The organism is Kitasatospora sp. NPDC002543, from assembly GCF_053594915.1.
The window spans coordinates 1-55,974 of the sequence record NZ_JBSFWR010000033.1 but is presented as its reverse complement, the minus strand read 5'-3'; the positions used below and the strand labels follow the sequence as shown (position 1 = coordinate 55,974).

Annotated in this window: 53 protein-coding genes and 2 pseudogenes (1 of these 55 only partly in view); 30 read left to right on the top strand and 25 right to left on the bottom strand. The window is 73.6% G+C overall.

The window, feature by feature from the left end:
• On the top strand, positions 1-524 hold the final stretch of the coding sequence (locus ACWD4P_RS16585; RefSeq protein ID WP_449780049.1) for a helix-turn-helix transcriptional regulator. It extends 892 nt beyond the left edge of the window; only the last 524 of its 1,416 coding nucleotides appear in the window; its start codon lies off the left edge, out of view; its stop codon occupies positions 522-524.
• Positions 525-570: 46 nt separating this feature from the next.
• A complete protein-coding gene (locus tag ACWD4P_RS16580; RefSeq protein WP_449780048.1) occupies positions 571-1,248 on the top strand; it encodes a RibD family protein in 678 nt (225 codons plus the stop codon).
• A gap of 268 nt (positions 1,249-1,516) precedes the next feature.
• On the opposite strand, the gene ACWD4P_RS16575 is transcribed toward ACWD4P_RS16580, so the two are convergent.
• From ACWD4P_RS16575 to ACWD4P_RS16560, 4 genes are all read right to left on the bottom strand, one after another.
• Positions 1,517-1,768 (bottom strand): hypothetical protein, encoded by a 252-nt coding sequence (locus tag ACWD4P_RS16575; RefSeq protein ID WP_449780047.1) that lies wholly within the window; start codon positions 1,766-1,768, stop codon positions 1,517-1,519.
• Positions 1,765-2,130, bottom strand: coding sequence for an ATP-binding protein (locus ACWD4P_RS16570; RefSeq protein ID WP_449780046.1), 366 nt, complete (start codon positions 2,128-2,130; stop codon positions 1,765-1,767). The genes ACWD4P_RS16575 and ACWD4P_RS16570 overlap by 4 nt, the downstream gene beginning before the upstream one ends.
• A gap of 409 nt (positions 2,131-2,539) precedes the next feature.
• Positions 2,540-2,767: a hypothetical protein gene (locus tag ACWD4P_RS16565; protein WP_449780045.1), complete on the bottom strand. Its 228-nt coding sequence runs from the start codon at positions 2,765-2,767 to the stop codon at positions 2,540-2,542.
• Positions 2,768-2,801: 34 nt separating this feature from the next.
• Positions 2,802-3,347, bottom strand: coding sequence for a glycine-rich domain-containing protein (locus ACWD4P_RS16560; RefSeq protein ID WP_449780044.1), 546 nt, complete (start codon positions 3,345-3,347; stop codon positions 2,802-2,804).
• A gap of 595 nt (positions 3,348-3,942) precedes the next feature.
• Between ACWD4P_RS16560 and ACWD4P_RS16555 the strand changes: the two are divergent.
• Positions 3,943-4,699, top strand: a pseudogene (locus ACWD4P_RS16555) (helix-turn-helix domain-containing protein).
• Between the two features lie 77 nt (positions 4,700-4,776).
• Here the strand turns inward: ACWD4P_RS16555 and hutI are convergent.
• Genes hutI through hutU form a run of 4 tightly spaced genes read right to left on the bottom strand, consistent with a single transcriptional unit; the run spans position 4,777 to position 10,196 of the window.
• The gene (gene hutI, locus ACWD4P_RS16550; RefSeq protein ID WP_449780043.1) at positions 4,777-5,943 is read right to left on the bottom strand and encodes an imidazolonepropionase; all 1,167 of its coding nucleotides are present in this window, start codon (positions 5,941-5,943) and stop codon (positions 4,777-4,779) included.
• Positions 5,944-5,977: 34 nt separating this feature from the next.
• Positions 5,978-7,330 carry a formimidoylglutamate deiminase gene (locus tag ACWD4P_RS16545; RefSeq protein ID WP_449780061.1) on the bottom strand — a complete coding sequence of 451 codons (1,353 nt, stop codon included), beginning with the start codon at positions 7,328-7,330 and terminating at the stop codon, positions 5,978-5,980.
• Complete coding sequence (locus ACWD4P_RS16540) at positions 7,327-8,508, bottom strand: allantoate amidohydrolase (protein WP_359829900.1); 1,182 nt, start codon at positions 8,506-8,508, stop codon at positions 7,327-7,329. The genes ACWD4P_RS16545 and ACWD4P_RS16540 overlap by 4 nt, the downstream gene beginning before the upstream one ends.
• Before the next feature lie 20 nt (positions 8,509-8,528).
• The gene (gene hutU / locus ACWD4P_RS16535) at positions 8,529-10,196 is read right to left on the bottom strand and encodes a urocanate hydratase (RefSeq protein WP_449780042.1); all 1,668 of its coding nucleotides are present in this window, start codon (positions 10,194-10,196) and stop codon (positions 8,529-8,531) included.
• Positions 10,197-10,378: 182 nt separating this feature from the next.
• Between hutU and ACWD4P_RS16530 the strand changes: the two genes are divergently transcribed.
• Positions 10,379-10,951: a Uma2 family endonuclease gene (locus tag ACWD4P_RS16530; protein ID WP_449780041.1), complete on the top strand. Its 573-nt coding sequence runs from the start codon at positions 10,379-10,381 to the stop codon at positions 10,949-10,951.
• A 1-nt stretch (position 10,952) separates the two neighbouring features.
• Here the strand turns inward: ACWD4P_RS16530 and ACWD4P_RS16525 are convergent, their stop codons facing one another.
• Together ACWD4P_RS16525 and ACWD4P_RS16520 are read right to left on the bottom strand one after the other, a co-directional pair.
• Positions 10,953-11,273, bottom strand: a complete 321-nt coding sequence (locus tag ACWD4P_RS16525; RefSeq protein ID WP_359829895.1) for a hypothetical protein — start codon at positions 11,271-11,273, stop codon at positions 10,953-10,955.
• An 89-nt stretch (positions 11,274-11,362) separates the two neighbouring features.
• Complete coding sequence (locus tag ACWD4P_RS16520; RefSeq protein ID WP_449780040.1) at positions 11,363-12,232, bottom strand: MurR/RpiR family transcriptional regulator; 870 nt, start codon at positions 12,230-12,232, stop codon at positions 11,363-11,365.
• A gap of 313 nt (positions 12,233-12,545) precedes the next feature.
• Between ACWD4P_RS16520 and ACWD4P_RS16515 the strand changes: the two genes are divergently transcribed.
• A complete protein-coding gene (locus ACWD4P_RS16515) occupies positions 12,546-12,989 on the top strand; it encodes a hypothetical protein (protein WP_449780039.1) in 444 nt (147 codons plus the stop codon).
• 31 nt (positions 12,990-13,020) lie between these two features.
• Here the strand turns inward: ACWD4P_RS16515 and hutH are convergent, their stop codons facing one another.
• Both hutH and ACWD4P_RS16505 read right to left on the bottom strand, forming a co-directional pair.
• Positions 13,021-14,598, bottom strand: coding sequence for a histidine ammonia-lyase (gene hutH, locus ACWD4P_RS16510; protein ID WP_449780038.1), 1,578 nt, complete (start codon positions 14,596-14,598; stop codon positions 13,021-13,023).
• Positions 14,599-14,717: 119 nt separating this feature from the next.
• Entirely contained in the window at positions 14,718-15,884 is a 1,167-nt protein-coding gene (locus tag ACWD4P_RS16505) for a macrolide family glycosyltransferase (RefSeq protein WP_449780060.1), read from the bottom strand.
• A gap of 123 nt (positions 15,885-16,007) precedes the next feature.
• Between ACWD4P_RS16505 and ACWD4P_RS16500 the strand changes: the two genes are divergently transcribed.
• Complete coding sequence (locus tag ACWD4P_RS16500) at positions 16,008-16,628, top strand: TetR/AcrR family transcriptional regulator (protein ID WP_359831075.1); 621 nt, start codon at positions 16,008-16,010, stop codon at positions 16,626-16,628.
• Here the strand turns inward: ACWD4P_RS16500 and ACWD4P_RS16495 are convergent.
• The 4 genes and pseudogenes from ACWD4P_RS16495 to ACWD4P_RS16480 all read right to left on the bottom strand — a co-directional run bounded on the left by ACWD4P_RS16495 (position 16,606) and on the right by ACWD4P_RS16480 (position 21,439).
• A complete protein-coding gene (locus tag ACWD4P_RS16495) occupies positions 16,606-16,941 on the bottom strand; it encodes a hypothetical protein (RefSeq protein ID WP_449780037.1) in 336 nt (111 codons plus the stop codon). The genes ACWD4P_RS16500 and ACWD4P_RS16495 overlap by 23 nt on opposite strands.
• A 716-nt stretch (positions 16,942-17,657) precedes the next feature.
• A pseudogene (locus ACWD4P_RS16490) lies at positions 17,658-18,815 on the bottom strand (diguanylate cyclase domain-containing protein); the annotation flags it as partial.
• A 420-nt stretch (positions 18,816-19,235) separates the two neighbouring features.
• Positions 19,236-20,360 (bottom strand): adenylate/guanylate cyclase domain-containing protein, encoded by a 1,125-nt coding sequence (locus ACWD4P_RS16485; protein WP_359828525.1) that lies wholly within the window; start codon positions 20,358-20,360, stop codon positions 19,236-19,238.
• A gap of 173 nt (positions 20,361-20,533) precedes the next feature.
• Positions 20,534-21,439, bottom strand: a complete 906-nt coding sequence (locus ACWD4P_RS16480; RefSeq protein ID WP_449780036.1) for a biotin--[acetyl-CoA-carboxylase] ligase — start codon at positions 21,437-21,439, stop codon at positions 20,534-20,536.
• A 240-nt stretch (positions 21,440-21,679) separates the two neighbouring features.
• Between ACWD4P_RS16480 and ACWD4P_RS16475 the strand changes: the two genes are divergently transcribed.
• From ACWD4P_RS16475 to ACWD4P_RS16450, 6 genes are all read left to right on the top strand, one after another.
• Positions 21,680-23,269, top strand: a complete 1,590-nt coding sequence (locus tag ACWD4P_RS16475) for an acyl-CoA carboxylase subunit beta (RefSeq protein WP_359828522.1) — start codon at positions 21,680-21,682, stop codon at positions 23,267-23,269.
• Positions 23,270-23,298: 29 nt separating this feature from the next.
• Positions 23,299-23,520 carry an acyl-CoA carboxylase epsilon subunit gene (locus ACWD4P_RS16470; RefSeq protein ID WP_359828520.1) on the top strand — a complete coding sequence of 74 codons (222 nt, stop codon included), beginning with the start codon at positions 23,299-23,301 and terminating at the stop codon, positions 23,518-23,520.
• 130 nt (positions 23,521-23,650) lie between these two features.
• Positions 23,651-23,791: a morphogenic membrane protein MmpB gene (mmpB, locus tag ACWD4P_RS16465; RefSeq protein ID WP_359828518.1), complete on the top strand. Its 141-nt coding sequence runs from the start codon at positions 23,651-23,653 to the stop codon at positions 23,789-23,791.
• Between the two features lie 60 nt (positions 23,792-23,851).
• Positions 23,852-24,463 (top strand): nucleoside triphosphate pyrophosphatase, encoded by a 612-nt coding sequence (locus ACWD4P_RS16460; protein WP_359828516.1) that lies wholly within the window; start codon positions 23,852-23,854, stop codon positions 24,461-24,463.
• A gap of 117 nt (positions 24,464-24,580) precedes the next feature.
• Positions 24,581-25,315 (top strand): hypothetical protein, encoded by a 735-nt coding sequence (locus ACWD4P_RS16455; RefSeq protein WP_359828514.1) that lies wholly within the window; start codon positions 24,581-24,583, stop codon positions 25,313-25,315.
• Between the two features lie 233 nt (positions 25,316-25,548).
• On the top strand, positions 25,549-27,324 hold the full coding sequence (locus ACWD4P_RS16450) for an acetyl/propionyl/methylcrotonyl-CoA carboxylase subunit alpha (protein ID WP_359828513.1): 1,776 nt from the start codon (positions 25,549-25,551) through the stop codon (positions 27,322-27,324).
• A gap of 108 nt (positions 27,325-27,432) precedes the next feature.
• Here the strand turns inward: ACWD4P_RS16450 and ACWD4P_RS16445 are convergent, their stop codons facing one another.
• Together ACWD4P_RS16445 and ACWD4P_RS16440 are read right to left on the bottom strand one after the other, a co-directional pair.
• A complete protein-coding gene (locus tag ACWD4P_RS16445) occupies positions 27,433-28,386 on the bottom strand; it encodes a DeoR/GlpR family DNA-binding transcription regulator (protein ID WP_449780059.1) in 954 nt (317 codons plus the stop codon).
• A 237-nt stretch (positions 28,387-28,623) separates the two neighbouring features.
• A complete protein-coding gene (locus ACWD4P_RS16440) occupies positions 28,624-30,078 on the bottom strand; it encodes an NAD(P)H-quinone dehydrogenase (protein ID WP_449780035.1) in 1,455 nt (484 codons plus the stop codon).
• A gap of 99 nt (positions 30,079-30,177) precedes the next feature.
• On the opposite strand from ACWD4P_RS16440, the gene ACWD4P_RS16435 reads away from it, so the two are divergent.
• Positions 30,178-30,615, top strand: coding sequence for a gamma-glutamylcyclotransferase (locus ACWD4P_RS16435; protein WP_224284955.1), 438 nt, complete (start codon positions 30,178-30,180; stop codon positions 30,613-30,615).
• 8 nt (positions 30,616-30,623) lie between these two features.
• On the opposite strand, the gene ACWD4P_RS16430 is transcribed toward ACWD4P_RS16435, so the two are convergent.
• Entirely contained in the window at positions 30,624-31,667 is a 1,044-nt protein-coding gene (locus ACWD4P_RS16430) for a hypothetical protein (protein ID WP_449780034.1), read from the bottom strand.
• A 160-nt stretch (positions 31,668-31,827) separates the two neighbouring features.
• On the opposite strand from ACWD4P_RS16430, the gene ACWD4P_RS16425 reads away from it, so the two are divergent.
• The 6 genes from ACWD4P_RS16425 (at position 31,828) to ACWD4P_RS16400 (ending at position 40,173) form a co-directional block, all read left to right on the top strand.
• Positions 31,828-34,107 (top strand): HAMP domain-containing protein, encoded by a 2,280-nt coding sequence (locus ACWD4P_RS16425; protein WP_449780033.1) that lies wholly within the window; start codon positions 31,828-31,830, stop codon positions 34,105-34,107.
• Between the two features lie 28 nt (positions 34,108-34,135).
• Positions 34,136-35,725 carry a poly-gamma-glutamate synthase PgsB gene (gene pgsB / locus ACWD4P_RS16420; protein WP_449780032.1) on the top strand — a complete coding sequence of 530 codons (1,590 nt, stop codon included), beginning with the start codon at positions 34,136-34,138 and terminating at the stop codon, positions 35,723-35,725.
• Positions 35,722-36,204, top strand: coding sequence for a poly-gamma-glutamate biosynthesis protein PgsC/CapC (locus ACWD4P_RS16415; protein ID WP_063349074.1), 483 nt, complete (start codon positions 35,722-35,724; stop codon positions 36,202-36,204). The genes pgsB and ACWD4P_RS16415 overlap by 4 nt, the downstream gene beginning before the upstream one ends.
• Before the next feature lie 17 nt (positions 36,205-36,221).
• Entirely contained in the window at positions 36,222-37,301 is a 1,080-nt protein-coding gene (locus tag ACWD4P_RS16410; RefSeq protein WP_359829821.1) for a C40 family peptidase, read from the top strand.
• Positions 37,302-37,442: 141 nt separating this feature from the next.
• Positions 37,443-38,264, top strand: coding sequence for a purine-nucleoside phosphorylase (locus ACWD4P_RS16405; RefSeq protein WP_359829820.1), 822 nt, complete (start codon positions 37,443-37,445; stop codon positions 38,262-38,264).
• A gap of 190 nt (positions 38,265-38,454) precedes the next feature.
• On the top strand, positions 38,455-40,173 hold the full coding sequence (locus tag ACWD4P_RS16400; RefSeq protein ID WP_449780031.1) for a phospho-sugar mutase: 1,719 nt from the start codon (positions 38,455-38,457) through the stop codon (positions 40,171-40,173).
• Positions 40,174-40,287: 114 nt separating this feature from the next.
• On the opposite strand, the gene melC2 is transcribed toward ACWD4P_RS16400, so the two are convergent.
• The 3 genes from melC2 to ACWD4P_RS16385 all read right to left on the bottom strand — a co-directional run bounded on the left by melC2 (position 40,288) and on the right by ACWD4P_RS16385 (position 42,841).
• Positions 40,288-41,115, bottom strand: coding sequence for a tyrosinase MelC2 (gene melC2, locus ACWD4P_RS16395; RefSeq protein ID WP_359829055.1), 828 nt, complete (start codon positions 41,113-41,115; stop codon positions 40,288-40,290).
• Positions 41,116-41,162: 47 nt separating this feature from the next.
• Positions 41,163-41,561 carry an apotyrosinase chaperone MelC1 gene (gene melC1, locus ACWD4P_RS16390; RefSeq protein ID WP_359829056.1) on the bottom strand — a complete coding sequence of 133 codons (399 nt, stop codon included), beginning with the start codon at positions 41,559-41,561 and terminating at the stop codon, positions 41,163-41,165.
• A gap of 599 nt (positions 41,562-42,160) precedes the next feature.
• Positions 42,161-42,841, bottom strand: coding sequence for a PH domain-containing protein (locus ACWD4P_RS16385; protein ID WP_359829057.1), 681 nt, complete (start codon positions 42,839-42,841; stop codon positions 42,161-42,163).
• A gap of 106 nt (positions 42,842-42,947) precedes the next feature.
• On the opposite strand from ACWD4P_RS16385, the gene deoC reads away from it, so the two are divergent.
• From deoC to ACWD4P_RS16360, 5 genes are all read left to right on the top strand, one after another.
• Complete coding sequence (gene deoC, locus ACWD4P_RS16380; RefSeq protein WP_449780030.1) at positions 42,948-43,934, top strand: deoxyribose-phosphate aldolase; 987 nt, start codon at positions 42,948-42,950, stop codon at positions 43,932-43,934.
• 5 nt (positions 43,935-43,939) lie between these two features.
• Positions 43,940-45,421 (top strand): aldehyde dehydrogenase family protein, encoded by a 1,482-nt coding sequence (locus ACWD4P_RS16375; RefSeq protein WP_449780029.1) that lies wholly within the window; start codon positions 43,940-43,942, stop codon positions 45,419-45,421.
• Entirely contained in the window at positions 45,414-46,316 is a 903-nt protein-coding gene (locus ACWD4P_RS16370) for an aldehyde dehydrogenase family protein (RefSeq protein ID WP_359829060.1), read from the top strand. The genes ACWD4P_RS16375 and ACWD4P_RS16370 overlap by 8 nt, the downstream gene beginning before the upstream one ends.
• Before the next feature lie 212 nt (positions 46,317-46,528).
• The gene (locus tag ACWD4P_RS16365) at positions 46,529-46,939 is read left to right on the top strand and encodes a hypothetical protein (RefSeq protein WP_449780028.1); all 411 of its coding nucleotides are present in this window, start codon (positions 46,529-46,531) and stop codon (positions 46,937-46,939) included.
• Positions 46,940-46,986: 47 nt separating this feature from the next.
• Complete coding sequence (locus ACWD4P_RS16360; RefSeq protein ID WP_449780027.1) at positions 46,987-47,625, top strand: ATP-binding protein; 639 nt, start codon at positions 46,987-46,989, stop codon at positions 47,623-47,625.
• 203 nt (positions 47,626-47,828) lie between these two features.
• Here ACWD4P_RS16360 and ACWD4P_RS16355 read toward each other — a convergent pair whose 3' ends face one another.
• Positions 47,829-48,698, bottom strand: a complete 870-nt coding sequence (locus tag ACWD4P_RS16355; protein WP_449780058.1) for a SigE family RNA polymerase sigma factor — start codon at positions 48,696-48,698, stop codon at positions 47,829-47,831.
• A 380-nt stretch (positions 48,699-49,078) separates the two neighbouring features.
• On the opposite strand from ACWD4P_RS16355, the gene ACWD4P_RS16350 reads away from it, so the two are divergent.
• The 4 genes from ACWD4P_RS16350 to ACWD4P_RS16335 all read left to right on the top strand — a co-directional run bounded on the left by ACWD4P_RS16350 (position 49,079) and on the right by ACWD4P_RS16335 (position 52,409).
• Entirely contained in the window at positions 49,079-49,756 is a 678-nt protein-coding gene (locus ACWD4P_RS16350) for a response regulator transcription factor (protein ID WP_030257458.1), read from the top strand.
• A 63-nt stretch (positions 49,757-49,819) separates the two neighbouring features.
• Positions 49,820-51,364: an ATP-binding protein gene (locus ACWD4P_RS16345; RefSeq protein WP_449780026.1), complete on the top strand. Its 1,545-nt coding sequence runs from the start codon at positions 49,820-49,822 to the stop codon at positions 51,362-51,364.
• Positions 51,361-51,693 (top strand): hypothetical protein, encoded by a 333-nt coding sequence (locus tag ACWD4P_RS16340; RefSeq protein WP_359829063.1) that lies wholly within the window; start codon positions 51,361-51,363, stop codon positions 51,691-51,693. The genes ACWD4P_RS16345 and ACWD4P_RS16340 overlap by 4 nt, the downstream gene beginning before the upstream one ends.
• A 197-nt stretch (positions 51,694-51,890) precedes the next feature.
• Positions 51,891-52,409: a VanZ family protein gene (locus tag ACWD4P_RS16335; RefSeq protein ID WP_359829064.1), complete on the top strand. Its 519-nt coding sequence runs from the start codon at positions 51,891-51,893 to the stop codon at positions 52,407-52,409.
• 56 nt (positions 52,410-52,465) lie between these two features.
• On the opposite strand, the gene ACWD4P_RS16330 is transcribed toward ACWD4P_RS16335, so the two are convergent.
• A complete protein-coding gene (locus ACWD4P_RS16330) occupies positions 52,466-53,146 on the bottom strand; it encodes a PhzF family phenazine biosynthesis protein (protein ID WP_449780025.1) in 681 nt (226 codons plus the stop codon).
• A 148-nt stretch (positions 53,147-53,294) separates the two neighbouring features.
• On the opposite strand from ACWD4P_RS16330, the gene ACWD4P_RS16325 reads away from it, so the two are divergent.
• Positions 53,295-53,882, top strand: a complete 588-nt coding sequence (locus ACWD4P_RS16325; protein ID WP_449780024.1) for a hypothetical protein — start codon at positions 53,295-53,297, stop codon at positions 53,880-53,882.
• A 95-nt stretch (positions 53,883-53,977) separates the two neighbouring features.
• Here the strand turns inward: ACWD4P_RS16325 and ACWD4P_RS16320 are convergent, their stop codons facing one another.
• Positions 53,978-55,345: a hypothetical protein gene (locus ACWD4P_RS16320; protein ID WP_449780023.1), complete on the bottom strand. Its 1,368-nt coding sequence runs from the start codon at positions 55,343-55,345 to the stop codon at positions 53,978-53,980.
• 335 nt (positions 55,346-55,680) lie between these two features.
• Between ACWD4P_RS16320 and ACWD4P_RS16315 the strand changes: the two genes are divergently transcribed.
• Positions 55,681-55,866 carry a PspC domain-containing protein gene (locus tag ACWD4P_RS16315; protein ID WP_359831831.1) on the top strand — a complete coding sequence of 62 codons (186 nt, stop codon included), beginning with the start codon at positions 55,681-55,683 and terminating at the stop codon, positions 55,864-55,866.
• Positions 55,867-55,974 lie beyond the last annotated feature (108 nt).

The following is a 55,974-nucleotide window of genomic DNA, read 5'->3' as shown; positions in this document are numbered from 1 at the left end:
AGTCGGCCCAGCGGATCGCCCCACCGGGCAGTCGCCTGGTCGCCATGGCCAGGGTTTACGCGGCGCACGGTCACGCACTAGCAGGCGACGAGCTGGCCTGCCAGCGGGCGTACGACGAAGCGCTGGAGCTGGTGACTGGCCCCAAGGACGTGCCAGCCGGCCGCGGCCGCTGGTTGGAAGCCGCCTACGTCGAAGCGCAGCGAGCACGCTCACTGGCCATCCTCGGCCGCTATGAGGTGGCAGTGAGCGGGTTCGACCAGGCCATCCGGGCCTTGCCGGCATCGTTTCGGCGTGACCGTGGGGTGTACCTGGCCCGGTCCGCCGGAGCGCAGCTGCGCGCCGTTGGACCGGAGCAGGCCGCGATCACGGCAATTGACGCGCTTTCAGTGGCAGTGGCCACCGGGTCGGGCCGGATCTTTGGTGAACTGGCCTCACTCGACCACCAGTTGCAGCGCTGGCAGACCGTGGCCGAGGTCGTGCAGTTCCGCCAGGCTCTCGACAGCGTCATGCTCCATGAAGTGTGATCTCCCCAGGACCACGACACCGCACCCCGCGAAGAACGGAACCACGATGGCCGAACGCCCCTTCGTCCTGCTGAGTGTTGCCACCTCGATCGATGGCTACATCGACGACACCTCGCCGGAGCGGCTGCTGCTGTCGAACGCGGCCGACTTCGATCGGGTGGACCAGGTGCGGGCCGAGTCGGATGCCATCCTCGTCGGCGGCAACACCCTGCGCAGCGACAACCCGCGCCTGCTGGTCAACAGCGACAAGCGCCGGGCCGACCGGGTGGCGGCCGGCAAGCCGGAGTACCCGCTGAAGGTCACCATCACGGGCAGCGGCGACCTGGACCGCGACCTCAAGTTCTGGCACTTCGGAGACAAGAAGGTCGCCTACACAACCGACGCCGGCGCCCTGAAGCTGCGCGACCGCCTGGATGGCCTGGCCGACGTCGTAAGCACCGGAGACACGGTCGACTTCGGCGCCATGCTCGAAGATCTGGCGACCCGCGGCGTGAGCCGCCTGATGGTCGAGGGCGGCGGCCAGATCCACACCCAGTTCCTCGCCCAGGGCCTGGCTGACGAAATCCACCTGGCCGTGGCACCGCTGCTTGTCGGTGAAGCCGGTGCACCCCGCTTCGTCCATCCGGCCGAGTTCCCCGGTGGCAGCACCCATCGGATGCAGCTGCTGGGGGCGGAGATGGTGGGCGACGTCGCGCTGCTGCGCTACGCACCGAAGAAGGTGTAGGTCCGACCTTTACCGAATCTGATCGCGCGATGTCGGGCCGCTTACCTGACAGCTGCTGGGCGGGTCCGGCAGCCCTGAGCCATGAGGTACACGCGGGGCGGCGGGTTGACCGGCGCTGGACACCAGTTGGCCGAGCACGGGGCGCCCGCGAGGCACTCGCCCTGGGGCGGGCGAGTGCCTTCGCGTGTTCAGTGCTGTTCGTCGCGCAGCTCGGGGCGGGGCATCCTGTGAGGCACGGTGGCGATCGCGAGGGCGAGGAGGGCCGCACTCACGGGTGCCCCTCCTCCTCGTCGTCCAGGTCGCGGAGCAGGTGGAGGAGGTTGAGCAGCGTGCTCGCCGGCGCGGTCCCGAAGTCGATCAGGGTGCGGCCGTCGATGGTGGTCTCGCCGGGCGAGGCGGATCCCCAGAGGAGTCCGCGCGGCAGGCCGCGCCGGTGCAACTCGCCCAGGAGGCCGATGAGATGGGGCTTGGTGCAGTCGCGCATCCGGGGTCCCTCCGGCAGGGCGGGGTCGGGGGTCACGCGGCGGAGTCCAGCTCGTACCAGATGCTCTTGCCGCGCTTCTGCGGGTCGACGCCCCAGCGGTGGGTGAGTCCGGCGACGAGCTGGAGGCCCCGGCCGGACTCGGCGGAGTCGGCGGGGGTTCGCTGCTCGGGGAGGGCGTCGCTCTCGTCGGAGACGGTGACCCTGAGGGTGCGGCCGAGGACGGAGAACCAGACGACGGGCGCGGGGGTGTCGCCGTGCCGCCAGGCGTTGACGACGAGCTCCATCAGTGCGAGTTCGGCGTTGAAGATGCTGTCGGCGTCCCAGCCGCCGCTGCGGGTCATCGCGTCCCGCAGGGCCTGGCGGGAGAGGGCGAGCGAGGGGGTGTTACGGGTGCACACGGGAACCTCCGTGAGGCTGTGGTGTGGGGAGGTGATGACGGTCGTCACCGTGAGCCGCGCAGAAGAATGTAGCGGTCAACTCGTCGCCGTCGCTGGCGTGTTGCCGCATGTTGCTCCCCCATGATCCGGCCGCATGCCACCTCCGACCTTCGCCCTACGACCACCCAAGGTCAAACGTTCGACGGCACCGGAGCTCGCCCAGGCGGCGAGCATGCGCCCGGCCACCTGACTGCGGCGGTGCGACTCGAACGCGATTTCGGCGTAGCGCGTGCGACCGTCCAGAAGGTCACGGCGGCGCTTCGCGAAGATGGGCTGATCCGGGCCGAGACCGGCATGGGGAGCTTCGCGACAGACCGCACGAGGTAGCCCCGCCCGGGCGAACCCGGACGGGGCCGTTTCGAGGGGTGACTCAGCGGGACTTCGAGACGACGAATCCTCGCGCCGGGCCGGCCTGCCGGGACCGGCCCGCGATGAGCGTCAGTACTTCGTCGGTGATGTCCCGCCGGGTAGCAGCATCGGCGTGGTCGTACACCCTCCAACGCCCGTTCGGGTTGTCGAGGTCTTCGGGGGAGACGATTCCCCGAAGACCTAGCCGTTGAAGGGTGTTGGCGACTTGCCGGGCTTCGCTCTCATCCATGCGTCCCGCCCTTTCCACGTTTGGTGGGCCCAGGCTAGTGGGCTTCGCCGCCCCCACCTCCACCACCGCCACCGCCGTTGCAGTGCGACGCGCACGCCCCGGGGTTGATCGGTCCGCACCCACCGGGCACCGGCGTGTGGGAGCAGTTCGCGGCCACGGCCACCAGTGCGCGGGTCGGGCCGGTCCACAGCTCGTGGTCCGGGGTGTACCCGGCCTCTTCGATGAGTGCCACGGTCCGGCTGAGCGCGGCCGCGTCGTGACGCGTCGGGTCGGGCCGCTCCGGGTAGTGGTGGACGAACCCACCGAGCTTGTCGCACAGCTCGGCGTACACGCGGGTGTGCAGGACGAGCGCGTGCCAACCCTCGTCCACGACATTGGACGGCGTGATGCGCACGGTGGGGAACGTACGGGCGGCAACGACGAACTTGAGCGCTTCGGTGACGATGCGCTCGGCGGTACCGGCGGCCATACCGGGGTTGTTGTCCAGGACGGTGAAGGCAGCCCCGTCGAACTGCGCCGGGGTGAGCAGGGTGCGGACGTCGGGACCGGCGGGGCCGGGCGGACGCTCGAACGTGGTCATACTGGTGTCTCCTCACATCGTGCGGAGTTCCGGGCACCGATTGGTGTCCGGGGTGTGCGGTGTTGCGGAGCCCGCTCCGGCTGGCTGCCTTCCAGGGATGACCGGCCGGGGCGGGAGTCTTGTGGCCCGTTCAACCCGGCTGGCTGCCCACGGGGGGCACCGGTTCGAACGGGAGTCGGGACGGGTGGCTCAGGCGGTTCACCTGGCATTGGTTCTCCGTCGGCTCCGGGCCGGCGCAACGAGTCGTCGGGAAGACCGGCGCCTCGCCCTCGTACCGCCTTACCGAGACGTTCGCCCAGGTGTCACCAACTGGGCCTTGGCACTGTCGACTTGGTGACTACTCCGAGGAGTTGTCGACGCCGGTCGAGTTCGGCCCGGAGCGCGCGAAGCGGCAGACACTGACCCGGGGACGAGAACGGACAACTCGAACGATCTTGCGCCGGGCTTCACCATTGCCGCTCCCCTGCATCCACGGAGGGCTTGATGATGCCCTGGCGGATCAGACCATTGCGACGCCGCCGAGGCGTCCCTTCGACGTCCCGACAAGGCGTCATTTCGGTGTCATTCAGCGAAAGGCGGGCCTATGGTGGGCTTCATGACGACGCCGAACGAGACCTTGCGGTCGGTACGCCTGGGACTTCGCCTCAGCCAGGACGAGTTCGCGAAGCGCCTGAGGGCAGTTGGGACGGTCCAGGGAGAGCCCAATGACGCCAGCAAGCGTCTCGTGCAGCGCTGGGAATCAGGGGAGGTCAGGTTTCCCCGCCCGGTGTACGTTCGAGCCCTTGAGGCGGTCACCAAGCTCTCCGTGGACCGCCTCGGCTTCCGAATCACCACAGCTGCCACCAAGGGTCAGCGTGGACGGCATGGGAGGCCATGACGTGACTAGCGATGAACCGAGTGTTCCTGTGCAGACTCCGCCCGCGCCTTCGAGCGAGGACTACTCGGGGGTCTGGATCAGCCACTACGAGTTATTCAGCAGCAGCCGGGAGAACACGTTCACCGGCCTGCACCACGTCGTCCTGTCCCAGAGCGGGAACCGGATCACCGGTCATTCCCTTCCCGGTGCGTCGTCCAATCCCGACTCGCCGCTGTCGTTCGATCTCACTGTGGACCGGAACGTCGTGACGGGTTCATGGGTGGAGCAGACCGCACAGGACGGCTACTACCAGGGGGCCAGGTACCACGGCGCCATTCAGTTGCTGGTCGATCCGACCGGACGTCGCATGGCCGGCAAGTGGGTTGGCTTCGGCAAGGAGTTCGACGTCAACACTGGGCCCTGGGAACTCCGTCTACTGGACAAGTCCACGGCTGAAGACGTCCTGAGTCGCTACAGCGTGCCGCCGGAGGCGTAGCGCGCCTGAGCCACAAGCGCAGAGAACCCCCGCGCCCGCCACCCCGGGGGCGCGGGGGCCGTCTGTCGTCCGAAGGCTCAGACCTCGCGGACGCCCGCGCGCCAGACCGCCGCCGTCAGCGGCACGCCCGGGCGGTAGGCCAGGTGGACGTGCGACGGCGCTTCCAGCAGCAGCAGGTCGGCGCGGGCGCCGACCGTGACGGTGCCGACGTCGCTGCGCCGCAGGGCGCGGGCGCCGCCCGCGGTGGCCGCCCAGACCGCCTCGTCCGGGGTCATGCCCATCTCCCGCACGGCCACCGCGATGCAGAACGCCATCGAACTGGTGAAGCTGGAGCCCGGGTTGCAGTCCGTGGACAGCGCCACCACCGCTCCCGCATCAAGCAGCCGGCGCCCGCTCGGGTACTCGGCGCGGGTGGAGAACTCCGCCCCCGGCAGCAGGGTCGCGACCGTCGCCGAGCCGGCCAGCGCCGCCACGTCCTCGTCGGTCAGGTGGGTGCAGTGGTCCGCCGAGGCGGCCCCCAGCTCCACCGCGAGCTGCACGCCGGGCCCGTACGTCAGCTGGTTGGCGTGCACCCTCGGGGTGAGGCCGCGGGCGATACCGGCGGTGAGGATCTCCCGCGCCTGGTCCCCGTCGAACGCGCCCTTCTCGCAGAACACGTCCACCCAACGGGCGTGCGGCGCACAGGCGTCCAGCATCTCGCCCGTGACCAGCTCCACGTACCCCGCCGGGTCCTCGGCGTACTCGGGGGCGACGACGTGGGCGCCCAGGTAGGTGGTCTCCGGGGTGTGCTTCGCGGCGATACGCAGGGCGCGCGCCTCGTCCTCGACGGTGAGCCCGTAGCCGGACTTGCACTCGATGGTGGTGGTGCCCTGGCGCACCGCCTCCCGGACGAACCGGGCCAGGTTGGCGTCCAGTTCGGCGTCGGACGCGGCCCGCGTGGCCGCCACCGTCGTCCGGATGCCGCCCGCCGAGTACGCCTGCCCGGACATCCGGGCGTTGAACTCGGCCGTACGGTCCCCCGCGAACACCAGGTGGGCGTGCGAGTCGACGAAGCCGGGCAGCAGTGCCCGGCCCTCGGCGTCGAAGCGCTCGTCCGCCGCCGGGGCGTCGGCCGCCGGGCCGACCCAGGCGACGGTGGCGCCGTCGACCACCACGGCCGCGTCGGTCAGCAGGCCGAGCGGCCCGGTGCCGTGCCCGGGGTCGTTGGTGACCAGGCTGCCGATTCCGGTGATCAGGGTGCTCAAGACAAGGCCTCTCGGGGGAAGGTTGGGGGAAGGGTCAGCAGCTCAGCGCGCTGATCGAACGCCGCAGCGCGCCCGGCACGTCAGCCACCAGCTGGTGCGTGCCGTCCCGCACCACCTGCCGCCCGCCGACGACCAGGTGCCGCACGTCCGCCGCCGAGGCCGCGAAGACGGCGATCTCGGCGCCGAGTCGGGCCGGCGGGCCCGCCGTGCGGACGCTGTCCAGCGCGATCACCGTGAAGTCGGCGAGCGCCCCGGCCTCGATCCGCCCGGCCTCCGGCCAGCCGAGCGAGGCGTGCCCGTCCTCACCACCGGCCCGCAGCAGCGCGTTCGCCGTCCAGTGGCCGCGCGTCCGCGTCCGCAGCCGCTCGTCCAGCTCCAGCGCCCGGGCCTCCTCCCACGGGTCGATCACCGCGTGGCTGTCGCTGCCCAGGGTGATCGGGGAGCCCGCCGAGGCGAGCGCCCGCGCCGGGCCGATGCCGTCCGCGAGGTCCCGCTCGGTGGTGGGGCACATGCAGATGGTCGTCCCCGAGTCGGCGAGGAGCGTGACGTCCTCGTCGGTCAGGTGGGTGGCATGCACGGCCGAGGTGCGCGGGCCGAGCGCCCCGTGGTCGGCGAGCAGCCGGGTCGGGGTGACGCCGTGCGCGGCCAGGCAGGCGTCGTTCTCGGCGGTCTGCTCGGACAGGTGGACGTGCAGCGGCGCACCGCGCGTCGCCGACCACTGCGCGACGGTGCCCAGCTGGTCGGCCGGGACGGCCCGCACCGAGTGGATGGCGGCGCCGATCCGGGCGTGCTCGCGCGGCTTGAGCGCGTCCGCCCGGGCCGCCCATGCCTCGGCGTCGCCGTCGCTGAACCGCTGCTGCGGCCCGGTCGGCTCGGCGCCGAAGCCGGAGGAGAGGTAGCAGGTGTCCAGCAGGGTGATCCGGATGCCGGCCCGGGCGGCGGCCTCGATCAGCGCCTCGCCCATCGCGTTGGGGTCGGTGTACCGGGCGCCGCCGGGCGCGTGGTGCAGGTAGTGGAACTCGCCGACGGCGGTGATGCCGGCCAGCGCCATCTCGGCGTAGACGGCGGTGGCGAGCGCCAGGTAGCGGTCCGGGTCCAGCGCGCCGGCGAACCGGTACATGGTGTCGCGCCAGGTCCAGAAGGTGCCGGAGCCGACCTGGACGTGCCCGCGCAGCGCCCGGTGGAAGGCGTGCGAGTGGGCGTTCGCCTGGCCGGGCAGCAGCAGCCCGTCGAGCCGGACGGCGCCGGGCGGGCAGGGGCCGCTGTCCGGGGTGACGGCGGTGATGCGGCCGCCGGGGCCGGTGGCAATCAGCACGTCCCGCTCGACCGCCGGGCCGTTCACGCCCGGCAGCCAGGCGTGCTGCGCCCAGTACGTCGTCGCGGTCACTGACACGCCAGGTCCTCCAGTACGTCGGCGAGCGCGGCGACCCCGGCCAGGCAGTCGGCCGGCTCGGCGTGCTCGGCCGGGGAGTGCGAGACCCCGGTGGGGTTGCGCACGAACAGCATGGCGGTCGGGACCGCGGAGGCCAGGATGCCGGCGTCGTGTCCCGCGCCGGTGGGCAGCACCGGGGCGTCGAGCAGCTTGGCCAGCCGGTCCCGCAGCGGCCCGTCGAAGTCCACCACCGGGGTGTAGGACTCGCGGGTCAGCTCGACCCGGACGCCGTCGCGCTCCCCGCGTTCGGCGGCGGCCTGCTCGATCGCGGCGACCAGCGCGGTGAGGGTGTGTTCGTCGGCTGCCCGGGAGTCCAGCCAGCCGCGCACCAGCGAGGCGATCGCGTTGGTGCCGTTGGGCTCCACCGCGACCTTGCCGAAGGTGGCCAGCGCGCCCGCCAGCTTCGCCTTCTTGCGGGCCGCCAGCACGGTGTTGGCGTAGGTCAGCATCGGGTCGCGGCGGTCCTCGATCCGGGTGGTGCCGGCGTGGTTGGCCTCGCCGTGGAAGTCGAACCGCCAGCGGCCGTGCGGCCAGATCGCGCTCGCCACGCCGACCGGCCGCTCCTCGGTGAGGTACCGGCCCTGCTCGACGTGGAGCTCGACGAAGGCGCCGATCCGGGCCAGCCGCTCGTCGTCCGCGCCGATGGCGGTCGGGTCGTAGCCGGCCTTCTCCATCGCGTCGGGCAGCCGGACGCCGTCGGCGTCGCGCAGCCCGTACGCCTGCTCGCGGCCGAGGACGCCGGCGGTCAGCCGGGAGCCGATGCAGGCCACGCCGAACCGGGCGCCCTCCTCGTCGCCGAAGTTGACGATCGCCAGCGGCCTGGTGAGGTCGGCGCCGCGGGCGCGCAGCTCGTCCAGCGCGGCGAAGGAGGAGACGACGCCCAGCGGGCCGTCGAAGGCGCCGCCGTCCGGGACGGAGTCCAGGTGGGAGCCGGTGACGACGGCCCCCTGCCCGTTCGGGTCGCCCAGCCAGGCCCACTGGTTGCCGTTGCGGTCCAGCTCGTACGTGAGGCCGCGGCCGCGGGCCTGCTGCTCGAACCAGGCGCGGCATTCGGCGTCGGCGGAGTTCCAGGCGAAGCGGCGGTAGCCGCCGGAGGCGGCGGAGCGGCCCACCGGGAGCAGCTCCGCCCACATCTCCTCGAAGGAAGGAGCCGTCACAGCTCACCCATGGGAACGCGCACACCGCGCTCGTCCGCGACCTCGACCGCACGGTCGTAGCCCGCGTCCACGTGCCGGATGACGCCCATGCCCGGGTCGTTGGTGAGCACCCGGCGGATCTTCTCCCCGGCCAGCGCGGTGCCGTCGGCGACGGTGACCTGCCCGGCGTGGATCGAGCGGCCGATGCCGACGCCGCCGCCGTGGTGGATGGACACCCAGGAGGCGCCGGAGGCCACGTTGACCATGGCGTTGAGCAGCGGCCAGTCGGCGATCGCGTCGGAGCCGTCCAGCATCGCCTCGGTCTCGCGGTACGGGGAGGCGACCGAGCCGCAGTCCAGGTGGTCGCGGCCGATCACGATCGGGGCGGAGAGCTCACCGGAGGCGACCATGTCGTTGAAGCGCTCGCCGGCCTTGTCGCGCTCGCCGTAGCCGAGCCAGCAGATGCGCGCCGGCAGTCCCTGGAAGTGCACCTTCTCCTGGGCCATCCTGATCCAGCGGGCCAGCGACTCGTTCTCCGGGAAGAGGTCGAGGACGGCCTTGTCGGTCTTGTGGATGTCCTGCGGGTCGCCGGACAGCGCCGCCCAGCGGAACGGGCCCTTGCCCTCGCAGAACAGCGGCCGGATGTACGCCGGGACGAAGCCCGGGAAGGCGAAGGCCCGGTCGTAGCCTGCCAGTTGGGCCTCGCCGCGGATCGAGTTGCCGTAGTCGAAGACCTCGGCGCCGCGGTCCAGGAAGCCGACCATCGCCTCGACGTGCCGGGCCATCGACTCGCGCGCCCGCTGGGTGAACTCGGCGGGCTTGGCGGCGGCGTAGTCCGCCATGTCCTCGAAGGCGACGCCGACCGGCAGGTAGGCCAGCGGGTCGTGGGCGCTGGTCTGGTCGGTGACGATGTCGATCGGCGCGTCCATCGCGAGCAGCTGCGGGACCAGCTCGGCGGCGTTGCCCAGCACGCCGATGGAGAGCGGCTGCCGCTTGTCACGGGCGGCGGTGGCGAGCTCCAGCGCGTGCGGGAGGTCCTTGGCCTCGACGTCCAGGTAGCGGTGCTCGATCCGGCGGGCGATCCGGGACGGGTCGCAGTCGATGCAGATCGCCACGCCGCCGTTCATGGTGACGGCCAGCGGCTGGGCGCCGCCCATCCCGCCGAGGCCGGCAGTGAGGGTGATGGTGCCCTCCAGCGTGCCGCCGTAGCGCTTGTTCGCGACGGCGGAGAAGGTCTCGTAGGTGCCCTGGAGGATGCCCTGGGTGCCGATGTAGATCCACGAGCCGGCGGTCATCTGCCCGTACATGGTGAGCCCGAGGCTCTCCAGCCGGCGGAACTCCTCCCAGTTGGCCCAGTCGCCGACCAGGTTGGAGTTGGCGATCAGCACGCGCGGCGCCCACTCGTGGGTCTGCATCACGCCGACCGGGCGGCCGGACTGGACCAGCATGGTCTCGTCCTGCTTCAGCCCCTCCAGGGTCCGCACCATGGCGTCGAAGGAGCGCCAGTCCCGCGCGGCCTTGCCGGTGCCGCCGTAGACGACCAGCTTCGACGGGTGCTCGGCCACCTCCGGGTCGAGGTTGTTCATCAGCATCCGCAGGGCGGCCTCCTGCTGCCACCCCTTCGCCGTCAGCCCCGTCCCCCGTGCCGCGCGCACCTCACGCGGCCCGCTCGCCTGCTGCACCATGGTCACGGCCTCCCTGCGGATGGATTAATTCACGTTGCGTCCAGTTGAATATAACTAAACAGTCGGCTTTCGACCAGACCCCGGAACCATCCGATCAGCCCCGGCACCGGCCCACTTGGCGCGCTAGCCTGAACCTGGCGGACACCAGCCACTCGGCCCAGCACCAGAGAGCGGAGGACACGATGACGGCCATCAGCGTGCGGCCCGGCAGACTCCGGGATGTGGCGGAGGAGATCGAGCAGCGCACCGGACTTCGCGTCCAGATCGTCGGAGGAACCCTGGTGACGTCCCCGACTCCTCGCGGCAAGCACGCGGGTACCACCAAGCGCTTGTCCCGCCAGCTCGACGCCGGACTCCCCGACAGCCTGGGCGCCTACGAGGTCTCGTCGATCACCATGCCCGGCGATGCGGAGGACTACGCGACACCAGACCTCGTCGTTCTGCCGCGCGACTGGGAGGATGACGACGAGTGGCTGGCCGACCCGCACGATGTCGAACTGGCCGTGGAGGTCATCTCGACCTCCGAGCGGGTCAGCCTCATCGACGCCAAGACCAGCTGGTACGCGGTCGCAGGCGTGCCGGCCCTCCTCGCGATCGATCCGCGCGACGGCACCTGGGCGCTCCACACCCACCCCCGCGACGGCGCGTACCAGGGCGTCCTGCGCGGCAAGTACGGCGAGCCCGTCCCGCTGCCCGCGCCACTGCCCACCGAGCTGGACACCTCCGGCCTTCCGCTGTACGCGCCGCGCGGCTGAGTCAGGCCGCCGCGCCGCCGTCCCAGTCGATGCCGATCTCGGCGAGCCAGCGGCGGTCGTCGGCGTCCGGGGCGGGCGGGGACGGCGGGCGGGGGATGTTCTGGACGGGGCCCAGGCCGTACTTCTCGGCGGCCTCGGCGGCACGGGCGTCGGGTTCGATGACACCGACGTGGACGGCAGACTCGTCGCCCGGGTCGAGGACGGTCAGTTCGGGTTCGGGCAGGCGCCGCAGGGTGACGCGGCGTCCGCAGGTGGGGCAGGACCACTCGTCGGCCCCCGAGGACAGCCGGGCGACGAACTTCATCTCATGGATCACGTGCATGGGCGGCACCCCCTGCAGGAGGGGATGCCCGGGTTTGTGACGGCTACTCCCCTGCCGGGCCTCCGGGCCTCACCCGTTCCGGGCCGCACTCACTCCAGGAACAGCCCGCGGGCCGCGGCGGACTGCTCGATCGCCTCCAACCGGGCCTCGGCGCCCGGCAGTTCGTCGCACATGGACTGCAGCAGCACCCGGCCGAGCATCATCGGCGCGCACGCGGTGTCGAAGACCAGTCCGGTGCCGACGGCGGCCGGCAGCATCAGGTCGGACAGCTTGGCGACCGGCGCGAAAGCGCTGTCGGCCACGGTGATCACCGTCAGCCCGCACTCCCGGGCCACCGTCAACGCGTCCATCAGCTCCCGCGGGTAGCGCGGCAGCGCGAAGCAGAGCAGCGCGTCGGCGCCGGCCGACCGGGCCTGCTCCAGCCGGTCGGCGAGCATGCTGCCGCCCTCGTCCAGCAGCCGGATGTCCGGGTGCACCTTGGACGCGAAGTAGGCGAAGCCGCGCGCCTGCGCCGAGGCGGCCCGCAGGCCGAGCACCGGCAGCGGGCGGGAGGCGGCGAGCAGCCGGGCGGCCCGGGTGATCGGCTCGGGGTCGGCGAGGAGTTCGGCGAGGTGGCGCAGGTGGGCGATCTCGGCGAGTACGGCCTGCTGGTGCTCGTTGCGCACCGCGTCGTCCGGGGTCTCCGGAGCGGCCTGTTCGCCGCCGCCGAGTTCGCGCAGCTGCTTGCGCAGCGCCGGGTAGCCGTCGTACCCGAGTGCGACCGCGAAGCGGGTGACGGACGGCTGGCTGACGCCCGCGAGTTCGGCGACCTCCACGCTGGACAGGAACGGCGCCTCGGTGGCGTGCCGCACCAGCGAGTGGGCGATCCGGCGCTGGGTCGGCGTCAGCCGGTGCCCCTCGAACAGCTGGAGCAGCCGGGCGGAGGGGCCGACGCTGCCGGTCTCGTCGGTGGCGGTCATCAGCGGTACCTCCGGGTGCGAGGGGGTCGGACGACGACTGTGCAGGAGCGGGCCGCCCCTGGCAAAGACGTCTCGTACGGCGGGACGTCGGATGAGACGTCCCGCGGATCGGACGGATGGTCGGGTCGGGCGGGCGGGCGGATCGGACGGATGGTCGGGTCGGGCGGGCGATCGGATCGGGCGGGCGGGCGGGCGGGACGGAGGGGCCGGTCGGCCCCGTCGGGCCCGGGCAACCCTGATTTCTCCCTGAGCCCGCCCGGATTCCTCCCGCGAACCGATGGACCGGGCGCCCCGGCGGCCCCACTCTGGTTCCATGGACACTCGTCAGGACGAACTGCGGCGCGACCTCGACGCCACCCTCCAGGCCCGCAAGGAGCTCGGCAAGGAGTACGAGGACGAGCTCCTCGACTCCTTCATGAAGCGCCTCGACGCCCGGCTGGACACCCGGGTCGAGCGGTCGGTGGCCCGGCGGATGGACGGCTACGAGCCGTCCTACCGGGACGACGACCGGGACGAGGACCGCGGCCGGGGCTGGTCCTCGGGCCGGGCCGGCAACCGTCTGGCGGTGATCTCGCTCGCCCTCGGCATCCCGCTGTCCGCGATCGCCGGCAGCCCCGAGACCGGCGGCTTCGCCGGCCTGCTGGCCTGCTGGGCGGGGATCGTCGGGGTCAACTTCGCCGCCGCTCTGGGCAATCGCCGCGACCGCGGCGACCGCCGTGACCGCCGCGACCGCCGGCCGCGGGGCGACTGGGACTGAGCCCCGCTCCCCCCGCGGCGGCGCCACCGGCTCAGGCCAGCGGGCCGGTGACCCGCTCGACCGCGCGCACCAGGTCGCCGGAGGCGACCAGTTCGGCGGCCGCCTCCAGGTCCGGCGACAGGAAGCGGTCGCGGCCGGCGCCGCCGACCCCCGCCTCCCGGGCGGCGGCCATCGCGGCCGCGGTGGCCGGGGCGACGGTGCCGGCACCGTCGGCCTGCTGACGGATCTCCAGGGCGCGGGCGGAGGCGGTGAGTTCGACGGCCAGGATGCGGCCGAGGTTGGCCACCGCCTGGCGCAGCTTGCGCGCGGCCGACCAGCCCATCGACACGTGGTCCTCCTGCATCGCGGAGGACGGGATCGAGTCGACCGAGGCGGGGACGGCGAGCCGCTTGTTCTCGCTGACCAGTGCCGCCTGGGTGTACTGGGCGATCATCAGGCCGGAGTCCACGCCCGGGTCGTCGGCCAGGAAGGCCGGCAGGCCGTGCGAGCGGGCCTTGTCGAGGAGCCGGTCGGTGCGCCGCTCGGAGATGGAGCCGAGGTCAGCGGCGGCGATGGCGAGGAAGTCCAGCACGTAGGCGACCGGGGCGCCGTGGAAGTTGCCGTTGGACTCCACCCGGCCGTCCGGCAGCACCACCGGGTTGTCGACCGAGGCGGCCAGCTCGCGGGAGGCGACCAACCGGGCGTGCGTCAGGGTGTCCCGGCCCGCGCCGGCCACCTGCGGGGCGCAGCGGATCGAGTACGCGTCCTGGACCCGCGGCGCGTCGTCCTGGTGGTGGCCGGTGAGGCCGGAGTCCTTGAGGACGGCGAGTATGTTGGCGGCGCTCAGCGCCTGGCCGGGGTGGGGGCGGATCGGGGCGTGCAGCTCGGGGGCGAGCACCTTGTCGGTGCCGAGCAGCGCCTCCAGGCTCATCGCGGCGGTGATGTCGGCGGTGGTGAACAGGCGCTGGAGGTCGGCGATGGCCATGACCAGCATGCCGAGCATGCCGTCGGTGCCGTTGATGAGGGCGAGGCCCTCCTTCTCCAGCAGCTCGACGGGCTCGATCCCGGCGGCGGCGAGCAGTTCGGCGGCGGGCTTCTCGACGCCGTCCGGACCGGTGGCGGTGCCCTCGCCCATCAGGACCAGCGCGCAGTGCGACAGCGGCGCGAGGTCGCCGGAGCAGCCGAGCGAGCCGAACTCCCGGACGACCGGGGTGATGCCCGCGTTGAGCAGGTCGGCCATGGTCCGGGCGACCAGCGGCCGGACGCCGGTACGGCCGGAGGCCAGGGTCTTCATCCGCAGGAACATCAGCGCGCGGACCACCTCGCGCTCGACCACCGGCCCCATGCCGGCGGCGTGCGAGCGCACCAGCGAGCGCTGCAGCTGGGCGCGCAGCTCGGGGCTGATGTGGCGCACGGCGAGCGCGCCGAAGCCGGTCGACACCCCGTAGACGGGGCGCGGCTCGGCCGCGAGGGCGTCGATCCGCGCACGGGCGGCGGCCATCTCGGCCTGCGCGTCGGGTCCGATCTCGACCCGGGCGTTGCCCCGGGCGACGGCCAGGACGTCCTCGGCGCTGACGTCGGCCTTGCCGACCAGGACCAGCGGAGCGTCGGGGGCCACAGCACTGTGCATATCCATATACACCATCACATCAGGTGAATGAAGATATGACAACAGGTGCTCGCCATCCGGATTCTCCGCCCTCCGGACCGGCACCGCACACCGCGGCCCCCGCGCCACCCCCGGTCACCTCACTTCACGAGCTCGGCCTCGATCAGGTCCACCGCCCGGGCGGTGCCGCCCTCGGCGCGGCCGGCGGCGGACAGCTCGCGCAGCCGCTCGGCCACCGCCGGGTCGCCGACCAGCTCCAGCAGGGCGGAGCGCAGCGCCTCCGGGGTGGCCTGCTCGGTGTCCAGCCGGCGGGCGACGCCGAGGCCGACCAGGGCGTCCGCGTTGGCGAACTGGTCGGCGGCCTGCGGCACCGCGATCATCGGCAGCGCGTGGAACAGCCCCTCGCTGGAGCCCCCCATGCCCGCGTGGGTGACGAAGGCGTCCGCCTGGGAGAGCACCGACAGCTGCGGCACCCAGCGGTGCACCTCGACGGTGTCCGGCACCTCGCCGAGCCCGGCCAGGTCGGTGTGCTTGCCGACCTGGAGCACGGTGTGCCAGCCCGGCAGCGCGCCGAAGGCCTCGACGCAGGCCCGGTAGAACGCCGGGTGGTGGGTGAAGGCCGAGCCCAGCGAGACCAGCAGCACCTTCTCGGCGCCGGCCGGCCGCTGCCACCGCCCCTGGTGGGCCCGGTCGCCGAAGCAGGGCCCAACGAAGGTGAAGCGCCGGTCGTCGACCCGGTCGGCGTAGGGCTGCAGGGCCCGCGGGACGAGCGCGACGCACCGCTCGGGGCGGCCCTTGAAGGCCTCCACGTCGCGCTCCACCGTGCCGGCCCCGGCCAGCCAGTCGGCGAACCGGCGGTAGTGCTCGGGGCCGCCGGGGCCGTTGCGGGTCGCCTCGAAGACGGCGGCCAGGTCCTCCTCGATGCCCTCCCAGCCGACGAAGGTGGACGACAGCTGCACCACCGGCACGCCGAACCGCTCGCCGAGGGCCCGCCCGGCGAACCCCGCGATGTCATAGAGCACCAGGTCGGGGCGGTCGTCCTCGAAGGCCTCCAGCATGGCGGACCACGCCGACAGGGTGTCGTCCAGGAACACGTCCTGGATCGCCACCGGGTCCTCCGGCCAGCCGGCCGGGTCGTCGGCGAGCGGGAGCTTCGTCGAGTACGGGACGAGCGTGGCGCCGGTGGACTCGACGGTCTCCCGGAAGGAGGGGTCGTTGACGTAGCTGACCCGGTGGCCGCGGGCGACCAGCTCGGCGATCACGGCGAGGCTGGGGTTGACGTGCCCGTGGGCCGGTACGGAGACCATCAGGATGTGTGCGGGGCGGTTCACGGGCACCTCCGGGGGCAGCGACCAAGACGAGACGGATCGTCTCGCGTTTCTTGAGAAGACAATACGTCTCGTCTCGCCATCTCGTCTAGAATTTTTCCCATGGCTTCCAGAACCGCTCCCGACCCCGCCCGCCGCAGCGAACGCGCCCGCGCCGCCGTCCTCGCCGCCGCCATCGAACTCGTCTCCGAAGTCGGCTACGGCAAGGTCACCATCGAGGCGATCGCCGCCCGGGCCGGCGTCGGCAAGCAGACCATCTACCGGTGGTGGCCCTCCAAGGGAGCGGTCGTCTTCGACGCCTTCCTCGCCGCCGGCGAGCACGACGGCGGCCTCGCACTGCCCGACACCGGCGACCTGGCCGCCGACCTCCGCGCCGTGCTGCGCCCCACCAGCGACGAACTCTCCGACCCGGCCACCGACCGCACCTACCGGGCGCTCGTCGCCGAGATCCTCAACGACCCGGCGCTGCACGACGAGTACCGCACCCGGCTACTGGACCCCCTGCTGGAAGTCACCCGGGATCGCCTGCGCAGCGCCCGCGAGGCCGGCCGACTCGCCCCCGACGCCGACCTCGACCTCGCCGTCGAGCTCCTCTACGGCCCGATCTACTACCGCTGGCAGTACCGGCTCGGCCCGCTCACCCACGAGCACGCCGACCGCCTGGTCGACGCCGCCCTGCGGGCCCTCGACCCGCCTGCGGCTACCGGTGGTTCCGGCGCCTGACCCGGAACACGGCCACCACCGCGACCAGCACGCAGAGCAGCAGGACGACGGCGACCCAGGTGAGCGCCCCGCCGACCCCGCCGTGCGAACCGTGCCGCGCCCCGCGCTTCTTCGACCTGGCGAGGGCCGACTCCGTGACCCGGTGCGCCCCGGCGGCGGACCGCAGCTGGGGCGCCCGCTCGGGCACCGTCCGCACCGCCCCGGCCGTCCGCACCGGCACCGACACCACCGCCGCCGCCGGGGCGGCCCCCGTCGCCACGCCCCCGAGCACCAGTACCCCGGCCACCGCCGGCCCCGCCCACCGTCCGCCCATGACCGAACCCCCGCTCCCCGAAAGACCGTCGGCCCCCACCATCCACCGCCCGGGGGCACCCCGGTACCCCCGGTGCCCGACCGCGACCCGGCCGGAACACCCCCGTCACCGAATCCGCACACCAGCGGCCCGGCCGCGCCGGCGGCCCCTCAGACCGCCGGCGGCGAGGCCGGCCCCGACAGGGCGACCGAGACCAGGGCGCGCATGGCGCAGGCGGCCTGCCCCAGCGGCAGGGTGGCGTCGTCGGCGAAGAGCTCCACCAGCCAGCCGCCGGCCGGGTTCTGGCCGCCCGCGGCGACCATGCCCCGGTAGCCGGAGACCACCAGCATCGCCTCCTCCGCCGGGTCGTTGCCGGCCGCGCCCGCCCGCAGGGCGAAGGCGCCGCCGCGGACGGCACGGCGGGTCATCGGATAGTGGCGGAGGTCGAACACCGCGTCGGGGGCCTCGATCCGGGCCCGCTGGGTCTCGGCGCGGACGCTGCGGGGGCCGCTGGTCATCCGGTAGACGGCGTGCTGGGCGGTGCGCATCAGATGGGAGCCGGGCGGGACGTACGAGACCCACCAGCCGACGGCGTCCAGCAGCCGGGCCGAGGCCTCGGCGACCACGACCAGCTTGCCGAGGGTGTCCGCCGGGTGGACGGCCCGGGCCGTGGCGGTCCGGTCGAGCGAGGTGAGCACCGCGGTGAGCAGCTGGCCCGGGTCGGCGCTGTGCGCGGCACCGCGGAACCGCCGCCGGTCGCCCGCCCCGGCGCGGCCGCTGGGCCCGCGCCGCCCGTCCGCCCGGTGGTGCGGGTCGGCGGCGTCGGCGAGCAGCACGGTGGGGTCGGGCGAGAAGCCCGGGCCGTGGCTGCGCCCGGCCACCACGGGGTGGGCGGCCCGGGCGGCCTTGGCCCGGTACTGGGCGGCGTCGGCGAGGCGGAACAGCCGGTCGGGCGTGGTGACGGGCCCGATCGAGTCCCCGGTGGAGGCGACGCCGCAGGCCACGCCCTCGCCCTCGGAGAGCGCGAGCGCCCGGGCGCACAGCTCCTCGGCGACGGCGACCACCTCGTCGGCCTTCTGCCCCTCCACCAGCAGGCAGAACTCGTCGCCGCCGAGCCGGGCGGCGAGGCTGCCGGGGAGCTTGGCGGCGGCCAGCGAGAGCTGGTGGGCGAACCGCTCCAGCAGCCGGTCGCCCATCTCGTGGCCGAGCTGGTCGTTGACCCGCTTCAGTCCGTTGACGTCGCAGACCACCAGCGAGACCACGGTGTTGTCCCGGTTGTGCGCCCGCAGCGCGTCCTCCAGCCGGGCGTCGACGGCGCGCCGGTTGGCCAGGCCGGTGAGCGGGTCGGAGAAGGCGAGCCTGCGCAGGTCGGCGAGGCGCTCGGTCTGCGCCAGCCCGGCCGAGACCTGGGCGGCCAGCAGCGTGGCGTAGTCGGCGTCGGCCTCGGTGAACTCGGGCATCCCGGCCGCCCGGGCGAGGTAGAGCTCGCCCCAGGCCTGGCCGTGCAGCACGATCGGCGCGACCACGCAGCAGGCCCGCCCGCGCCGGCGCAGCGCCGCGGCGCGCTCCTGGCAGTACGCGCCCGCGGTCGGGTGCGCGTGCCCGGCGTGCGGCTCGCTGTTCTCGGCGCTCTGCAGCCAGGCGCGCGGCAGCCGCCCGGTGGTCCAGCGCTCCTCCAGGTAGGTGACGATCTCGGGGAAGTCGGCGACCGGGTACGACTCGTCCTCGGGCAGCTCCTCCTCCCCCGGGGCCAGGTCGCCGTGGTTGACCAGCACCCGCAGCCGGCCGGACTCGCGGTCCCAGACCGAGACGGCCGCCATGGTGGCGCCGAGCGCCTCGGTGGCCCGGACGGCGGCGGACCGGACGGCCTCCAGCGGGGTGAGGGCGGTGGCCATGTCCTGCGCCAGCTCGACCACGGACTGCAGCCTCAGGTCGGGCAGCGGGTCGGGATGCCGGGAACCGCCGCAGACGCAGTCGCGGTCCGTCATGATCGCCTCGCTGCTCACCGGCTCGCCTCGCTCCCTGTGCCCGGTCCTGCCAGACCCCCGTCGACCGGCCGCACCCGACCGGCCGCTTGCACCAAGACTATGGCGGTTTCGTTCGGTTATGCCCCGTTTGCCCGGGGAGACCCGCAGTCGACCGTACGGGTTTCAACCGCTCGACACCCCGGAGAGCCGTACCCCGGGAACGTGCCCGGCAACAGCGCGCCCGGGAAAATGCCATCGCAGGCGTGTGTCTGCCCCGCCTGCCCGCGCACACGCCCCCGCGCACGCGCCGCGGACCACCCGCCGACCGCGTGCTCCGCGTGCCGGCCGCTACTCGCCCTTCGGCCGCCGGGTCAGCAGCCACGGCTCGACCAGCCCGAGCCCCCGCACCGGCCGCCGCCACATCGGCTGCAGGTGGAACCGGGCCCCGACCTCCGGGCTCGGCATCGGCAGCCCGGAGGCGGGCATGCCGACCGCGGCCGACAGCGCCTCGGCCAGCCCCGGCCCCTCGGAGTCGGCCGGGGCGACGCTGCCGTGCTGCTCCAGCGCGGCGGCGAACTCGCCGTCGATCAGCACCGCGTCCTTGGGCGCGATCGAGGTCAGCCGGCTGGCCAGGTTGACGGTGGTGCCGAAGACGTCGCCCATCCGCGAGGTGACCGTGCCGAAGGCCATGCCGACCCGCAGCGGCGGGATGGTGTCGTCCTCGGCCAGCGCCTCGATCAGGCTCAGCGCGATCTCGGCGGCGGTCGCCGGGTCCTCGGAGACGTAGAGGATCTCGTCGCCGAGCGTCTTGATCACCCGGCCGCCCTGGCCGGCGATCAGGTCCGAGCAGGTGTTCTCGAACGTCTCGACCAGCTCGCCGAGCTCCTCCTCCTCCAGCCGCCTCGACAGCCGGGTGAAGCCGACCAGGTCGGCGAAGCCGACGGCGAGCCGCCCGCTGGTGATCTCGTGGTCCTCGGCGGCCTGCACCACCCGGCCGGTGACGGCCGCCAGCTGGCGCCGCCAGACGTACACCAGGAACTGCTCCAGCTCCGGCAGCAGCAGCTCGACCAGCGGGTACGCGACGTCGGCCCGGGTCAGCCCGGGCTCGGCGGACTGGGTGAGGTTCTCCAGGAAGGTGTCCATCTGCCAGCCGGCCAGCCGGGCCGTGGTCTGGCCGGTGGAGCGGGCCACCTGGATCGCCATCGACTCGCTGAGCAGCCCGGACTCGACCAGGCCGGCCAGGCGCCGCAGCGCGATCACGTCGCCGTCGGTGAGCGCCCGGGACTGGCCGATGTCCGGGAAGCCCATGGCGCGCCAGAACCGGGTGGCCAGCTCCATCGGGACGTCGGCGGCGCGCGCGGCCTGGTACGGGGTGTAGCGGCGCGGCGCGTCCAGGATCAGGCGCTCCAGTTCGAGCGCGACCGTGGGGTCGTTGCCGCCCGCCGTCGCGCCGCTGCTGCCGTCCTCTGCCACCGGTCCGTCCCCGTGCGATCGCCGCACTCGCCTCGTGTCCTACCTGTCCGGGCGCGCAGTCCGCCACCCGGGCGGGCAGTGGCGCGCCTCACACCGCTGCCAGGTGGAATGTTCGCACGGAATCGTCGGATCCGGGGCATCAGCCCGGGTCAAGGGGAGGTGAAGAGTGCCGTTCAGCGGGGCTGGGGGCGGGGTTCGGGGCGCACGTGGACGACGTCGCCCGCGCCGACCGCCCGGCGCACGCCGTCCGGCGTGCGGACCACCAGACGCCCGTCCCCGTCCACCGCCACCGCCTCGCCGACCAGCTCGCGGTCGCCCGGCAGGTGCACCTTCACCCGGCGCCCGAGCGTGGTGCAGCGGTCCACGTAGGCGCGCAGCAGGTCGCTGGCGTGCGGGTCGCCCGCGGCGGCCGTCCACTCCCGGTACAGCTCGGCGAGCTCGCGCAGCAGGGCGCGCAGCAGGGTGCCGCGGTCGGTGGTCGAGGCGCCGGCCAGCGCGAGCGAGGCGGCGGTGGGGACGGGCAGTTCCTCCGCGCGCAGCGAGACGTTGAGGCCCATGCCGACCACCACGGCGCCGCCGGCCAGCTCGGTGAGGATGCCGCCGAGCTTGCGCTCCGCGCCGTCGATCTCCGTCTGGAGGTCGTTGGGCCACTTCAGCCCGACCTCGACCCCGGTGACCCGGCCCAGCGTGCTGGCCGCGGCCACCCCGACCAGGATCGGCAGCCAGCCGTACCGCTCGACCGGCACCTCCTCGGGGCGCAGCAGCACGGACAGGAACAGTCCGGAGCGGGGCGGGGCCGTCCACGCCCGGTCCAGCCGGCCGCGGGCGGCGCTCTGCGCCTCGGCCACCAGCACCGCGCCCTGCCCGGCGCCGGCCGCGGCGCGGGCGGCGAGGTCGCTGTTGGTGGAGCCGGTCTCGGCGACGACATCCAGGGAGGTCCACAGGCCGCCCGGGACGATCAGGTCGCGGCGCAGCGCCTCCTCGTCCAGCGGCGGACGGTCCAGGTCGGTCCAGGGGGACGGTCCGGCGTGGCCGAAGCCGCGCAGTCCGCTGCGGCGGGGGGTCTCGGGTGCGGTCATGGGGAAAACACTAGATCGGGTACCCGGGTACGGGGCCCAGGCCGCCCCATCGTCCCGCAGAACGGGCGGGGACACACTGTGTCGAGGGTCATGACGCCGGGACGTGCCGCATCGCCCTCCGCGCTGGCTACGCTACCCAGCGGTAGTTCGTAGCGCCGCCCTGCCCTCAGGCGCGGGCCCACCACCCGGCCCCGCGCGCACTCGAACAGGTCGCGGCCATGGATCAGGGAGAGCCACCGGATGACCGAGGCGTCGTACGACCCCCACACCACCGCCGGAAAGCTCGCCGACCTGCGGCGCAGGCTGGACGAGGCGGTGCACTCCGGCTCCGCGAAGGCCGTGGAGAAGCAGCACGCCAAGGGCAAGCTGACCGCCCGCGAGCGGGTCGCGGAGCTGCTGGACGAGGACTCCTTCGTGGAGTTCGACGAGTTCGCCCGGCACCGCTCGACCAACTTCGGCCAGGAGAAGAACCGGCCGTACGGCGACGGCGTGGTGACCGGCTACGGCACCGTGGACGGCCGTCAGGTCGCCGTGTTCGCCCAGGACTTCACCGTCTTCGGCGGCTCGCTCGGCGAGGTCTTCGGCGAGAAGATCGTCAAGGTGATGGACTTCGCGCTGAAGACCGGCTGCCCGGTCATCGGCATCAACGACTCCGGCGGCGCCCGGATCCAGGAGGGCGTGGTCTCGCTCGGCCTGTACGGCGAGATCTTCCGCCGCAACGTGCACGCCTCCGGCGTCATCCCGCAGATCTCGCTGATCATGGGCCCCTGCGCGGGCGGCGCGGTCTACTCCCCCGCGATCACCGACTTCGTGGTGATGGCCGACCGGACCTCGCACATGTTCATCACCGGCCCCGACGTGATCAAGACGGTCACCGGCGAGGACGTCGCGATGGAGGAGCTGGGCGGCGCGCGCACCCACAACGCCAAGTCGGGCAACGCCCACTACCTGGCCTCGGACGAGAAGGAGGCGATCGAGTACGTCAAGAGCCTGCTCTCGTACCTGCCCTCCAACAACCTGAGCGACCCGCCGTCCTACCCCGAGCAGGCCGATCTCACGGTCACCGAGGAGGACCTCGAACTCGACACCGTCGTGCCGGACTCGGCGAACCAGCCGTACGACATGCGCAAGGTGATCGAGCACATCGTCGACGACGGCGAGTTCCTGGAGACCCAGCCGCTGTACGCGGGCAACATCATCACCGGCTTCGGCCGGGTCGAGGGCCAGTCCGTCGGCATCGTCGGCAGCCAGCCGATGGACCTGGCCGGCTGCCTGGACATCAACGCCAGCGAGAAGGCCGCCCGCTTCATCCGCACCTGCGACTCCTTCAACGTCCCGGTGCTGACCTTCGTCGACGTGCCCGGCTTCCTGCCCGGCACCGAGCAGGAGTGGGACGGCATCATCCGGCGCGGCGCCAAGCTGATCTACGCCTACGCCGAGGCCACCGTCCCGCTGATCACCGTGATCACCCGCAAGGCCTTCGGCGGCGCGTACGACGTCATGGGCTCCAAGCACCTGGGCGCCGACCTCAACCTGGCCTGGCCGACCGCGCAGATCGCGGTGATGGGCGCGCAGGGCGCGGTCAACATCCTGCACCGCCGGGAGATCGCCGAGGCCGAGGCGGCCGGCACCGTCGAGGAGAAGCGCGCCGAGCTGATCGCCTCGTACGAGGACACCCTGCTGAACCCCTACCTGGCGGCCGAGCGCGGCTACGTGGACGCGGTGATCGCGCCGAGCGAGACCCGCCGCCACATCGTCCGCGGCCTGCGGGCGCTGCGCGGCAAGCGCGAGGTGCTGCCGCCGAAGAAGCACGGCAACATCCCCCTGTAGGCCCCGTCCCTGTCGGGAGAGAACCAGCCATGTCCCCGATCCACGTGCTGCACGGGCAGCCGACCCCCGAGGAGCTGGCCACCGTCCTGGCGGTGGTCCAGGCCCGGGCCGCCGCCGCGCAGGCCGCCGCCGAGGCGGCGCGCCTGGCCGGTGCCGGCCCGGCCTCCCCCTGGAACGACCGCGCCCGCCTGCTGCGCCCCGCCGTGCGCCCGGGCGTGAACGCCTGGCGGACCTCGGGCTGGGCGCACTGAAGTCCCCGCCCACGAGAGGGAGGTCGGCACCGCCGGCCCCCCTCTCCGCGCGTTCCGGGCGCCCGCTTTGCCCGGAACATGAGTACGGATACTCAGGCGCCCGCGGCCCGGCGCGGCGCACTCTGGACGGGTGCTCTGGTCAGATCCCCGCGACGAGCCCTCGCCCGAGGCCCGTCGGATGCAGAAGCGGATGCAGCGGGCCGGCCGGGTGCTCGCCGCCCTGGTGCTGGTCGGCGCCGTGCTGATCATGCTCTCCCGCTCCTTCACCTGAGCCGTTCACCCGAATGGCGGACAGCCGTCCCCAGGACCGGCACCCCCTAGGCTGGTGGCCATGACCGACCAGCGCGCCCTCGTCCTCGCCTCCGCCTCCCCCGCCCGCCTCGGACTGCTGCGCCAGGCGGGCCTCGACCCGCGCGTGGTGGTCAGCGGCGTCGACGAGGACGCGATCACCGCCGCCACCCCCGCCGAGCTCGCGCTCGTCCTGGCCGAGGCCAAGGCGAAGGCCGTCGCCGCCGAACTCGCCGACGGCGAGCTGGTGATCGGCTGCGACTCCGTCCTGGAGCTGGACGGCCTGGCCCTCGGCAAGCCCGCCGACGCCGCCGAGGCGCTGGCCCGCTGGCAGTCGATGCGCGGGCGCGCCGGCGTGCTGCGCACCGGCCACTGCGTGATCGACACCGCGACCGGCCGGCAGTCCTCGGCCACCGCCTCCACCACCGTCCGCTTCGGCACCCCGGACGACGCGGAGATCGCCGCGTACGTCGCCTCCGGCGAACCGCTGCACGTGGCCGGGGCGTTCACCCTGGACGGCCGGTCGGCGCCGTTCGTCGACGGCATCGACGGCGACCCGGGCAACGTCATCGGCCTCTCGCTGCCGCTGCTGCGCCGGCTGCTCGCCGACCTCGACGTGCGCATCACGGACCTCTGGGCCCGCACCGACGGCTGACCGGACGGTCCGGATCCGACAAAATCCGGGCGACAGACCTGGGACAACCGGCCGACGACAGCCGGATTCCTCCCCCATAGGCTGACCGCGGTCTCGAACGCGGAAGGGAGGACGGCGGTGACCGACAGCGTGCTCAACGTGGTGCTGGGCCTCGTGGCCAGCGCGATCAGCGCCGCCCTCGGCTGGCTGGCCCAGGTGCTGAGGCGGCGCCGCAAGGTCGAGCGGGTGCGGCAGTTCTTCGGACTGCCGGCCGGCAGCGAGTGCCTGATCGTGGTGCCGCGCAGCATCGGGACGGGCTCGCACGCCCACACCGTCACCCGGCGCGACGCCTACGCGCTGATGTGGCTGGCCGGCCTGGTCGAGGAGTGCGGGGCGCGGCCCGAGCTGGTCGCCCACGACGCCGCGCACCGCGGCCTGGGCGCCAAGACCGAGCTGTGCCTGGGCGGTCCGGTCAGCAACGAGCGGATGGCCGCGCACCTGGCCTGGGGCCTGCCCGGGGTGACCGTCACCTCCGGTCCCGAGCGGGGCTCCAACGTGATCCTGGTCGGCGAGCTGGACTTCGGCGCCGGCCACGACCGGACGCACGTCCTGCTCGCCCGGATCGCCACCCCGGACGGCGGCCGCCCGGTGTTCCTGGTCTCCGGCCAGACCGGCACCGCCAACCAGGCCGGAGTGCGCTACCTGGTGGCGCACCACCGCCGGCTCGCCCGGACGTACGGCCGGGACGGCACCTTCGCGCTCGTCCTGCGGGTGGTCAACCCGGAGGCGTACGGGCCGGACATGGTCGAGGTGGCGGCCGACGTGACGGCCGAGGCACTGCGGCGGCCCGAGATCCGCTCGGGCGCCGATTGAGCCGCCGCACGAGAGTGTGGCCCACGCCACCTCCCGCCACGCCGCCGGGCGGTCACCCGCTGTGGCCCCCGCCGATCCGGGCGGACCGGCACCGACCTGCGAAGTCGCCCGAGGGGCCGCCCTCGGGCCGGGAAATCCATCACCGAGCGTGTGGGATAGTTCACAACCCGGGGCTACTCGCCGGTACTGCCCGGGAATCCATAAACTCAACGAGGTTCAAGAAGGGAGCCACAGTGCGCAAGGTGCTCATCGCCAACCGCGGGGAAATCGCCGTCCGCGTCGCCCGGGCCTGTTCGGACGCCGGTATCGCCAGCGTCGCCGTGTACGCCGAGCCGGACCGGGACGCGTTGCACGTCCGCGCGGCCGACGAGGCTTACGCGCTGGGCGGTGACACCCCCGCTACCAGCTACCTGGACATCGCCAAGGTCCTCAAGGCGGCCGCCGACTCCGGCGCCGACGCCGTCCACCCCGGCTACGGCTTCCTGTCGGAGAACGCCGAGTTCGCCCAGGCCGTCCTCGACGCGGGTCTGATCTGGATCGGCCCGCCGCCGCAGGCCATCCGCGACCTCGGCGACAAGGTGACCGCCCGGCACGTCGCGCAGCGCGCCGGCGCCCCGCTGGTGGCCGGTACCCCGGACCCGGTCGCGGGCGCCGACGAGGTCGTCGCCTTCGCCCGGGAGCACGGCCTGCCGGTCGCCATCAAGGCGGCCTTCGGCGGTGGCGGCCGCGGCCTCAAGGTCGCCCGCACGCTGGAGGAGATCCCCGAGCTGTTCGAGTCCGCGGTGCGCGAGGCCGTCGCCGCCTTCGGCCGCGGCGAGTGCTTCGTCGAGCGCTACCTCGACAACCCGCGGCACGTGGAGACCCAGTGCCTGGCCGACAAGCACGGCAACGTGGTGGTCGTCTCCACCCGTGACTGCTCGCTGCAGCGCCGCCACCAGAAGCTGGTCGAGGAGGCGCCCGCGCCGTTCCTGACCGCCGAGCAGAACGCCGAGCTGTACCGGGCGTCCAAGGCCATCCTGAAGGAGGCCGGCTACGAGGGCGCCGGGACCTGCGAGTTCCTGGTCGCGAAGGACGGCACGATCTCCTTCCTGGAGGTCAACACCCGTCTGCAGGTGGAGCACCCGGTCACCGAGGAGGTCACCGGCCTCGACCTGGTCCGCGAGATGTTCCGGATCGCCGACGGCGAGGAGCTCGGCTACGGCGACCCCGAGGTGCGCGGCCACTCCTTCGAGTTCCGCATCAACGGCGAGGACCCGGGCCGCAACTTCCTGCCCGCGCCCGGCACCGTGACGCTGTTCGCCCCGCCGTCCGGCCCGGGCGTGCGCCTGGACTCCGGCGTGGAGACCGGCTCGGTCATCGGCCCGGCCTGGGACTCGCTGCTGGCCAAGCTGATCGTCTCCGGCCGCGACCGCAAGCAGGCCCTGGAGCGGGCCCGCCGCGCGCTGGCCGAGTTCAGGGTGGAGGGCATGGCCACCGCCATCCCGTTCCACCAGGCGGTCGTCGCCGACCCGGCGTTCGCGCCCGAGGTGCACGGCAGCGACGAGCCGTTCAAGGTCTACACCCGGTGGATCGAGACCGAGTTCGACAACACCATCCCGCCGTTCGCCGGCGCGGCCGGTGACGGCGACGAGGCCGAGACCCGGGAGACCGTGGTGGTCGAGGTCGGCGGCAAGCGGATCGAGGTCTCGCTGCCGTCCTCGCTGGGCGTCACGGCGGCCCCGGCGGCCGGTGCCGCGGGTTCCGCCAAGGCCAAGCGCCGGGTGGGCGCCAAGAAGGCCGGCTCGGCCCTCAGCGGCGACACCCTGGCCTCGCCGATGCAGGGCACCATCGTCAAGGTCGCCGTGGAGGAGGGCCAGGTCGTCGCCGAGGGCGAGCTGATCGTGGTCCTGGAGGCGATGAAGATGGAGCAGCCGCTGAACGCCCACAAGGCGGGCACCGTCTCCGGCCTCAAGGCCGAGGTCGGCGCGAGCGTCAGCAGCGGCGCCGCGCTCTGCGAGATCAAGGACTGACGCCGGGCCCCGGCTCCCGGACCGGTCCGTACGCCCCTCGGGGTGTGCGGACCGGTCCCGTTTCCGCGGGCGGTTCGACGGGCCGGGCCCGGTTCCTCCGGGTGCGGCTCAGCGCCCGCGCGGCAGGCCCAGCTCGGCGAGCCGGGCGGGCATGCCGCCCGGACCGGCGTGCCCGCCGTGCGCGCCGGGGCGGCGCTGGCCGGGCAGCGGGGCGCCGCCGGGGGGCGGGCCGCCGCGGCGGGCCATCGGGCCGGGCTGGGTCTGGTGCACCGGGCCGCTGCCGGTGCCGTGCACCGGGACGTCCCCGCTCGGTCCGCCCAGCGGGGCCAGGTCGACCTGCACCCCGCAGTCGGCGAGCGCGTCCAGCTCGCGGACGGTGGCGTCGTCCGCGGTGGCCTGCTCGTCGGTGACCAGCCGGGTGATGGTCTCGGTGGCGACGGTCTGGAACATGCCGGCCGCGCCGAGCTTGGTGTGGTCGGCGAGGACGATCACCTCGGCGGCCGCCAGCACCATGGCCCGGTCCACGCTCGCGGACAGCATGTTCGCCGTCGACAGCCCCCGTTCGGCCGTCAGCCCGCTGCCGGAGATGAAGGCCTTGTTGACCCTCAGCCCCTGCAGCGACTGCTCGGCGCCACTGCCCACCAGCGCGTAGTTGGAGCCGCGCAGGGTGCCTCCGGTCATCACCACCTCGACCCGGTTGGCGTGCGCCAGCGCCTGCGCGACCAGCAGCGAGTTGGTGACCACCGTCAGCCCGGGCACCCGGGCCAGCCGGCGGGCCAGCTCCTGGGTGGTGGTGCCGGCGCCGACCACCACCGCGTCCCCCTCCTCCACCAGGCCGGCGGCGAGGTCCGCGATGGCGCTCTTCTCCGCCGCGGACAGGTGGGTCTTCTGCGGGTAACCGGGTTCGCGGCTGAAGCCGCCGGGGAGCACCGCGCCGCCGTGCCGGCGGTCGAGGAGCCCTTCTGCCTCCAGCGCCCGCACGTCACGGCGCACGGTCACTTCGGAGGTCTGGACGACGCGGGCCAACTCCCGGAGCGAGACGGCTCCGTTGGCGCGCACCATTTCGAGGATCAACTGGCGACGTTCTGCAGCAAACACAGAACCGACGGTAACCTGCGTGACCGTCTGCTTTCAGGCGTTTGCAGCTAGTAGCGGGAATTGCTCACGCACGAGCGGCGCGTGACCGTAGAATACGCGCCGCCATCCGGACCGGGACTGCGCCCGCCGTCCGGGTGACGGACGTGCCCGCGAAAAGGGCGGCCACCGATCGGCGGCCGCCCTCAACTGTGCGCCGGACGCTCAGGATTCGCCGTCGGCCCGCTTGCGGACGTGCAGCTGCCGGGCGGCCTCGGCGGTCGAACCGGAGACGGACGGGTAGACGGTGAAGGCGCTGGCCACCTGTTCGACCGTCAGATTGGCGTCCACCGCGAGCGCGATCGGGTGGATCAGCTCGCTGGCCCGCGGGGCGACGACCACGCCGCCGACCACGATGCCGGTGCCCGGGCGGCAGAACAGCTTCACGAAGCCGTCCCGGATGCCCTGCATCTTCGCCCGCGGGTTGCCGCGCAGCGGGAGCTTGACCACGACGGCGTCCATCTTGCCGCACTCCACGTCGGCCGCCGTGTAGCCGACGGTGGCGATCTCCGGGTCGGTGAAGACGTTGGAGGCCACGGTCTTGAGGTTCAACGGCTGCACCGCGTCGCCGAGCGCGTGGTACATCGCGATCCGGCCCTGCATGGCCGCCACCGAGGCGAGCATGAAGACGCCGGTGCAGTCACCCGCCGCGTAGACGCCCGGGGCGCTGGTGCGGGAGACCCGGTCGACCTGGATCTGGCCCCAGTCGTTGAGCTTGACCCCGGCCTCCTCCAGGCCCATCTCGGAGGTGTTGGGGATCGAGCCGACCGCCATCAGGCAGTGGGTGCCCTCGATGACCTTGCCGTCGGCCAGCATGACCTCGACCCGGTCGCCGATCCGCTTGACGCTCTCGGCGCGCGAGCGGCTCATCACGTTCATGCCGCGGCGGCGGAAGACGTCCTCCAGCACCTCGGCGGCGTCCGGGTCCTCACCCGGCAGCACCCGGTCGCGGCTGGACACCAGGGTCACCTTGGACCCGAGCGCCTGGTAGGCGCCGGCGAACTCGGCGCCGGTCACGCCGGAGCCGACCACGATCAGCTCGCGGGGCAGCTCCTCCAGGTCGTACACCTGGGTCCAGGTGAGGATCCGCTCGCCGTCCGGCTGGGCGTCCGGCAGCTCGCGCGGGTGGGCGCCGGTGGCGATCAGCACCGCGTCGGCGCGCAGCGACTGCACGGAGCCGTCGGGCGCGTCCACCAGCACCTCGCGGGAGCCGTCCACGGCCTGCCCACCGGTGCCGAGCCGGCCGCGGCCGCGCAGCACGGTGACGCCGGCCCGGGTGACGGACTGGGTGATGTCGTGGGACTGCGCGATGGCCAGGCGCTTCACACGGCGGTTGACCTTGCCCAGGTCCACGCCGATCACCCGGGCGGCCTGCTCGACCGGCGGGGTGTCGTCCGCGACCAGGATGCCCAGCTCCTCGTACGAGCTGTCGAAGGTGGTCATCACCTCCGCGGTCGCGATCAGGGTCTTCGACGGAACGCAGTCCGTGAGCACCGCCGATCCACCCAGACCGTCGGTGTCGACGACGGTCACCTCCGCGCCGAGCTGTGCGGCGACCAGGGCCGCCTCGTAGCCGCCGGGTCCGCCACCGATGATCACGATCCGAGTCACGTTCCCCATTGTCCCGCACGCCGGTACCGGTGCCACGCCGGGGTCCGGGCTTCCGTACCTTCGTCCAGTCGCCGCGGCCCGCCCGCCGCCCGGGCTACGCTGGCCCCCATGCCCCTTTACGCCGCGTATGCCACCAACCTCGATGCCCGGCAGATGACCCGCCGGGCCCCGCACTCCCCGCTGCGCGGCACGGGGTGGCTCGCCGGCTGGCGGCTCACCTTCGGCGGCGAGCAGCTCGGCTGGGAGGGCTCGCTGGCCACCGTCGTCGAGGACGAGAAGGACCAGGTCTTCGTCTCGCTGTACGACGTCGCGCCGATGGACGAGGAGGGGCTGGACCGCTGGGAGGGCGTCCAGCTCGGCATCTACCGCAAGATCAAGCTGCGCGCGCAGACCCTGGACGGCGACATCCCGGTCTGGACGTACGTGCTCAACGACTACGAGGGCGGCCTGCCCGCGGCCCGCTACCTCGGCCTGATCGCCGACGCCGCGGAGAGCGCCGGCGCCCCGCACGACTACGTGATGGATCTGCGCCGCCGCCCCTGCTGAGGCCGGCCCTACGGCCTCGGCCCCCAGCCGCGCGCGGTGTCCGCCAGCACCCCGGCCACCACCGCGCGCCGGGCCGGCTCGGTGCGCAGCCCGTTGCCCAGCTCGACGTGCAGCCACGGCACCCCGACGCCGGCCGCGAACCGGCCCTCGACGTTGGTGGTGCCGCCCAGCTGCCCGCACTTCTCCCGCCAGGCCCGGCAGACCGCGTACCCGGCCCGGCCCAGCCCGCCGGCGGTGAGCTCGGCGGCCGTCCCGGGCTGCCCGACGCCGGGCGAGACCACCGCGTCCTGCCCGGGCAGGCTGCCCTCGTCGAAGCCGTGCACCTGGATGCCGGGCACCCCGCGTCCGGCGAGCGCCTCGATCACGGCCGCGAAGACGGTGTCGGTGCGGTGCGCGACGTCCGAGGAGCCGTCCGGTCCGGCCCGACGGTGCGCCCCGGCGAGCACCAGCACACCGCCCGGCGCGGCCCGGAACACGTCCACCCCGAGCGCCTCGGTACGGGCGTCCGACACCGGGTGCGGCACCTGCACGGACCAGGCCGCGCGGGCCGAGAGGTCCAGGTAGACCCGGCCCCAGCCGCGGCTCGACTCGGCCGTGGCGTCGGCCAGCTCGGCCACCCGGCGGCCGGTGACGGCCTCGGTGAACTCGGTGCGCCGGTAGCCGACCCGGGCCAGCGCGCGGTCCGCCTGCTCGGGCTGCCCGTCGAGCAGGCCCAGGACGCCGTCGGCCAGCGCCCGGCGCTGCGCGGCGTCCGGCACGGTGTACGCGGCGGGGCCGCCCGGCGCGAAGCCCTCGGCGAACTCGTCCACCCGGGCCGCCAGGTCCACCGGGGCCGGCCCGGTGGGCGTCGTCCGGGAGGTCTCGGCCGCGCGCGGCCGTTCGGCCCGGCCGCGCGCGGCCAGGGTCAGCACCCCCGCGAGCGCCGCCAGCACCAGCAGCACCGCCACGGGCAGTAGCAGCGAGCGTCGCGAACCCCGGATCTCCATGGCGGACGAACCTACCCTGCCGACCGGACCGACCATGATCCACACCGGCGGGAAACCAATCGACACCGAATGGACACCGTACGGAGACCATTATGTGACAACTTTTTCGAAACCTCTTCGTACGCTGATGCCGCTTGACCAGCTCTTGATCCCTGCTTGACCGAGAAGGCCGGCCACGGACCTCCCGGAACGGGCGGCGCCGGGCCCGGAGGAGAACGAGGCCCCTGTGAGCGGCACGGCACCCACCCCGCCGCGGCAGCACCGCTCCCGCCGCCGGGCGGACATGCCGCTGCTCGGAGGCATCCGTCCGCCCATCGCGCTGCTGCTGGTGCTGCTGCTCGCCGTCGCCGCGATCACCGCCCTGGCCGTCGGCGGGCTGCGGGTCGACGACACCCCGCAGGCCGTCCGGGAGTCCCACCAGTTCGCCGCCCAGGACACCGCGACCTCACTGCGCGCCGGACTGCACGAGAGCACCACCGACCTGCGCCGGGCCGCCGCCCGGTACGAGAGCGCCCCCGCCGAGCCCGCCGAGGTGCTGAGCGCGCTCGGCCAGGCGTACCACAAGTGGCGCGGCACGGCGGTGGTCCGCCCCGACACCGGCCGGCTGCTGGCCGCCCGCGGCGAGACCGTCCCGCTGGGCGGCCTCGACCTCACCAAGGTCACCGACACCGCGCCCGCGCCCGTCCTGGTGCCCTCCACCACCGGCACCCGGCTGCTCACCTTCGCCCTGGTCGCCACCAAGGCCGACGGCCGCGCGCTGCTGGTCGCCTCCGACAACCTGCGGCTGCCCGGCATCGCCACCCGCAAGGAACAGACCATCCAGGTCCTCGACGCCTCCGGCGCCGTCCTGGACACCACCGGCGCCGCGCTGACCGCCGAGCCCGACCGCAAGGTGGTCGCCACCGCCCGCGAGCGCGCCGCCCGGGAACGCCCCGTCCCCGGCGAGACCGCCGCCGGCAGCCTGACCGGGAGCGCGGACGACAAGGGCGTGCGCCGGGTCGTCGGCTGGGCCGCCGTCGCCAACCCCGACGGGCACGACCTTGCCGCCCCGCTCGGCCTCACCGTGGTCTCCACCAGCACCGTCGACGGCAAGCCCGGCAGCCTGCGCCACCCCGCCCTCGGCCTGGCCGCCGCCGGAGCCCTGCTCGTCCTCGCCCTGCTGCTCGCCTGGTACCTGAGCCGCAGCCTCCAGCGCCCGCTGCTGCGGCTGTTCCTGGAGTCCCGCCGGCTCACCCGCGGCGAGCACCTGGAGCAGCCCGTACGGGGCCCGAAGCGCGGCGAGACCGCCCGGATCGCCCGCGCGCTGGAGGAGCTGCGGCTCCAGCTGCGCGACCCCGACCGCCGACCGGCCCCGGCCCCGGCCGCCGGGCGCCGTCCCGGCACCGCGCTGCCGCTCGCGCTCTGCGCCGTCCTGGTGCTCGGCTGGTCCGGCCCGCTGCTCCTCCTCGGCGGCAACGACTCCGGCGTACGGGTGCCCACCCAGGTGGTGGCCGGCCAGCGCGACCGCACCGACACCGCCGCCGACCGGATCCGCCAGGCCCTCAACGAGGGCTACGCGGACCTGCGTTCGCTCGCCCCCTCGCTCGCCGAGGCCTCCGTCGGCAAGGCCGAGAACCTGCTGCGCGCCACCCTCGCCGAGCACGACCGCTACCGCGCGCTCTACGTCCTCGGCGCGAACGGCGAGGTGCTCGCCCGGGCCGGCGAGACCCCGCACCGCACCGGCCCGGAGGCGCTCGGCGCGAGCGGCGTGCTGCTGCTCAACAGCTCCGGCAAGGAGCCCCGGATCGCCGCCCGGGCCGCCCTGGGCGCCGCCCCGGCCGACGTCGAGGCGGACGGCGCCAAGGACGGCGCCGCGGAGGGTGCCCCGGAGCCCAAGGGCCCGGTGCTGGTCGGCGAGTTCAAGACCGACTTCCTCGGCTCCCTGCTGGTGCGCCCCGGCCTCGGCCGGGTCTGGCTCGTCGACGACCGGCAGCGGGTGCTGGCCGCCAACGAGGGCTACAGCTCCTTCGGCGAACTGCCGGACGGCCGGGCCCGCACGGTCCTGACCGCCGCCCGGAAGTCCGCCGCCGCCGACGTGCTGCGCGACGGGGGCGACCCGGCCCTGTTCGCCGCCGCCCCGCTCGGCGGCAACGGCAGCGTGGCCAAGCTCGGCTGGTCCGTGGTCACCGCCCACCCGGTGGCCTGGCTGCACCTGGACCAGAACCGGGCCGACCGGCGGGTGGTGCTGGCCGGCATGCTCGGCCTGGCCGCCGCCGCGCTCTGCCTCGGCTGGCTGTTCATCGCCGTCGGCCTGCCGCTGCGCCGGCTCGCCGCGAGCGCCGAGGCGCTGGCCGCCGGCGACCGCCGGACCGTGCTCTACCCCGTCCACCACGACGAGGTCGGCGCCGTCGCCCGCAGCCTGGAGCTGATCCGCCAGGAGCTGGTGCGCGCCGACCAGGCCGGACGCACCGGCCACCGGCCGTCCGCACCCGGCCGGGCCCCGGCCTCCACCACCACCGCCCGCTGAGCCCCCGCCCCCGCCCGAAGGACCTCCCGTGCTCTTCCTCTACGTCGTGCTGCTGGTGTGCTGCACCGTGCTGCTGGTGGCCGGCATCGTCGAGCAGCGCCGGCACTTCACCGCCCTGGAGCAGATCCCGACCCGGGTGCTGGTCAACGGCATCCGCGGCAAGAGCTCGATCACCCGGCTGTGCGCGGGCGCGCTGCGCGGCGGCGGGCTGGTGACGGTCGCCAAGACCACCGGCACCGCGGCCCGCTTCATCCACCCGGACGCCACCGAGGAGCCGGTCTACCGCAAGTTCGGCATCGCCAACGTGGTGGAGCAGATCGGCATCGTCCGCCGGGCCGCCACCTACCGGCCGGACGCCCTGGTGATCGAGTGCATGGCCGTCATGCCGGCGCTCCAGGAGGTCAACCAGACCAAGCTGATCCGGTCCACGATCGGCGTGCTGTGCAACGTCCGCGAGGACCACCTCGCCGAGATGGGCCCCACCCTGGACGACGTCGCGCGCTCGCTGTCCCGCTCGATGCCGGTCGGCGGGGTGTGCGTGACCGCCGAGCAGGAGCGCGCGCACATCCTCCGCGAGGAGGCGGCCAGGCGGGACTGCCGACTGATCCTGGTGGACCCGGAGTCGGTGACCGACGAGGAACTGCGCGGGTTCAGCTGGTTCACCTTCAAGGAGAACGTGGCGATCGCCCTCGCCGTCGCCGAACTCCTCGGTGTGGAGCGGCAGACCGCGCTCCAGGGCATGTGGGCGGCCCCGCCGGACCCGGGCGTGCTCTCCGTCGAGCGCTACCGGACGGCGGACGGCAAGCGGCTGCGCTTCGCCAACGTCTTCGCCGCCAACGACCCCGAGTCCACGCTGATGAACGTCCGCCAGCTGGAGGGCCTCGGCGCGATCCACCGCCCGCTCAGTGTGGTGATCAACTGCCGCCCCGACCGGGTGGAACGCAACGGCCAGATGGGCCAGATCGTCCCGGACCTCGACCCGGAGACGGTCTTCCTGATCGGCCACCCCACCAAGAGCGCCCGGGACGGCATCCCGGCGGACTGGTCGGGCCGGGTGGTCGACCTCGGCGGCGACAAGCGCGACCCGGCCCGGCTCACCACCGAGCTGCTGGCCGAACTCGGGCCGGACTCCTCGCTGGTGGCGGTCGGCAACATCCACGGCCAGGGCGAGCTCTTCCTGGAGGAGCTCACCCGGCTGGAGCCCGACGAGGACGGCGAGGCACCGGAGTTCGCCTACCACGAACCCGAACCGCTCTACCCGGAGCCGGACTACCACGACCCCGCGTACGTCGAACCCTCCCCCGCCGAACCGGCCCCCTGGCAGCAGCCGGCGTACCAGGACCAGGCCTACGGCGCACCGGCGTACGCGCAACCGCCGTACGCGGAGCCCGCGTACACGGACCCGGCGTACACCGACCACGGCTACGCCCAGCCCGGCTATGTCCAGTACGGCCACACCCAGCCCGGCTACGTCCAGTACGGCCACGCCGAACCGGCCCACGCCGACCCCGGCCACGCCGAACCGGCCGCCACCGACCCCGTCTACCGCCCCGAACCGATTCCCGACTCCTGGTACGACCCCCACCACCGCCCGACCCACTACGGAGACCAGCAGTGATCCCCACCGAGCTCACCCCCGAGATCGCCGCCATCGGCATCGCGCTCGGCCTGGTCTTCTCGCTGGTCTGCTACCTGACCACCAACCTCTCCCCCGGCGGCATGATCACCCCCGGCTGGCTGGCCCTCACCCTGGTGGAGGACCTCCAGCGGGTGGCCATCGTGATCGGCGTGACGGTGCTGACCTACCTCGCCACCCGGGTCGTCCAGAAGCTGGTGATCCTCTACGGCAAGCGCCTGTTCGCCGCCGTGGTGCTGATCGGCGTGCTGCTCCAGGCCACCGTGATGCTCGTCCTCCAGCGCGAACTGCCCACCCTGTACGCCAACCAGACGCTCGGCTTCATCGTCCCCGGCCTGATCGCCTACCAGCTGGTCCGCCAGCCGCGGGCGGCCACCCTGATGGCCACCAGCACGGTGACGCTCGCCAACTACGTCGTGCTGACCGCCGGCGTGCTGCTCGGCGCCCTGCCCGGCACCTGATCCCCACGGAAGCCCCCATGCCCGTCACCCGCAAGTCCCTGCTCAGCGGCGGCCTCGCCGTGACCCTGCTGGCCGCCAGCGGCTACCTCACCGTCCAGTTGCGGGACCGCGACCGGCAGCCGGCGGCCGGCAGCGGCGCGCCGCTGATCGCCGCCCCGCCGCCGGCCCCGACCGGGACGGCCTCGCCGGCCGGGTACCGCTACGAGCGGCTGTCCGGCCCGGACCGCACGGTGGTCCGGGACGCCCGCGGCGGCGTGGTCGCCACGCTGACCGACAACGCCCGCACCGCCGTGCTGACCGGCCCCGGCCGCACCTTCGCCGAGCCGAGCACCACCACCGCCACCGTGGTGACGGACAACTGGGTCCGGCTGATGCCGCAGCCGTGGAAGCCGGGCGCCGAGCAGGAGGGCTGGTTCCGCACCTGGTTCCAGCAGTCGCTCGGCTCCACCGCCGACGACGTGCTGGCGGTGGCCACCCAGTACATGACCGGCGCGCCCGCCGAGAAGGACGCCAAGGGCGTGCGGTTCAAGGGCGACGCCTCCTTCGGCCCGCTCAATCCGAACGGTTCGGCCGGCAACGACCTGCGGCTGGAACAGACCGACTTCCTCGACTACCTGGGCGTTCCGTACACGTTCGCGGACAAGGTGACCAAGCAGCCCGACAAGACCCGCTACGGGGGTTTCGACTGCTCGGGCTTCGTGCGGATGGTGTACGGCTACCGCTCCGGCTACCCGCTGCTCTCCAAGGACGTCGCCGGTCCCGGCCTGCCGCGCACCGCCAACGGTTTCGCCCGGGTCGGCCCCGGCGTCCCGGTGATCCCGCTGGCCACCGCCCCCGGCTCGGAGACCACCCTGCGTCCGGCCTCGCTCGACCCGCTGCAACCCGGTGACCTGGTGTTCTTCGAGATCGACGCGCGCACCGGCGCCCGGCTCGACCACGTCGGCATCTACCTGGGCCTGGACACCGACGGCCACCCCCGGTACATCTCCAGCCGGGAGGAGGCGGACGGCCCGACCTTCGGCGACAAGGGCGGCACCTCGCGGCTCGACGACAACGGCATGTACGCGAAGGGGCTGCGCAACGCGAAGCGGCTCTGAACCCCGCTCCGTGCGGGAACCGACGGCCCGACGACCCGTACGGCACCGCCGAGCCGTGTTTTCGGGTCAACCGGGTAACGATCCGGCATGCCGCGGACGAATTTCTACGCGCGTAGCCGAAACCCGTCTATCCTCGGACCCGTGAACGCTTCTCCTCAGTCGGTCGTCTCCGCCGACCCCTACGCCGCCGCCCAGGCCGCCGCCGAGCGCCTGCGCGAGCTGACCGGTGCCGAGCGGCACGACGTCGCCCTGGTGATGGGCTCCGGCTGGGTGCCGGCCGCCGACGCCCTGGGCGAGACCGTGGCCGAGTTCCCGGTCACCGAGCTCCCGGGCTTCCCCGCCCCCGCCGTGGCCGGCCACGCCGGCAAGATCCGTTCGGTGAAGATCGGCGACAAGCGCGCCCTGATCTTCCTCGGCCGCAACCACTACTACGAGGGCCACGGCGTGGCCACCGTCGTCCACGGCGTGCGCACCGCCGCCGCGGCCGGCTGCGGCATCATCGTGCTGACCAACGGCTGTGGCGGCCTGCGCCAGGGCTGGACCCCCGGCCAGCCGGTCCTCATCAGCGACCACATCAACCTGACCGCGGACTCCCCGATCGTCGGCGCCAACTTCGTCGACCTCACCGACCTCTACTCCAAGCGCCTGCGCGCGCTGTGCCTCGAGGTCGACCCGTCCCTGGACGAGGCCGTCTACGTCCAGTTCCGCGGCCCGCACTACGAGACCCCGGCCGAGGTCAACATGGCCCGGGTGATCGGCGGCGAGCTGGTCGGCATGTCCACCACCCTGGAGGCCATCGCCGCCCGCGAGGCCGGCTCCGAGGTCCTCGGCATCTCCCTGGTCACCAACCTGGCCGCCGGCATGACCGGCGAGCCGCTCAACCACGCCGAGGTGCTGGAGGCCGGCAAGGCCTCCGCCGAGCGCATGGGCGAGCTGCTGGCGAAGGTCCTTGAGCGGATCTGACGCCCCGCCAGGCGCAGAATCATGACTGACGGGGCCCACGGGCGGCGTGATCCGCTGATCACGCCCTCCCGTGGGCCCCGTCCGCATGCGTGACCCCCCTCTCTGCGGAACCCCCGGTCACAGCGGAACCCTCCCGACCCACAGCGGAACCTCCGGCCGACACACCGACGCACTTCCCGATGGAGCTGGCATGACGCAGGCACTCAACCCCGACCTCCTCGCCCGGGCCCGGACCTGGCTGGCCGAGGACCCCGACCCGCAGACCCGCGAGGAGCTCTCCGCCCTGCTGGCCCGGGCCGAGGCCCCGGAGGCCGAGACCGACGGCAAGCTCGCCTGGGCTGACCTCTCCGAGCGCTTCTCCGACCGCCTCCAGTTCGGCACCGCCGGCCTGCGCGGCGAGCTCGGCGCCGGCCCGATGCGGATGAACCGCGCCGTGGTGATCCGGGCCGCCGCCGGCCTGGTCGCCTACGTCAAGCAGCAGGGCCTGGGCGACCTGGTCGTCATCGGCTACGACGCCCGCCACAAGTCGTACGACTTCGCCCGCGACACCGCCGCCGTGGTGGTCGGCGCCGGCCTGCGCGCCGCGCTGCTGCCGCGCCCGCTGCCGACCCCGGTGCTCGCCTTCGCCGTCCGCCACCTCGGCGCGGCCGCCGGCGTCACCGTCACCGCCAGCCACAACCCGCCGCAGGACAACGGCTACAAGGTCTACCTGGGCGACGGCTCGCAGATCGTCCCGCCGGCCGACGCCGGGATCGCCGCCGAGATCGACGCGATCGGCTCGCTGGACGAGGTCCCGCGCGCCGAGGAGGGCTGGGAGGTGCTCGGCGAGGACGTCGTCGAGGCCTACCTGGCCCGGGCCGTCTCCATCGTCGACGAGCACGGCCCGCGCGACCTGGAGGTGGTGTACACCCCGATGCACGGCGTCGGCCGCGACACCCTGGTCGCCGCGTTCCGCCGGGCCGGCTTCCCCGCGCCGACCGTGGTCGCCGAGCAGGCCGAGCCCGACCCGGACTTCCCGACCGTGGCCTTCCCCAACCCGGAGGAGCCGGGGGCGATGGACCTCGCCTTCCGCACCGCCGCCGCCGTCGGCCCGGACATCGTGATCGCCAACGACCCGGACGCCGACCGCTGCGCGGTGGCCGTCCCCGCCAACGGCAACGCGGCCGGCGGCGGCAGCGGGGCGGCCGGCTGGCGGATGCTGCGCGGCGACGAGGTCGGCGCGCTGCTCGGCTCGGCCCTGGTCGCGAAGAAGGCCGAGGGCACCTTCGCCACCACCATCGTGTCCGCCACGCTGCTCGGCCGGATCGCCGAGGCCGCGGGCCTGGGCTACGCCGAGACGCTGACCGGCTTCAAGTGGATCTCCCGCGCCGAGGGCCTGCGCTACGGCTACGAGGAAGCGCTGGGCTACTGCGTCGACCCGCAGGGCGTCCGGGACAAGGACGGCATCACCGCCGCCCTGCTGGTCGCCGAGCTCGCCGCCACCCTCAAGAAGTCCGGCCGCACCCTGTCCGACCTGCTGGACGACCTGGCGCTGGAGCACGGCCTGCACGCCACCGACCAGCTCTCCGTCCGGGTCCAGGACCTCTCGCTGATCGCCGACGCCATGCGCCGCCTGCGCGAGCAGCCGCCGACCGTCCTGGCCGGCCTCCGGGTCACCCGCGCCGACGACCTGTCCGCCGGCTCCGCCGACCTGCCGCCCACCGACGGCCTGCGCTACTACCTGGCCGGCGAGGGCGTCCGCTCCGCCCGCATCGTGGTCCGCCCCTCCGGCACCGAGCCCAAGCTCAAGTGCTACCTGGAGGTCGTCCTGCCGGTCGCCTCCGCGGCCGACCTGGCCGCCGCCCGCGGGCGCGCAGCCGACCTGCTCGCCGCCGTCAAGCGGGACCTCGCCGAGGCCGCCGGCATCTGACCCGCCCGGCACCGCAGGACACGCCGCCCCGTCGAGCACGGCTCGACGGGGCGGCGCGGTTCCCGGACGGCCACGGCGTCGGGCGGCACTCCGCCGGGGCCGCACCGGGGCGGCTCAGAAGCCGGTGTCGTAGGTGTAGAGCGCGGTGTGGTCCAGCAGCTGGGCCGGCGTGGTGGTGTTCCAGGGCTTCATCGTCCTGCCGAGGTCGACCACGTTGGCGGTGGCCGCCGCGGGCAGGTAGCCCGAGGCGGGGTTGCGGCGCTGCCACTCCGCCCACAGCTTGTCGATGAAGCAGTGGTGCAGCCAGAACGCCGGGTCGTTCGGGGACATCCCGGAGTTCATCTGGCCGCCGATCCACACGTGCACCCGGTTGTGCAGGTTGGGGCCGCGCCAGCCTTCCAGGTTGTTGCGGAAGCCGTCCGAGGAGCTGTTCCACGGGGCGGCGTCGTAGACGGTCATGGCGAGCACGCTCTCCACCTCGGCCCGGGTGGGCAGCGCGGAGACCGCGGTGCCGAGCGCGCGGCGCAGGTAGTCGCGGCTGTCGGGGCGCACGTTCAGCGTCCACTTCCCGGTGCTGTACGCGAACGGGCCGGTGGTCACCTGGTTGTCGCCGCTGCGGCCGTTGCCGCCCAGGAAGTCCGCACCCCAGATCGACGAGGTCGCCGACCGGTCGACGGTCCAGTCCCAGTACGGGAGCGTGACGTTCGGGTCGACGCTCTGCAGGTCCCGCTCGAACTGCAGCAGGAACTGGCGGTGCCAGGGCAGGAAGGACGGGGAGCGGTGCCCGACCCGCTCCCCGGTGTCGCTGTCGTTGATGATGAAGTAGTTGTGCGAGTCGACGTAGCCGTCGTAGCGGCCGAGCCGCTTGAGCTCCAGCACGGCGTCGACGAAGGCGCGCTTCTCCTGGGCCGTCAGGTTCGCCTGGTTCTTGCGGACTGCCATGGTTCCTCCTCGGTGGGCGGGTGGTCCGGACGTGCGGTGGGTCCGGTTCAGGCGACGGAGATCGGTACGAGCGTGGCGCCCTGGAGGTCCTTGACGGCCGCGCGGGCGAGCGCGCGCGGGGTGGGGAAGGTCTGGTAGTGGTTGATGACGCTGATCCAGGTGCCGTCGACGTTGCGCATCATGTGCAGCTCCTGGCCGTCGATCAGCACCGTGTACCCGACGCCGCCGTGGTGGCCGCCGTGGGCACTCGGCTGCCCCTGGATGCGCCGGCCCTGGAAGAGCTCGTCGAAGTGGTCGTTCTCCCCCAGGTCGGAGGCGGTGGCGGGCTTGCTGGTCGGCCCCGCGACGGCCAGCACGCCCGTGCCGACGGCGGCGGTGAGCGCCAGGGCCGCGCCCTGGAGCATCCGTCGCCGGGTCAGCTGCGCGGTGTCGTTGATTTCGGACATGGTGAAACCCCCTCCGGCGCCTCGAAGAAACGAGGCGCCCACATGAAAGAAACGTTTCTTCACGAGGTCGGATTGGCAAACAGACCCAAAACCCCCGCCATGGAAGGCAATTCCATGGTCAATCCGCCCCACAGTCATACTTTCAAGGGATGTGGGCGGTTCGTAACGGGCGCATGACGAATGCGAAGAGGGTTGTGCGATTTTCCGGTCAGCCCATTTGTCGAATGCTCATCATCAGCCGCGAGGAAGTTTCACCTTCCAACCGCTCGCAGGCGATCTTTCGAAAGATCTTCCGGAACTGCCCCGCCCTCCCCGCAGACCTTCCCGCACGGCGCGCTCCCGGCGACGCGGCTCACACCCGGAACATGGCGGGATGCGGCAGGCGGCGCCCGGCCCTTCGCCCGCGCCCCGCCCCGGGGATTCGCCCCACTCGCCCACCCGGAGTCCCCGATGTCCGGGTTCGTCGCCACGGGCGGCGACCCCCGCGCCCGGACCGACCCGATCCGGACAGCACGTCGCCCGGACAGCACTTCGCCCCGCCGGACACGATCCGGCGGGGCGAGGTGCGGCGGTCGGGGCGCCCGGGGCGCGCCTCCGGCTCAGACCGCGATCACCGTGATCAGGGCGACGAGGCCGAGCAGGGTGGGGGCGATGACCCACCAGCACCAGCGGGCCTCGACCGGGCCGGCCGCGGCGGGGCGGGAGGCGTTGCGCTCGGCCATCTCCTGGAGGACTGCGGTGACCTGGTCGGACCAGGCGCGGGTGGGGTCGGGCGAGCCCTGGACGACCGGGTTGGTCCGCTTGGCCATCCCCAGCCCGAGGCCGGTCCGGGAGGCGTGCTCGGCGGCGCTGGGGCGCTGCGCCCGGGTGGCCCGCTTGCGCTGGCGCAGCGACACCGGCACCGCCCAGACCTGGTACTTCTTCCCGCCCGCGAGCAGTTCGACCGAGTACCCCGCGCGCAGCGCCTCCACCGAGGCCCACGGCGCGACGACGGTCCTCCAGGGGTTGCGCACCACCAGCCGGTCACGGCCCGCCCGCACCACCGGGCGCAGCGTGTACGCGATCACCGGGAAGGCGAACACCGGCACCGCGGCGAGCGAGACGTACGGGGTCTTCCCGGTGCCGCTCAGCACCGCGTCGCCGATCAGCCAGGCCGCGACGACCAGCAGCAGCACTCCGGAGATCGCGCCGGGGACGGAGCGGTACACGCGGTCCGCGTACTCGGCGTCCCCGTCGGGGTCGGCGGGGTTCCGGTGGGGCTTGTCGTCGGAATCGGTCATGGCGTCGATTCTGCCCCATGCCCCTCGTCCGGAGGTCTCGGTCCGGCCACGAATGGCAGGCGCCCTGGCGGCCCACTACGCGCGTAGATATGCTGCTCTGGTGACTATGTCCACTGTTGCAGCCAATGCCCTCGGCGTTGCGGGCAGCGGCCTCCAGGACGTTGCGGCGTCCGAGGCCTCGCTCCGCCGTTTCCTGCACGGCCTGCCCGGCGTCGACCAGGTCGGCCTGGAGGCGCGTGCCGCCGCTCTCGGTACCCGCTCGATCAAGACCACGGCGAAGGCGTACGCCATCGACCTGGCGATCTCGATGATCGACCTGACCACGCTGGAGGGCGCGGACACGGTCGGCAAGGTGCGCGCGCTGTGCGCCAAGGGCAGGACCCCCGACCCGACCGACCCGACCACCCCCCGCGTCGCCGCCATCTGCGTCTACCCGGACATGGTCGCCACCGCGAAGGCCGCCCTGAAGGGCACCGGCATCCAGGTCGCCTCGGTGGCCACCGCCTTCCCGGCCGGCCGCGCCGCGCTCCCGGTCAAGCTCGCGGACACCGCCGACGCGGTGGCCGCGGGCGCCGACGAGATCGACATGGTGATCGACCGCGGCGCCTTCCTCTCCGGCCGCTACCTCGACGTCCACAACGAGATCGTGGCCGTCAAGGAGGCGTGCAAGCGCCCGGACGGCAGCTCCGCCCACCTCAAGGTGATCTTCGAGACCGGCGAGCTGCAGACCTACGACAACGTCCGCCGGGTCTCCTGGCTGGCGATGCTGGCCGGCGCCGACTTCATCAAGACCTCCACCGGAAAGGTCGCCGTCAACGCGACCCCGCCGGTCACCCTGCTGATGCTGGAGGCGGTCCGCGACTTCCGCGCGGCCACCGGCGTCCAGGTCGGCGTCAAGCCCGCCGGCGGCATCCGCACCACCAAGGACGCCATGAAGTACCTGGTGATGGTCAACGAGACCCTCGGCGACGACTGGCTGACCCCGCACTGGTTCCGCTTCGGCGCCTCCAGCCTGCTCAACGACCTGCTGATGCAGCGCCAGAAGCTGGCCACCGGCCGCTACTCCGGCCCCGACTACGTGACGGTGGACTGATCACCATGGCCAAGAAGAAGAACACCGAGGAGCCCGTGGCCAAGCCCGCCGGCGGCCTCTTCGCCTACGCCCCGGCGCCGGAGTCCCCCGCCGCCGCGGGCGACATCGCCACCTCCTACGGCCACTTCATCGGCGGCGAGTTCGTCGACTCCTCCGGCAACGAGGCCCTGAAGACGGTCAACCCGGCCACCGAGCAGGTGCTCGCCGAGTTCGCCCAGGGCACCGAGGAGGACGTGGACCGCGCGGTCGCCGCCGCCCGCAGGGCCTTCGCCGACTGGTCGGCGCTGCCCGGCAGCGAGCGCGCCAAGTACCTGTTCCGGATCGCCCGGATCATCCAGGAGCGCAGCCGCGAGCTGGCCGTGCTGGAGTCGATCGACAACGGCAAGCCGATCCGCGAGACCCGCGACGTCGACCTGCCGCTGGTCGCCGCGCACTTCTTCTACTACGCGGGCTGGGCCGACAAGCTGGACTACGCCGGCTTCGGCGCGAACCCGAAGCCGCTGGGCGTGGCCGGCCAGGTCATCCCGTGGAACTTCCCGCTGCTGATGCTGGCCTGGAAGGTCGCGCCCGCGCTGGCCACCGGCAACACGGTCGTCCTGAAGCCGGCCGAGACCACCCCGCTGACCGCGCTGCGCTTCGCCGAGATCTGCCGCCAGGCCGGTCTGCCGAAGGGCGTCGTCAACATCGTCACCGGTGACGGCCGCACCGGCGCCGCGCTGACCGGCCACCCGGACGTCAACAAGGTCGCCTTCACCGGCTCCACCCCGGTCGGCCGCGCCATCGCCAAGCAGCTGGCCGGCACCCGCAAGAAGCTCTCGCTGGAGCTGGGCGGCAAGGCCGCGAACATCGTCTTCGACGACGCGCCGGTCGACCAGGCGGTCGAGGGCATCGTCAACGGCATCTTCTTCAACCAGGGCCACGTCTGCTGCGCGGGTTCGCGCCTGCTGGTCCAGGAGTCCGTCCAGGACGAGCTGCTGGACGCCCTGAAGCACCGGATGGCCACCCTGCGGGTCGGCGACCCGCTGGACAAGAACACCGACATCGGCGCCATCAACTCGGCCGAGCAGCTGGCCCGGATCACCGCGCTGACCGAGGCCGGCGAGGCCGAGGGCGCCGAGCGCTGGTCGCCGGCCTGCGAGCTCCCGGGCACCGGCTTCTGGTTCAAGCCGACCCTGTTCACCGGCGTGAGCCAGGCCCACCGGATCGCCCAGGAGGAGATCTTCGGCCCGGTGCTGTCGGTGCTGACCTTCCGCACCCCCGCCGAGGCGGTCGAGAAGGCCAACAACACCCCGTACGGCCTCTCCGCCGGCATCTGGACGGAGAAGGGCTCGCGCATCCTCTGGATGGCGGACCGGCTCCGGGCCGGCGTGATCTGGGCCAACACCTTCAACAAGTTCGACCCGACCTCGCCGTTCGGCGGCTACAAGGAGTCGGGCTACGGCCGCGAGGGTGGCCGCCACGGTCTGGAGGCCTACCTCGATGTCTGATGTCGCCACGCGTCTTGACGTCTTCAAGACCTACAAGCTGTACGTCGGCGGGAAGTTCCCGCGCTCCGAGAGCGGGCGGGTGTACGAAGTGACCGACTCGAAGGGCGAGTGGCTCGCCAACGCCCCGCTGGGCACCCGCAAGGACACCCGCGACGCCGTCCTGGCCGCCCGCAAGGCGGTCAAGGGCTGGGCCGGCACCACCGCGTACAACCGCGGCCAGGTGCTCTACCGGGTCGCCGAGATGCTCCAGGGCCGGCGCGAGCAGTTCGCCGCCGAGGTGTCCGTCTCCGAGGGCATCGGCCCGAAGAAGGCCGCCGCCCTGGTGGACGCCGCGATCGACCGCTGGGTCTGGTACGCGGGCTGGACCGACAAGGTCGCCCAGATCGCGGGCGGCGCCAACCCGGTCGCCGGGCCGTACTTCAACCTCTCCACCCCGGAGCCGACCGGCGTGGTCGGGGTCGTCGCCCCGCAGGCCGGGTACGGGCACTCGCTGCTCGGCCTGGTCTCGGTGATCGCCCCGGCGATCGCCACCGGGAACACGGTCGTGGTCGCGGCCGCCGCGGACGCCCCGCTGCCCGCGCTGTCGCTGGGCGAGGTGCTGGCCACCTCGGACGTCCCGGGCGGCGTGGTCAACATCGTCTCGGGCCGGACGGCGGACATCGCCCCCACCCTGGCCTCGCACCAGGACGTCAACGCGCTGGACCTCACCGGGGCCATCGCCGAGGACGGCCCCGGCGCGGCGAAGGCGCTGGAAGCCGCCGCCGCGGATACCCTGAAGAGGGTGGTCCGTCCGCAGCTGGACCCGTTCGCCCAGGACTGGACGAATGCGCCCGGTACGGAACGGCTACTCTCGTTCCTGGAGACGAAGACGGTCTGGCACCCGAAGGGGATCTGACCTCCGCCGCTCCGGGTAACAACTCCACAGACTGGCCGTCCCCAGTGCCCTCACCCCCCCAGGGCCCGGACGGTCATTGGACGGACCCGCGCCTCTCCCCCCCTGGCGCGGGTCCGTCGACTTTCGTCGCCGGGCGCGGCGACCTTCGGCGGTCCCGGCGCGGGCGCCCGCGGACCAGAATCGTCCGTACCGGGAACGAACGAGGGGGAGCCGTGGGAGAGTTGATCGCCGAGCTGATGCCGCTGTTCGCGGACGGCTTCCTCCGGAAGTGGCACGTGTCCCGCACCCGCAGGCGGCTGGCCTCGGGCAAGTCCGTGCGGGTGCCGTGCTCGGCCCGCTCCGACCGGCCCGGCTGGCAGCGCGCCTACGTCAACGGGAAGTTGCGCATCACTCCGGGCGCCCCGACGGCCGCCTTCGGCTCCCTCGCCCTCGGCCGCCTCGACCTGCCCGCCGGAGGCACCTTCCACGAGCCCGAGCCCGACACCTGGCACAGCCAGGACTGGGCCGCCACCGGGTACCGGCCGCCCGGCGGCGGCGAGCCGGTCTACCTCCAGGTCGACAGCCGCTACCTCCCGCTGCTGCACGCCGCCCTCACCGACCCGGAGGCGACCAGGAAGGAGTGAGCCGACCGGTTTCGGCAACCGGCCGGGATGCGTCAGACTGGTGTCCCGTGAGTGACTCCCCCATGAACCCCGCACCGACCGGGCATGCCCGGGTGATCCTGCTCTCCGGGCCCTCGGGGTCGGGGAAGTCCTCGCTCGCCGAGCGCAGCGGCCTTCCGGTGCTCCAGCTCGACGACTTCTACAAGGACGGGGACGACCCGACCCTGCCGCGGCTGCCGGACGGCGCCGTCGACTGGGACTCCCCGCTCGCGTGGCACCGCGACCAGGCCGTCGCCGCGATCCGCTCCCTGTACGAGCACGGCCGTACGGACGTCCCGGTGTACTCCATCCCGGACAACGGCCGCATCGGCACCCGCGGCCTGGAGCTGGACGGGGCGGGCGCGTTCATAGCGGAGGGCATCTTCGCCGCCGAGATCGCCGCCGAGTGCGCCGACCAGGACCTCCTCGGCGACGCCCTGTGCCTGCGCAACGGCGCGCTCACCACGGCCTGGCGCCGGCTGCGCCGGGACGTCCGGGAGGGCCGCAAGTCGCTGCCGGTGCTGCTGCGCCGGGGCCTGCGGCTGATGCGGGCCGAGCGGTCCATCGTCGGCCGGCAGGTCGCGCTCGGCTCGTACGCGTGCGCCGGCCCGGAGGCCGAGCGGCGGATCCGCGCCGCGGCCCGGACGACGGAGCTCTCCGCGGCCTGAACCCCGCGCCGCCGGAGCCCGCGCGCCGGCCCGGCCGGAGCCTTCGCGTCCGGCCCCCGAGCACGACGAAAGCCCGGTGCGTCTCCCCCGCACCGGGCCGTCGCCTTCCCGAACGGTCCTCGGCTCCCCCACGGGCGTGCTCCCCCGAGCCGCTGCCCCCGGACCGTGACCGTCCGCTTCCCGTCCCCCGACGGGAGTCCTCGTTACGCGACCAGCTCGCCGAACGCCCGGACGGTGTCGCCGGACTTGTTCAGGTGCTCGTCCTCGCGCAGCCGGCGCAGGGCGCGCCAGATGCTGCTCTTGACCGTGCCGACGCTGATCCCCAGCACGTCGGCGATCTCCGGGTCGGTCTTGCCCTCGTAGTACCGCAGCACCAGCATCGTGCGCTGGTTCTCCGGAAGCTTCGCCAGCGCCTGCCAGAGCACGGTGCGCAGCTCGGTGCCGCCCATCGCGTCGGTGTCGCCGGCCGTCTCCGGCAGCTCCTCGGTCGGGTACTCGTTGACCTTGCGGCGCCGCCAGGCGGAGATGTGCAGGTTGGTCATGGTGCGGCGGAGGTACCCGCCGACCGCGGCCTTGTCGGTGATCCGGCCCCAGGCCCGGTAGGTGCTGAAGAGCGCGCTCTGCAGCAGGTCCTCGGCCTCGTAGCGGTCACCGGTCAGGTGGTAGGCCGTGGCGTACAGGGAGGCGCGGCGCTCGCGCACGTACGCGGTGAACTCCGTGATGTGGTCCTCCGCGACGGCCGGGTGCTCCCCCTGCGCGCCTCCCTGTGCGGCCTCGGTGGTGCGGGCCGCAGCGGGGTTCAGCCGCAGCAGCGTCGCACCGGCGGCCTCGCGGCTGTCCGGCTCCCCCGAACCGAACGTCCGCAGACCGTTCCCCCCGGTCCCCCGGTTGCCCGGGGCGTCCTTGCCCTCGACGCGGACGGGGAGGACTCCCCGCAGCGTGAGGGTGGTGCCGGAGTCGGCCGAACTCCCCAGACGGCCGATCCCGTACAACTCCCCCGTCCTGCCGCCGCCGCTCACCCGACGGGCGCCAGGGTTTCCACCGGTGCTGTGCGCGCACCCCCGCACGGTCACGGCACCGGAGTTCTCGTCGGTCCTGACCTCGAACCGGGTCCGGTGGGACGTGGCTGACGAACGCGCGGTGCGGACAGCCGGGTTGGTCCGGGTCTGAAGCATGGCGTTCATCGTGCGCCCCCTGGGTCGGTACGAGCGGTTCCGGTAGCCGCCCTTCAGCCGGCCTTGCGGCCCGCTGTCCTGCGGCGACACGGAAAATCCTGCCCGCCGGTTGTGATGGCGCTGTCCGCCGACTGTCACAGGGGTGTCACAGGAGCGGGCCGAATGTCCTGGTCCGCCTCCCTCCGTACCGGACGCCGGTGGCACGCGTTCCGGTTCCCGGGGGAGCGGTGGGCGGTCCGGGGGGTGATTCGGCGCTGCCGGTGGGCCAAAATGGGGCCGTGCCTTTCCTCCTACTGATCGAGGACGACGACGCCATCCGGACCGGCCTCGAACTCGCCCTCACCCGCCAGGGCCACCGCGTGGCCACCGCCGCCTCCGGCGAGGACGGTCTGCGCCTCTTCAAGGAGCAGCGGCCCGACCTGATCGTGCTGGACGTGATGCTGCCCGGCATCGACGGCTTCGAGGTGTGCCGCCGGATCCGGCGCACCGACCAGCTGCCGATCATCCTGCTGACCGCCCGCTCGGACGACATCGACGTGGTGGTGGGCCTGGAGTCGGGCGCGGACGACTACGTGGTGAAGCCGGTGCAGCCGCGGGTGCTGGACGCCCGGATCCGGGCGGTGCTGCGCCGCGGCGAGCGGGAGAGTTCGGACTCCTCCGCCTACGGCAGCGTGGTGATCGACCGCGCGGCGATGACCGTCACCAAGGACGGGCAGGACCTCCAGCTCACCCCGACCGAGCTGCGGCTGCTGCTGGAGCTCAGCCGCCGGCCCGGCCAGGCGCTCTCCCGCCAGCAGCTGCTGCGGCTGGTCTGGGAGCACGACTACCTCGGCGACTCCCGCCTGGTGGACGCGTGCGTGCAGCGGCTGCGGGCCAAGGTCGAGGACGTGCCGTCCGCGCCGACGCTGATCCGCACCGTGCGCGGGGTGGGCTACCGGCTGGACCCGCCGGCCTGATCCCGCCCGCCCCCGACCAGCCCCTCACCCGCCCCTGGAACTCCCGTACCACGACAGGCTCTTGTGACTGACCATCAGACGACTGCCCGGCGGTTCTCGACGGGCCGGTGGCGTCGGCTGCGCTCCCTGCGGGTGCGGCTGATCGCGGTGTTCGCGGCCGTCGCGCTGCTCGCCGCCGTCTCGGCCTCCGGCATCGCGTACTGGCTGAACCGCGACGCCGTGCTCAAGCGCGCCCAGGACACCGCGCTGAACGACTTCCGTGTCTCGCTCACCCGCAACGTCTCCGAGCTGCCGCTGAACGCGACCTGCCAGGAGCTGGCCGGGCTGGCATCCACCGTGGCCAGCTCCGGGCTGACGTACGACGTGGTGATCGTCGACCCGGCGCACCCGGAGTGCCCGGCCTCCTCCGACCCGACGCACTTCACGCTGGCCGACGTCCCGACCGCGCTGCAGTCCACCGTCGCCCGGCCGCGCGAGGTCACCGAGAACAACCCGTACCCGTACCACCTGTACTGGCAGCGGCAGAACCTGGAGGGCCGGCCGTTCGTGATCGGCGGCACCAAGGTGGTGCCGAACGGCCCGACGGCGTACATGTTCAAGTCGCTGGAGAACGAGCGGGCCGACCTCAACACGCTGGGCTGGTCGCTGGCGATCGCCACGCTGCTCGCGCTGATCGGCTCGGCGCTGCTCGCCCAGGCCGCCTCGGCGACCGTGCTGCGGCCGGTCAAGCGGCTCGGGGACGCCGCCCGGCGGCTCGGCGAGGGCCGTCTGGACACCCGGCTGGAGGTCGAGGGCTCGGACGAGCTGGCCGACCTGGCACGGACCTTCAACCGGGCCGCGGAGTCGCTGCACGAGCAGGTCGAGGAGCTGAGCGCGCGCGAGGCGCAGAGCCGGCGCTTCGTCGCCGACATGTCGCACGAGCTGCGCACCCCGCTGACCGCGATGACCGCCGTGACGGACATCCTGGAGGACGAGGCCGAGTCTCTGGACCCGATGATCGAGCCGGCCGTCCGGCTCGTGGTCAGCGAGACCCGGCGGCTGTCCGACCTGGTGGAGAACCTGATGGAGGTGACCCGCTTCGACGCGGGCACCGCCAAGCTGGTCGCCGACGAGGTGGACATCGCCGACCTGATCATGTCCTGCATCGACGGGCGGGCCTGGTACGACGCGGTCGAGTTGGACGCCCCGCGCGGCATCCTGGCCGTGGTCGACCCGCGCCGGCTCGACGTGGTCTTCGCGAACCTGATCGGCAACGCGCTGAAGCACGGCGGCTCGCCGGTGAGGGTCAAGGTCCGGCAGGACGGGGAGTCGGTCGTGATCGAGGTCTCCGACAGCGGCCCGGGCATCCCGGAGGACGTGCTGCCGCACGTCTTCGACCGCTTCTACAAGGCGGACCGGGGGCGGGCGCGCTCGGAGGGCAGCGGTCTCGGCCTGTCGATCGCGATGGCCAACGCCCGGATACACGGGGGGACGATCACGGCGGCGAACGGGGAGGTCGGCGCGGTGTTCACCCTGACGCTGCCGCTGGCCCCGCCGCCTCCGCCGTCCGCGGGCGAGGCCGAGGGCCGCCCCGCCGGCGACGCCGCCGAGGACAAGGACGCCACGTGAGCACCCCGACCGACACCGCTTCCCCCCGCACCGTCCTGCGCCGCGGCGCCGGCGTGCTGCTGCTGCTCGCGCTGGCGTCCGGCTGCGGCATCCGGCCGACCGCCGTACCGGTCGACGCCGGCGCGCCCGCCAGCCGGACGGCCTGCCCGACCACCCCGCACATACCGGCGGCCCTGGTCACCCCGCCGGGCCCGGCGCCGACCGTGTCCCCGACCCGCGGCACCAAGGCGGCCGTGAGCCCGAGCCCGTCGCCCACCCCGGTGGCACCGGGCAGTCCTCCGCCGGACAACGTGTTCGGCGCGGTGCCGACGGCCTCGGCCTGCAAGTAGGCCGGAGAAGGGGCGGGAAGGGGGCGGGAAGGGACTTCGGGGGCGCGTTTGGGAATGTTCACGCCCGGTGTGGAACCGACGTGCAGTCGGTCCACGTCCTCCCTCCCGTGCAGCGAGATGGCACCAGGACACGCGACGAGCGTTCCGGCGCGGGGACCGAGAGCAGCCCGGCGGCGGCCGTCCACCGTCCCCTCCGGTTGGCCGGACTGGCGGGCCTCACCGGCCACCTGGCGCTGGTGCTCTGGCTGGTGCTGAGACCACTGCCGGTCGCCTGGGTGTACGACGCCAACCTGACGCCGCTCGCCTCGCTCCGCTCCTCCAGCGGCTGGCAGGTGGTCGGCGAGCTCCTGCTGCTGGCCCCGCTCGGGATCCTGCTGCCGCTGGCCGGCGGCCGGCTCCGGGCCCGCTGGCTGCCCTCCTTCCTGCGCACCACCGGCGTCTCCGCGATGCTGGCGACCGTGCTGGAGTTCCTCTCCTCCTGGGCCCCCGGGCACGTCCTCAACGTGGACCACATCCTGCTCGCCGTGGTCGGCGTGGCCGTCGCCCACCTCGCGCTCGTCCCCGGCCTGCGGCACCTGCTGCGGGACCGGCGGCCGCGGGCGCCCCGGCCGGCGGTGCGCTCCGCACCGCCGGTGACCGCCGTCGGCGCGGTCGCGGCCGTCACCTCGGTCGCCACCGTGGCCCCGGTCGCGCCCGCCGCCCGCCGCCGCGCCTAGGGCGTGTCTGACACTTGGCGTCGCACGCCCGGCGGGAATTGTCAGACACGCCCTAGCTAGGCCGAGCCGACGCCCCCGGCCGGCTGAGCCGTGCCCGGGGCCCGGACCACCCGGCCGCCGACCTCGACCAGCCCGCCCCCGCGCGGACCGGCCAGCAGCAGCGAGCCCCGGCCCTGGGTGACGGCCAGCTCCCGGCCGAGGCGCGCGGCCAGCAGCAGGGCGGCCGCACCGGTCGCCTCGTCCTCGTCGATCCCGTCGCCCCGCCCGGGGAAGGCCCGGGCCCGTACGGTGCCGGCCGCATCGTCCCGCCAGGCCCAGGCGTAGACCCACTCCCCCGGCGGCGGCACCTCCAGCGCCTCCACCTCGGCCGCCGAACCGTACTGCCGCAGGGTGCGGGCCGGGGCCCACTCCGGCCGGGCCGCGATCCGGACCAGCCCGTCCGCCCGCCGCACGGCCACCTCCCCGGCCGCCGTGACCAGCCGGTCCACGCCGAGCAGCCAGGCGGCGCCCACGCAGGGGTGGCCCGCGAACGGCAGGCGCACCGACGGGGCGTAGATGTCGATCTCCCCGCGCTCCGGGTCGTCGACGAACACCGTCTCGCTGAAGCCGAGTTCGCGCGCGATCCGCTGCCGGTCCGCGCGCTCCGGCACGGCGGCGCCGTCGCGCACCACCCCGAGCGCGTTCCCGTGGCTCCCGTCGGGCCCGCAAAAAACCCGCAGCACCTCAAACTCCGTCATTTCCCACCTCGTCTGCTGCCGCGCCGGAACAGCGCAATGACACCGTGACGCAAAGGCGGCGACGAATGTCGGCCGCCTCCAGTACTCTGCGCTCTCGTCCCCGAACGGCGCCCGCCGTTTTCTCTTCTTCCCCTCCCAGGAAACCGTCTTGAACAATCTGGACTTCAGCGTCGAACCGCTCTTCTCGTGGTACGTCGTGCTCTTGGCGCTCAGCGGCGTCATCATGGTGGCCCTCGGAGCCGCCGCCGGAGGGCTGAAGGTCGGCCTGCGCATCCTCAACGTCGTCCTCGGCCTCGGATTCCTGGGGTACGCCTACTACCTGGCGTTCGTCTTCGAGGGCGGCACCTACTACATCTTCTTCAAGGTGTTCATCCTGCCGATCGGCATGATCGTCGCCTCGGTGAAGGCACTCGTCGAGCGCGGCAACGCCAAGAAGCAGCCCGCCCAGGCCGCGGCCGGGTTCGACCCGGGCGCCCCGCAGGGGTCGTTCAACCCGGGCGCGCCGTTCAACCCCAACGCCCCGCAGGCCCCGTACAACCCCAACGCCCCGTACGCCGCGCAGCCGGGCGCGCCCGTCCCGCCGCCGGCCGGCGTCCCCGCTCCGCCGGTCGCGCCGCTGGCCGCCCCGCCCGCCCCGCCGCACGGCGCCTCGCCGTACCAGCCGGGCGTCCCGCCGCAGCCGGTGGCGGACAACCCGTACGCCCAGCCGCAGCCGCCGCAGAACCCGGCCGGCTGAGCGCAGCGCTCCGCGCGCCCACCGCGCGCACGCCGGAAGGCCCGTCCGTCACCCGCCGCCGAGCGGGGACGGCCGGGCCTTCCGGCGTGCGGGGCTCAGTTGCCGCCGCTCCGGACGCGGTTGCGGCGCCGCGCCACCACCAGGGTGCCGATGCCCATGGCGATCGCGGCCACCCCGGTGACCGCCAGCGGCCGCGAGGCCGCGCCGCCGGAGGTGGAGGCCAGCCGGGTGCCGGCGGTCGGGACCGCGGCGGCGGCCGGGTGCGCGTCGTCCGCCGGGCTCGACGCCAGCGGGGGCACCGCCACCGTGACCACCGGGGCGGTGGACGGCTCCGGTGCCGCCTCGCCCGGGCCGGGGTCCGGGACGGCCGGAGCGGGCGCGGCGGTGGCACTCGTCGCGGCCACGGTGATGAAGTCGGCCGCCGGGCCGACCGACTCGGCCGCGCCCTCGCCCGGCTCCGGCACGGTGTCCGAGACGGCGACCAGGGACTCGAACAGGATCGGCGCGTCCTCGGTGAAGGCCAGCCGGAGCTCGACGGTGCGGCTCCCGCCGTTCGCGAGGGTGATGACGCCGGAGTCCCGGTCCCCGGCCCGCAGTCCGAAGCAGAGCCGGTCGGTGCGCTGCGAGCAGCCGCCCGGGGTGGCGCCCCACCACTGCCCGTCCGCGGCACGGAACTCGAACCTGACGGTGTCCGCGGGGAGTTCGTGCTCCCCCCGGAACACGACCGCGGGCACGACCCGCAGCTCCTTGCCGCTGTGGTTGGCGAGCAGCAGCCTGAACGGCTTGGCCTCCCCGCCCACCGTGAACAGGATGGGCACGCCGTCGAACCCGACCTCGGCGGTGGCCGCCGGGGTGGTCGGCGCCGCGGTCGGTACCACCGCCGGGACGATGAGCAGGTCCGGGCGGCCGCTGTCCGCGTCGCCGGTGTGCTGGTCCGGCGGCAGGGCCGGATCCGAGACCGCGGCGGTGAAGCCCGCGGTCACCCGCCCGGCCGGGGCGTCGGCGGTGACGGTGAGCCGCAGCCGGTAGACGGCCTCGGCGCCGGCCGCCAGGGACAGCGCGGCGGGCCGGTCGAGCACCCAGCGGCCGCCGGTGGCGAGGCCGTTCGCCCGGGCGTCCTGCCACTCGGCGCCGCCGGGTGGCCGGTACTCCAGCCTGAAGTGGCCCGGCCCGGTGCCGGCACCGGTGTCGGCCAGGACGAAGACCGGGGACCGGACGTCCAGCCGGTGGTCGGCGGTGTTCCGGAGCGTCGCGGTGAACTCCACCGGCGCACCGCCCGCGCTGAGGGTGCCGGGAACGCCGGCGAGGGCGACCGTGACCGGCGAGGAACGGCCCTGGGTGCCCGGGGACACCGCGACGGGCTGCGGCGCGGCGAAGCCGACCGGGGTCCCGGCGACGGCCAGGCCGGAGGCCAGCGTGACGGCGGCGGTCGCGGTCAGGAATCTGCGATGCCGAGTGTGCAATCCAACCTCACGGGAGAATGCGGGACAGAACCCATCAGGACGTGAAACCGCTTGCACGAGAGGTCGTTTCACGACGAAGTCGGGCTTTCGTCCGCCCCCCGGCCGACCGCGATCGGCAGCATCCTATCGAGCCCCCTCCGGCGCTCCGGACCGAGGACGCCCCCCGGTTCCTCAGGGCCACCCTGACGGGACCCCGACATCCGGCTACGCCTCCCCGGTGACCCTTCGGGGTGGAGAATCACCTGCCGGGCTGAGGACTTGGGGCGGGCGGCGGCGGAGGATGGAGGCAGCCCGCCGGACCGGCCGGACCGGGCCGCCACCGTACGGAGAAGAGCATGAGTTCCCGTCTTGCCCGTCCCCGCCACAACCGCGTCATCGCCGGCGTCTGCGCCGGGCTCGCCGACCGCTTCGGCCTCACCCCGTCGACCATGCGCGTGATCTTCCTGGTCTCCTGGCTGCTGCCCGGCCCCGGGATCCTGCTCTACGTGATCCTCTGGCTGCTGCTCCCCCAGGAGCCGTGAGCCCGGGCCCCGGCGCCCGCTCCCGGAAGACCCCGGAAGGCCCCGGAAGACCCCGAACGAACTCCGGAACAGGAGGCCCGCCTTGGCCGGCGCCCACGAGACCCAGCT

Excerpts from the sequence above, each read along its gene's own strand:
- ACWD4P_RS16580 (WP_449780048.1), top strand. The coding sequence starts at position 571 with ATGGCCGAACGCCCCTTCGTCCTGCTGAGTGTTGCCACCTCGATCGAT.
- ACWD4P_RS16565 (WP_449780045.1), bottom strand. The coding sequence starts at position 2,767 with ATGGATGAGAGCGAAGCCCGGCAAGTCGCCAACACCCTTCAACGGCTA.
- ACWD4P_RS16560 (WP_449780044.1), bottom strand. The coding sequence starts at position 3,347 with ATGACCACGTTCGAGCGTCCGCCCGGCCCCGCCGGTCCCGACGTCCGC.
- ACWD4P_RS16540 (WP_359829900.1), bottom strand. The coding sequence starts at position 8,508 with ATGTGGGCGGAGCTGCTCCCGGTGGGCCGCTCCGCCGCCTCCGGCGGC.
- hutU (WP_449780042.1), bottom strand. The coding sequence starts at position 10,196 with ATGGTGCAGCAGGCGAGCGGGCCGCGTGAGGTGCGCGCGGCACGGGGG.
- ACWD4P_RS16530 (WP_449780041.1), top strand. The coding sequence starts at position 10,379 with ATGACGGCCATCAGCGTGCGGCCCGGCAGACTCCGGGATGTGGCGGAG.
- ACWD4P_RS16525 (WP_359829895.1), bottom strand. The coding sequence starts at position 11,273 with ATGCACGTGATCCATGAGATGAAGTTCGTCGCCCGGCTGTCCTCGGGG.
- ACWD4P_RS16520 (WP_449780040.1), bottom strand. The coding sequence starts at position 12,232 with ATGACCGCCACCGACGAGACCGGCAGCGTCGGCCCCTCCGCCCGGCTG.
- ACWD4P_RS16515 (WP_449780039.1), top strand. The coding sequence starts at position 12,546 with ATGGACACTCGTCAGGACGAACTGCGGCGCGACCTCGACGCCACCCTC.
- hutH (WP_449780038.1), bottom strand. The coding sequence starts at position 14,598 with ATGCACAGTGCTGTGGCCCCCGACGCTCCGCTGGTCCTGGTCGGCAAG.
- ACWD4P_RS16505 (WP_449780060.1), bottom strand. The coding sequence starts at position 15,884 with ATGGTCTCCGTACCGGCCCACGGGCACGTCAACCCCAGCCTCGCCGTG.
- ACWD4P_RS16500 (WP_359831075.1), top strand. The coding sequence starts at position 16,008 with ATGGCTTCCAGAACCGCTCCCGACCCCGCCCGCCGCAGCGAACGCGCC.
- ACWD4P_RS16495 (WP_449780037.1), bottom strand. The coding sequence starts at position 16,941 with ATGGGCGGACGGTGGGCGGGGCCGGCGGTGGCCGGGGTACTGGTGCTC.
- ACWD4P_RS16480 (WP_449780036.1), bottom strand. The coding sequence starts at position 21,439 with ATGACCGCACCCGAGACCCCCCGCCGCAGCGGACTGCGCGGCTTCGGC.
- ACWD4P_RS16475 (WP_359828522.1), top strand. The coding sequence starts at position 21,680 with ATGACCGAGGCGTCGTACGACCCCCACACCACCGCCGGAAAGCTCGCC.
- ACWD4P_RS16470 (WP_359828520.1), top strand. The coding sequence starts at position 23,299 with ATGTCCCCGATCCACGTGCTGCACGGGCAGCCGACCCCCGAGGAGCTG.
- ACWD4P_RS16460 (WP_359828516.1), top strand. The coding sequence starts at position 23,852 with ATGACCGACCAGCGCGCCCTCGTCCTCGCCTCCGCCTCCCCCGCCCGC.
- ACWD4P_RS16445 (WP_449780059.1), bottom strand. The coding sequence starts at position 28,386 with ATGGTGCGCGCCAACGGAGCCGTCTCGCTCCGGGAGTTGGCCCGCGTC.
- ACWD4P_RS16440 (WP_449780035.1), bottom strand. The coding sequence starts at position 30,078 with ATGGGGAACGTGACTCGGATCGTGATCATCGGTGGCGGACCCGGCGGC.
- ACWD4P_RS16435 (WP_224284955.1), top strand. The coding sequence starts at position 30,178 with ATGCCCCTTTACGCCGCGTATGCCACCAACCTCGATGCCCGGCAGATG.
- ACWD4P_RS16410 (WP_359829821.1), top strand. The coding sequence starts at position 36,222 with ATGCCCGTCACCCGCAAGTCCCTGCTCAGCGGCGGCCTCGCCGTGACC.
- ACWD4P_RS16400 (WP_449780031.1), top strand. The coding sequence starts at position 38,455 with ATGACGCAGGCACTCAACCCCGACCTCCTCGCCCGGGCCCGGACCTGG.
- melC2 (WP_359829055.1), bottom strand. The coding sequence starts at position 41,115 with ATGGCAGTCCGCAAGAACCAGGCGAACCTGACGGCCCAGGAGAAGCGC.
- melC1 (WP_359829056.1), bottom strand. The coding sequence starts at position 41,561 with ATGTCCGAAATCAACGACACCGCGCAGCTGACCCGGCGACGGATGCTC.
- ACWD4P_RS16385 (WP_359829057.1), bottom strand. The coding sequence starts at position 42,841 with ATGACCGATTCCGACGACAAGCCCCACCGGAACCCCGCCGACCCCGAC.
- deoC (WP_449780030.1), top strand. The coding sequence starts at position 42,948 with ATGTCCACTGTTGCAGCCAATGCCCTCGGCGTTGCGGGCAGCGGCCTC.
- ACWD4P_RS16375 (WP_449780029.1), top strand. The coding sequence starts at position 43,940 with ATGGCCAAGAAGAAGAACACCGAGGAGCCCGTGGCCAAGCCCGCCGGC.
- ACWD4P_RS16370 (WP_359829060.1), top strand. The coding sequence starts at position 45,414 with ATGTCTGATGTCGCCACGCGTCTTGACGTCTTCAAGACCTACAAGCTG.
- ACWD4P_RS16330 (WP_449780025.1), bottom strand. The coding sequence starts at position 53,146 with ATGACGGAGTTTGAGGTGCTGCGGGTTTTTTGCGGGCCCGACGGGAGC.
- ACWD4P_RS16315 (WP_359831831.1), top strand. The coding sequence starts at position 55,681 with ATGAGTTCCCGTCTTGCCCGTCCCCGCCACAACCGCGTCATCGCCGGC.